Origin of the sequence: Glutamicibacter sp. (assembly GCF_032154645.1) — a bacterium.
Taxonomy (GTDB): domain Bacteria; phylum Actinomycetota; class Actinomycetes; order Actinomycetales; family Micrococcaceae; genus Glutamicibacter.
Map to the genome: position 1 here is coordinate 1 of NZ_JALDXV010000021.1, position 57,671 is coordinate 57,671.

Below are 57,671 nucleotides of genomic sequence, written 5' to 3' on the forward strand. Positions count from 1 at the left end.
ACGTCGACATCCTGTGCCTGCAGGAGGTGCGCGCACCGGACAAGGTGCTGCGCGAGCTGATCGGCGATGGTTGGCACATCCTGCATGCCGAAGCCAAGGACAAGGGCCGCGCCGGAGTGGCAGTGCTCTCCCGCGTTGAGCCGGTGGCGGTGCGCGAAAACATCGGCGACGAGTACTTCGCCGACGCAGGCCGCTGGGTGGAGGCGGACTTCGATGTGAACGGCGAAATCTTCACCGTGGTCTCCTGCTACGTGCACTCGGGCGAACTGGGCACCCAGAAACAGGATGACAAGTACCGCTTCCTGCAGCGCATGACCGACTACCTGCCAGCGCTGGCAGCAGAAAAGGACCACGTGCTGGTGGTGGGCGACCTGAACGTCGTGCACACCGAGAAGGACATTAAGAACTGGAAGCCGAACCACAATAAGCGCGCCGGCGTGATGGACGAGGAGATCGCCTACTTCGACGGCTTCTTCGGTGCCGTGGGCTACAAGGATGTTGCCCGGCAGCTGGCCGGCGACACGCAGGGGCCCTACACCTGGTGGTCCTACCGCGGGCAGGCCTTCGACAACGACGCCGGCTGGCGCATCGACTACCACATGGCTACCCCGGGCCTTGCAGACAAGGCGATCAAGTCGCACGTCGACCGGGCATCGAGCTATGACCTGCGCTTCTCCGACCACGCACCGCTGGTCGTCGACTACCAGTTTTAAGGAACATTAATGAAATCCCGCGTACTTTCGGGCATGCAGCCTTCGGGCGATTCACTCCACCTGGGCAACTACCTCGGCGCGCTGGTCAACTGGGTCAAGACCCAGGACGAGTACGACGCGTTCTTCTTCATCCCGGATATGCACGCAATCACCGTGCAGCAGGATCCCGCAGAGTTGCGCGCCCGCACCCGCAAGACCGCGGCGCAGTTTATTGCCGGCGGCATCGACCTTGAGAAGTCCACGCTGTTCGTGCAGTCCCAGGTGCCGGAGCACGCCCAGCTGGCGTGGGTGCTCAACTGCCTGACCGGCTTCGGCGAGGCAAGCCGCATGACCCAGTTCAAGGATAAGTCGGCCAAGGGCGGCTCGGACGCCGCCAGCGTCGGCCTGTTCACCTACCCGATCCTGATGGCAGCGGACATCCTGCTCTACCAGCCGCAGGGCGTGCCGGTGGGCGACGACCAGCGCCAGCATGTGGAGCTGGCCCGCGACCTGGCCAAGCGCTTCAACCACCGTTTCGGCGAGACCTTCACCGTGCCGGAGGCGTTCATCCCGAAGGAGGGCGCGCGCATCTACGACCTGCAGAACCCTACCTCCAAGATGTCCAAGTCTGCGGAGTCGCCGAACGGCCTGATCAACGTGCTGGACGAGCCGAAGCTGATCGCCAAGCGCATCAAGTCGGCGGTGACCGATGCCGGCACCGTGATCGCCTATGACAAGCAGGAAAAGCCAGGCGTTTCCAACCTCCTGGACATCCTGGCGGCGGTGACCGAACGCCACGTGCCTGAGCTCGTGGAAGAGTTCGACGGCAAGATGTACGGGCACCTGAAGGTGGCAGTGGCCGACGCTGTCGTCGAACGCCTGACCCCGATCCGCGAACGCACCCTTGAGCTGCTGGACGATCCTGCAGAGCTGGACCGCCTGCTGCTCGCCGGCGCTTCCAAGGCCCGCGAGGTGGCGTCCAAGACCGTGGCAGATGTCTATCAGAAGGTCGGCTTCCTGCCGCCGCTGGGTGTCTAGTGATGAGCGTTGAATCCCGGTTTACCCTGGGCGTAGTGATCCCGGTGCCGCAGCCGCACCGGGACACCCTGCGTGCCTGGCGCCGGGAATTCGGGGGAGAAGCCACGGAGCCGATTGCCCCGCATATCACCCTGGTTTCGGGGTCCTACCTGAACACCTGGGAGCGGGCGGCGGCTCAGGTGCGCCGCGTGGCGCAGCAGGGTTCGCAGTTCTCCGTCCGCCTGGGTGCGGCGCTGACGTTCAGGCCCGCCAGCGAGGTGGTGTATCTTCCGCTGGAGTCGGGCACCGAAGAGTGCTGGGCGCTGCACCGAGCTTTGCTGGGCGATGCCCTGCGCCATGAGTCGGGCTTCGCCTACCATCCGCACCTGACCATCGCGCAGAACGTGCCGGCCGACCGGCTGGACGCTGCACAGGCGGCGCTGCACGAGGTCGATCTGGAATTTACCGTGGAATCGATTCAGCTATTCGACACCGCCAGCGGGCAGTGGAATCTGAGCGAAGAATTGCCCCTCGGAAAATGAGGAAACGCCGGCTTCTGGGCCGGCGTTTCCCTATTCATGCCATTGGTGGGCCTGCTCGGCGCAGCCCTCCCTTGGCTGGCGGACGTTAGGCCAATGGAACCTTGACGTCGCTTCCGCCTTCTTGGGTGATGCGATCACGCATCTGGTTCACCGTAGGTTCTGAAATGAACCCGCCGGCAAAGAGCCCCTGTCCCTGGGCGAAGTACTTGGCCTGGTTCAACAGTTCGGTCGGCACGAACCCGAAGACCTCGCCGATCTCGGCCAGGTCGCGAGGGGAATTCACGCGCATCAGGCCGAGATTGTCGCACTGCGAGAGCACGTTCGGGTGGATCTTTGTAGGACGCTGGGTGGACAAGAACAGCCACAGCCCAAACTTTCGGCCCTCGGCGGCGATCTGAATGAGCTGTTCGGTCAGAGCCTTTTCTACAGGTGTCACCGGATTCGGTGAACACAGATTGTGTGCCTCATCGATGACGATGAGCACCGGCTTGCGTTGCTGGCGGGTGGCCCAAAGATGTTCCAACATGCCGAGGGCCGCAACCTTTGGCTCATCATGATGTCCAAACCCGCCCAAATCCATCACCGTGACGCGGGGACGAGATTCGATGATGTCAGTTGCCGAGGCTGCGCCCCGCGACCAAAGACCCCAGTCCAGCACCTGAAGATTCTCGACCCTGTTGGCCAAGCGGATCTTTCCCGGATCCCCTGAGCCGCGAAGGGTTGAGATTAACTTGTCGTCGTCGAAGTCGTATTCAGTGCCGTCCAAGTGCACCAAGACGTTGTATTCTTCGGCGTCCAAAACCGGGTCAAGCTGAAGTATCGCCGCCTTGGAAGCTACCGAGAAGTCGGTAAAGCGGATTTGCAGCCGTGGCCCTTCGGCGGAGGTCGTGTTCAAGATATGCATCGAAGCATCCTTGATCTTCTGTGCTTCGTCGGCGTCTGCCTCGGGGCGGATTCCCTCTAGCTTTGTAAAATCAGCGTTGGGATCCATGACGAGGATTGGCAGCTGGGTCTTGAGGATCAGCTGTTCCAAGACCACGCCGAGTGCATAGGTCTTGCCCGAGCCGCTCTGGCCGCACCAGAAAGTATGACGGTTGAACTTAGAGGCGTTCAGCTGCACCTGTCCGTCGTCGTCTCCTACGGGCGTTCCGATACTCAGCGGCTGCATACTCTATTTCCTTTGATTCACTGGGCGGGACGATCACCCCGCAACTCTCAATCAGAATCTTATGTCGCACGGCGTAAAAAGTGGCTGGTTGTGCGTTGTTTTCACGCGTCATCTTCGTGAAATCACCAACAATCGAATGGGAGCGAGCGAGGTCGTACTCAATTCATCAACGGGGCATTACGTGTAAGAACTACGTAATTTCTGAGCTCGCCCGCCAACAACGCCGATTCGGTGTACCGACAGCAAGCGCCCGCACAGGCAAGCGATGACTAGTCGTTTTATTCAGGTACGAAAACGCGATGTCGTCACGTTCTGAACGGTGGCGTCCAAGATCTGGGCCAACTGGGATTTGCATACCAAAGTTGGCAGAATTAGACGTAGCGCACGTTAGCGCCCACGGGACCCCTCTTTATGCGGGGCAAGCTTTTGGAGAAGATGCATGAATTTACCACATGACACTATTGATCCGGATGGACTGCTTGAATACTCGGTGGTGTTCACCGACCGCTCGCTGAACCACATGTCCCAGCGATTTGTCGGCGTCATGCAGCAGCTACTTGAAATTCTGCGTGAAGCATATGACGCGAACAGCGTCGCAGTGGTCCCCGGCGGCGGCAGCTATGCCATGGAAGCTGTGGCTCGCCAGCTCGCGGACAAGCAGCGTGTCCTCGTGGTCCGCAACGGCCTGTTCTCCTACCGCTGGTCGCAGATTTTCGAGTCGGCGGGCAATGCGGCTGAAGTTCTGGTGGCACCGGCGCGTGCCGAGAGTGACCAGCCGCAGGCCGCTTTCGCTCCGGCGCCCATCGAAGAGGTCACGGCATTGATCCGCGAGCAGCGTCCAGCAGTGGTGTTCGCACCTCATGTGGAGACGGCCGCCGGCATCCAGCTGACCGACGAGTACATTGCAGCACTGGCCCAGGCGGTGCACGAGGTCGGCGGTGTGATGGTCCTTGACTGCATTGCTTCGGGTGCTTCATGGGTCTCGATGAAGGCGACCGGCGTCGACGTGCTGATTTCGGCTCCGCAGAAGGGCTGGAGCGGCACTCCCTGCGCCGGCTATGTCATGCTCAGCGAGGCGGGCGCCGCAAAGGTGCAGGCAACCACGTCAAGCAGCTTCGCGCTGGATCTGAAGAAGTGGCTGTTCATCGCCGACGAGTACGTTGCCGGCCGTGCGCCGTACCACGCGACCATGCCTACCGACTCCCTGGCTCACAATGCTGAACTGATGGAAGAAGCCCGGCAGATCGGTTTGGACAAGCTCAAGGCAGCCCAGGTAGAGCTGGGTGCCAAGGTGCGTGCGCTGATGGCCGAGCGCGGCTTTGCCTCGGTGGCGGCGGCGGAGTTCGCAGCCCCTTCGGTGGTCGTCAGCTACACCGATGACCAAGGCATCCGTACCGGTGCGGCCTTCAAGGAAGTCGGCGTGCAGATCGCCGCTGGCGTCCCGCTGCACTGCGGCGAGCCGGAAGACTTCTCCAGCTTCCGGCTGGGCCTGTTCGGCCTGGACAAGCTGGGCGACGTCGACGGCACCGTCGCACGCCTGAAGGACGCGCTGGACCGTGTCGCCTCGAAGTAGGTAGTGCTTAAGGCGTCCGTTTCCTTTAGGAGACGGACGCCTTTGTCGTACCTGCCACGGCGGCGCCGCGGGCTGGATCGGGGATTACTGCACGTTAGCGTTAGCCCCGGGGGAGTCCAGATCAGTCAGGTCGGGAGACACCGCCCGATCGATGCTTTCACGCAGGATGTCTGCATGGCCCGCGTGGCGGGCTACCTCGGCAATCAGATGCTGCCACACCCAGATCCCGGAGACCGAGTCGCCGACACCGGGCCACCTCCGGTCGCCCAGGGGAACCCGGACGTCGACATCGAACAGGCCCAGCCCGTCGGCGAGAATAAAGTCGATGCAACGGTCCAGCTGACGTTGGACGTCTTCGACAGGGGTTCCGGACAGATCCTCCAAGCCCTCATGCATGCGCATGAATCCCAGCTGGGCGCTGATGCCCGGGTAATGCTCCACCGGGACGACGTCGGGCGCCCGCTGGGCGGTGACCAGCCATCCGTGGGCCACCTGGGCGCAGTGCATGGCGATTCCCGAGAGCGACAGGGCACTGGCGGTAGGGTGGGAAGCCGCCTGTTCGGTGGTGAGACCGTGTAATGAGGCGCGTACCTGGCGCAGCTCGTGAATGAGCAGTGCCGGGAGATCGTCATTTGAGTCAACCTTCGGTGGCATCAGCGTCATGAAATACTCCCAGCAGGTGAAGCGGTCATTTATTCCGAGCCTAGACATCGCCTAGCGTGCAGACAACCCCCTGGGGGTGTTAAAGACGATCGGGCCGTTTCCCTCGCAGGAGGAAAACGGCCCGATGGCTTGCGCACTTAGACGGTGCGCGACAGGATTGCCTGCTTGACCTCGGCGATGGCCTTGGTCACCTGGATGCCGCGTGGGCATGCTTCGGAGCAGTTGAAGGTGGTGCGGCAGCGCCACACGCCTTCCTTGTCGTTCAGGATCTCCAGACGCATATCGCCTGCATCGTCGCGCGAGTCGAAGATGAAGCGGTGGGCGTTCACGATGGCGGCTGGACCGAAGTACTGGCCGTCGGTCCAGAACACTGGGCAGGAGCTGGTGCATGCTGCACACAGGATGCACTTGGTGGTGTCGTCGAAGACTTCACGTTCTTCGGCCGACTGGATGCGCTCCTTGGTTGGCTCGTGGCCCTTGGAGATCAGGAATGGCATGATCTCGCGGTAGGACTGGAAGAACGGTTCCATGTCCACGATCAGGTCCTTCTCCAGCGGTAGACCCTTGATTGCTTCAACGGTAATTGGCTTGGAGGTGTCAAGGTCCTTGAGCAGGGTCTTGCAGGCCAGGCGGTTGCGGCCGTTGATGCGCATGGCATCGGAGCCGCAGACGCCGTGGGCGCAGGAGCGGCGGAAGGACAGCGAACCGTCGTGGTCCCACTTGACCTTGTGCAGGGCGTCCAGCACACGGTCGGTGCCGTACATGGTCAGCTTGAAGTCTTCCCAGTAGGCCTCGGCGCTGGACTCAGGCAGGTAGCGGCGAACGCGCAGGGTGATGTTGAAGGTTGGGATTTCTCCGCCGCCACCGACGCCGGCCTTCAACTCAATCTTTGATGGTGGTTCTGGCAGTTCGGTGCTCATTAGTACTTACGCTCCATTGGCTGGTAACGGGTAAAGACAACCGGCTTGGTTTCCATGCGGATACCGGAGATGCCTTCGGTGGTGGCGTTGTAGTCGCGGTAGGACATCGAGTGGACCATGAAGTTCTCATCGTCGCGGTTCGGGAAGTCCTCGCGGTAGTGGCCACCACGGGATTCCTTGCGGTGCAAGGCGGCGGTGGTCATGACCTCTGCAAGGTCCAGCAGGAAGCCCAACTCCACGGCTTCGAGCAGATCCAGGTTGAAGCGCTTGCCCTTGTCCTGGACCGATACGTTCTTGTAGCGTGCGCGCAGGTCCTCGATGACGCCCAGGGCGGCCTTCAGGGAGTTCTCATCGCGGAACACCTGAACGTTCGCATCCATGGTGTCCTGCAGGGTCTTGCGCAGCGCGGCAACGTTCTCGGTGCCGGTGGAGGAAAGCAGGCCGCCGAGCTGGGCGTTGACCAGTGCTTCAGGGTTCTCCGGCAGCTCGACGAAGTCAGCGGTCTTGGCGTACTCAGCGGCGGCGATGCCGGCGCGGCGGCCGAAGACGTTGATGTCCAGCAGGGAGTTGGTGCCCAGACGGTTTGCACCGTGCACCGAAACACAGGCGGTCTCGCCGGCTGCGTACAGGCCCGGGACGATCGTGTCGTTGTCCTGCAGGACCTCGGTTTCGATGTTGGTCGGCACGCCGCCCATGGCGTAGTGCGCGGTCGGATACACGGGAACCGGATCGGTGAATGGCTCGACACCCAGGTAGGTGCGGGCGAATTCGGTGATGTCAGGCAGCTTGGATTCGATGTGCTCCGGCTCCAGGTGGGTCAGGTCAAGCAGCACGTAGTCCTTGTTAGGACCGCAGCCGCGGCCTTCGCGCACCTCATTGGCCATCGCGCGGGCCACGATGTCACGCGGTGCGAGGTCCTTAATGGTCGGTGCGTAGCGCTCCATGAAACGCTCGCCGTCGGAGTTACGCAGAATTGCGCCTTCACCGCGGGCGCCCTCGGTGAGGAGAATGCCCAGGCCTGCAAGGCCCGTTGGGTGGAACTGGAAGAACTCCATGTCTTCCAGCGGCAGACCCGAACGGAAGGCGATGCCCATGCCGTCGCCGGTCAGGGTGTGGGCGTTGGAGGTGGTCTTGAAGACCTTGCCGGCGCCGCCGGAGGCGAAGATGACCGACTTGGCCTGGAAGACGTGCAGTTCGCCGGTGGCCAAGTCGTAGGAGACTACGCCGGCAACGCGCTTCTGCTGGTAGGCAGTGCCGTCTTCGCGGAATGCCTCTTCTTCAACCATCAGCAGGTCAAGAACGTAGTACTCGTTGTAGAACTCAACGTTGTGCTTGACGCAGTTTTGGTACAGGGTCTGCAGGATCATGTGGCCGGTGCGGTCAGCTGCGTAGCAGGCGCGGCGCACGGCGGCCTTGCCGTGGTCGCGGGTGTGGCCGCCGAAGCGACGCTGGTCGATCTTGCCCTCTGGGGTGCGGTTGAACGGCAGACCCATCTTTTCAAGATCGAGCACTGCGTTGATGGCTTCCTTGGCCATGACCTCTGCCGCGTCCTGGTCGACGATGTAGTCGCCGCCCTTGACGGTGTCGAAGGTGTGCCACTCCCAGTTGTCTTCCTCGACGTTGGCCAGTGCGGCGCACATGCCGCCCTGGGCTGCACCGGTGTGCGAGCGAGTTGGGTAAAGCTTGGTTAGCACTGCGGTGCGTGCACGCTGACCGGATTCGATCGCTGCACGCATACCTGCACCGCCGGCACCGACGATGACTACGTCGTACTGATGTACCTGCATTCTAGATGCTCTCTTTTCTAAAAAATCTATTGTTCTTCGGGGTTAGCACTGTGGCAGGGTGCTGCCGGCGACGCATGGGTCGAAGGTGAAGATCACCAGGGTGCCCAGAACAACGATGAAGATCGTTGCCACGTACAGCAGGCCCTTGAGCCATGCGCGGGTAGCGTGCTTCTCTGCGTAGTCGTTGATGATGGTGCGCACACCGTTGGTGCCGTGCAGCATTGCCAACCAGAGCATTGCCAGGTCCCAGAACTGCCAGACCGGATCGGCCCACTTGCCGGCTACGAAGCCGAAGGAGATATCGGAGATGCCGCCGCCGACCATGAGGTTCGAAATCAGGTGGCCGAAGATCAGCACGATCAGTGCAACGCCGGAAAGACGCATGAACAGCCATGCGATCATTTCGAAGCTGCCGCGCGAACGTGGTCCGCGCTTGTACTTTGGATCAAGACGCTGGCTGCGTGGAGCAGGAATAGTAACGCTCATGGTTAGTGGCTCCCGAATGCGATCGACAGGTGACGGATGGCAAAGCCTGCGAAGACAACAGCCCAGAGGATCAAGACGCCCCAGAGCATCTGACGCTGGTACTTGGTGCCCTGCTTCCAGAAGTCAACCAAGATCAGACGCAGACCATTGAATGCGTGGAACAGGATGGCTGCGACAAGGCCGGTTTCACCGAGCGCCATCCATGGAGTCTGATAGGTGCTAATTACTGCGTTGTAGGCGTTGGCATCGACACGCACAAGCGAGGTGTCCAACACGTGAACCAGCAGATAGAGAAAAATAACGACACCGGTGACTCGGTGTCCCACCCAGGACCACATGCCTTCATGGCCGCGGTATAGGGTGCCTGACGAAGTCTTCGACACTGAACTAAACCTCCAAGGCTCGCAACGGCGCATGTGTATATTGCACACAATGAGATTTGACGCACTTGTGCGAGCGTTCCTTTTGTGAGTCTAAACCACTTTCAGGACTTCGATCTATTTCGTGTCCATATCATGTGAGTATGTTCACCGAATCGCGTCAACTATGCGCTAAATGGTCGGAAATCCGCGGAAATTACCGTATGAGATCCTTGCGTATTTGATGTCCATGAATTGCCGTCGCGGGCAGTGATAATAGGGCTCAATCGGGTGTATCAATTACCCTTAGTAGCGTGAGTGAAGATATTTTTTCGCGTTTTTACGGTGTCATTCCAGCCGGCGGTGTAGGTTCACGCCTGTGGCCGCTCTCGCGCGCCTCGGCGCCGAAGTTCCTGCACGATCTAACCAGTTCCGGTTCCACGCTGATCCGTGCAACCTATGACCGGTTGTGCCCGGTGGCCGATGAACGGATCATGGTTGTCACCGGCCAGGCCCACCGCAACGCGGTGCTGGCTCAGCTGCCGGAGCTGGTGGACCTGAACCTGGTGTTGGAGCCCGAGCCGAAGGACTCTGCTGCGGCCATTGGGTTGGCGGCGGCGATCCTTTATCTTCGCGATCCTGAAACGATCATGGGTTCCTTCGCGGCTGATCAGGTGATCGAGCCGGTGGAGGTGTTCCAGGATGCGGTGCGTGAAGCGGTGCTGACCGCTGCGACGGGCAAGATCGTGACCATTGGTATTCATCCAACGCATCCGTCGACCGGTTTCGGCTATATCCAGACCGGTGAGCTGCTGGGGGTTCAGGGGGCTCCGAGTGCCCGCGGTGTGGAGCAGTTTGTGGAGAAGCCTGACGAGGATACCGCCCGCCAGTACCTGGCGAGGGGTGGGTTCTTGTGGAATGCGGGCATGTTCGTCGCGCCGGTGGCGTTGATGCTGCAGCATTTGAAGGCCAATGAGCCGGCGCTGCATGACGGGTTGATGAGTATTGCCCTGGCGTGGAACACGCCCGAGCGTGATGAGGTCATGTCTCGTGTGTGGCCTGGTTTGCCGAAGATCGCTATTGACTATGCTGTGGCGGAGCCCGCGGCGGCCGCGGGGGATGTTGCGGTGGTTCCCGGTGTCTTTAACTGGGATGATGTGGGCGACTTCGCGGCGATTGGCCGGTTGAATAAGGCGCGGGAGGAAGAGGGTGTGACCACGCTGGGTGAGAGCGTGCGCGTGTATGCGGACCAGGCGACCGGTGTGGTTTATGGGGATCGTCCGCGGGTGGTGGCGTTGATCGGTATTGATGATGTGATCGTGGTGGATACTGCTGATGCGTTGTTGGTGACGACGAAGGAGCATGCGCAGCGGGTGAAACAGACGGTGCAGACGCTTAAAGATCAGGGTCGTGTCGACCTTTTGTGATAAGCGCGCCCGCGTTTCATGAAAAAATCTATTTTTCAAGAAACGCGTCTGACTAGGTGATATATAGTCCAAGATGTCAGATCCTGTGATGCATATCATATATATCACTGGTATATCAAGACCTTGATATTGCCTTAAATCCGTTGCTAGGCTCAAACGCCATGAGTACCGAGAATGAATCCGGGATGCGACCCGGGCCAATGATCGAGCATTCACCGAGCGTTGCCGAGCCACGGACCAGAATCAATAAAGTGGTCTTTTTCGGTTCTGCCTTCGGTGTGCTGGCCATTGCGCTCTGGGCCATCTTCGATAAGGAATCCGCCGACACGGTGCTGACCTCCATGGTCACGTGGATCGGCAAGAACTTGGGGTGGTACTACACCCTGGTAGTTGTCAGCGTCCTGTTGTTCGTCGTCATGGTTGCCGCGAGCAAGGTCGGCAAGACCCGACTTGGACCCGACCACGCCCGCCCGACCTTCAACTTCTTCACCTGGACCTCGATGCTGTTCGCCGCAGGCATCGGCATCGACCTGATGTTCTTCTCGGTGTCGGAGCCTGTGACGCAGTACCTCGCCCCGCCGCGCGGAGACGGCTCCACCGCCGAAGCCGCCCGCCAGGCGCTGGTGTGGACGCTGTTCCACTACGGCCTGATCGGCTGGGGCCTGTACGCACTGGTCGGCATGGCGCTGGGCTACTTCGCCTACCGCCACAACATGCCGCTGAGCATCCGCTCGGCCCTGTACCCGATCTTCGGCAAGAAGATCAACGGACCCATCGGCCACGGCGTCGACATCGCCGCGGTGTTGGGCACGATCTTCGGCATCGCCACCTCGCTGGGCATCGGCGTCGCCCAGTTGAACTACGGCCTGTACTTCATCTTCGGCATCCCGGAGAACAACGCCTGGAAGATTGCGCTGATCGGCCTGTCGGTGGTCATGGCCACCATCTCCGTGCTGACGGGTGTGGAGAAGGGCATCCGCCGCCTCTCCGAGCTGAACGTGATCCTGTGCATCATCCTGGTCGGCTACATCCTGGTCACCGGCAAGACCGCGTTCCTTATGGACGCAATGGTCGGCAACGTGGGCGACATGATCGCGCAATTCCCGTTCATGGCGCTGGATACCTTCGCCTATGACCGCCCCGATGCCTGGCTGAACGGCTGGACGCTGTTCTTCTGGGCCTGGTGGATCGCCTGGGCGCCGTTCGTCGGACTGTTCCTTGCCCGCATTTCCCGCGGACGCACCATCCGCCAGTTCGTCTTCAGCGTGCTGATCATTCCGATGGCATTCATCCTGATCTGGATCTCGATCTTCGGCAACAGCGCCATCGAGCTGATCATCGACGGCAACGCCGCCTTCGGCGAGGTCGCGATGAACACCCCGGAACGCGCCTTCTACTCGCTGCTTGAGCAGTACCCCGGCGTGCCGCTGATCGCTGGCATCGCCACCTTCACCGGCCTGCTGTTCTACGTGACCAGCGCCGACTCGGGCGCCCTGGTGATGGCGAACTTCACCTCGCACCTGAAGGACTCCGAATCCGACGGCTCCAAGCCGGTGCGCCTGTTCTGGTCGCTGGCCATCGGCATCCTGACCCTTGCCATGCTGCTGGTCGGCGGCGTGCCGACCCTGCAGGGCGCCACGGTGATCATGGGGCTGCCGTTCTCGGTGGTGCTGGTGTTCGTGATGCTGGGGCTCTACAAGTCGCTACGGGTGGAGTCGGCGCTGGCCAACAGCTACGACAGCTCGCTGCACTCGGTGCTCAGCAGCCGCAGCAGTTCCCTGAGCGACCGCCGCAATTGGCGCCAGCGTCTCTCGCGCCAGGTCAGCTACTCGGGACAGGAGCAGACCGCTGCATTCATCAACGACACCATCAAGCCGGCGCTGCGCGAAGTCTACGAAGAGTTCCTGGCCCAGGGCGTTGACGTCGAACTTGAAATCAAACAGGTCGGCGGCCTGCAGCTGGAGTCGGTGGACCTGATCGTCGTCACCCACCCAGAGCAGCGCTCCTTCAAGTACCAGGTGTACCCGGTGCGGGTGAACATGCCGTCCTATGCCCGGGTGACCACCAGTGCAGATGTGTACTACCGGCTGGAGGTCTTCAACCAGGAAGGCAGCCACGGGCACGACCTCATGGGACTGTCCCAGGAGCAGGTCATCGCCGATGTGCTGGACCAGTACGAAACCCACATGGCATTCATCCACCACCAGTCGATCACCGCCGAACGCAGCCAGATCAATGAGGACGGCTGCACCAAGACCGACTGGGAGCGGGACTTTGAAACCGGAATGATTCCGGTGGTTCCGGCATCAGCCCACGACGTGCTGGATGAAGAAATCGAAAATTTAGACAAGAACGAAAAAGAAACGATGAAGGAGAACTCATGACCGTGAGCAGCGCAGAATCGCTAACCCAGAGCCCGAATCAGCAGTTGCTGACCACCGGAGAGTCAATCTTCATCGACGGCGCCTTCGGCCCGGCGGCCTCCGGGGAAACCACGGGGATCTACTCGCCGGCCGACGGTCGGCAGGTGGCCCTGGTTTCCGCAGGCAGCCAGCAGGATTCCGAGCGAGCCATCGCCGCGGCCCGCAAGGCCTTCGACTCCGGCGTATGGACCTCAGTGCAGGCCCCCGAGCGCGGTGCATTCCTGCTGAAGGTCGCGGCCCGGCTGCGCGAACGCAAGGAAGAATTCGCCACCGCGGAGACCCTGGATACCGGTAAGCGGATCATCGAATCCCGCATCGATATGGATGACATCATCGCGTGCTTCGAATACTTCGGCCGCCTGGCAGGCCAGGATTCGGGCCGCATCGTCGATGCGAACGACGCGAACGTCCTCAGCCGCATCGTCTACGAACCGCTGGGCGTGGCTGCGATGATCACCCCGTGGAACTACCCGCTGCTGCAGGCTGCCTGGAAGATCGCCCCGGCCCTGGCCGCAGGCTGCTCCTTCGTGCTCAAGCCCGCCGAGCTGACCCCGTCCACCTCGATCCTGATGATGGATGTGCTCAACGAACTCGGCCTGCCGGCCGGCGTGGCAAACCTTGTGACCGGCACCGGCTCCAAGGCCGGAGCCATCCTCTCCGAGCACCCGGACGTCGACCTGGTCTCCTTCACCGGCGGCCTGATCACCGGACGCAAGATCGCAGCGGCCGCCGCCGGCACCGTGAAGAAGCTTGCCCTGGAACTGGGCGGCAAGAACCCGAACGTGATCTTCGCCGACGCCGACTTCGACGCCGCCGTGGACAACGCGCTGAACGGCGCCTTCGTGCACTCGGGTCAGGTCTGCTCGGCAGGTTCCCGCCTGCTGGTTGAAGAGAGCATCGCCGAAAAGTTCGTCGATGCGCTGGTGCGCAAGGCAGAACAGATCACCCTGGGCGGCCCCTTCGACCCGCAGTCGGAGACCGGTCCGCTGATTTCCGACGACCACCTGTCCAAGGTCCACGCCTACGTGCAGGGCGGCATCGCCGAGGGTGCCCGCGTCCGCTGCGGCGGACGCAAGGCCACCGAAGAGGACGGTGCGGGACTGAGCAACGGCCACTACTACCTGCCAACCGTGATCGACCAGGTCACCAGCTCCATGAGCGTGGCGCAGGACGAGGCTTTCGGCCCGACCGTGACCGTTGAAACCTTCAGCACCGAAGAAGAGGCAGTCAAGATTGCCAACGACACCGTCTACGGCCTGGCCGGGGCGGTATGGACCCAGGACGCCGGAAAGGCCCAGCGCGTTGCCAACCGCCTGCGCCACGGCACCGTCTGGATCAACGACTACCACCCATACCTGCCGCAGGCAGAATGGGGCGGTTTTGGCCAGTCCGGCAACGGCCGCGAACTTGGCCCAACAGGGCTTGCCGAGTACCAGGAAGCAAAGCACATCTACCAAAACCTGAACCCGCAGGTCACCGGCTGGTTTGCCGAGAAGTAACGAGAAAGGGAGAAAAATGAGCATTGATAAGAAAGACTTCGACTACATCATTGTTGGCGGCGGCTCCGCAGGCGCCGCGGTAGCATCGCGATTGAGTGAAGATCCCACCGTTACCGTTGCACTGGTTGAGGCAGGTCCCGACGACCGCGGCTACGACGAGGTGCTGCAGCTCGACCGTTGGATGGAGCTGCTTGAATCGGGCCTCGACTGGGACTACCCGATCGAGCCGCAGGAAAACGGCAACTCCTTCATGCGCCACGCCCGCGCCAAGGTCATGGGCGGCTGCTCCAGCCACAACTCATGCATCGCCTTCTGGGCACCACGCGAGGACATCGACGAGTGGGAGTCGAAGTTCGGCGCCACCGGCTGGAACTCCGAGATGGCCTACCGCCTGTACAAGAAGCTGGAAACCAACGAGGACGCCGGACCGGATGCACCGCACCACGGCGACTCGGGCCCGGTCAAGCTGATGAACGTGCCGCCGGTCGACCCCTGCGGCGTGGCAATCCTGGACGCCGCCGAGCAGGCGGGCATCCCGCGCGCCAAGTTCAACAACAATGAGACCGTCATCAACGGCGCGAACTTCTTCCAGATCAACCGCCTTCCGGACGGCACCCGTTCCTCCTCCTCGGTCTCCTACATCCACCCGATCGAGGGCCGCGAGAACTTCTTCCTGCTCACCGGCCTGCAGGCGCGCAAGCTGAACTTCGATGCAGACAAGCGCTGCACCGGCGTGGATGTGGTGGACGGCGCCTTCGGCCGCACCGTCACCCTGAACGCCGCCAACGAGGTCATCGTCTCCGCCGGTGCCATCGACTCGCCGAAGCTGCTGATGCTCTCCGGCATCGGCCCGGCTGAACACCTCAAGGAGGTCGGCGTCGAGGTGCTCGTCGACTCTCCAGGCGTGGGCGAACACCTGCAGGACCACCCGGAAGGCGTGATCCAGTGGGAGGCCAAGAAGCCAATGGTCGAGTCCTCCACCCAGTGGTGGGAGATCGGCATCTTCACCCCGACCCAACAGGGCCTTGACCGTCCGGACCTGATGATGCACTACGGTTCGGTGCCGTTCGACATGCACACCCTGCGCCAGGGCTACCCAACCAGCGAGAACACCTTCTGCCTGACTCCGAACGTCACCCACGCAAAGTCGCGCGGCACCGTGCGCCTGCGCAGCTGCGACTTCCGTGACAAGCCGAAGGTCGACCCCCGCTACTTCACCGATCCAGAGGGCCACGACGCCCGCGTCATGACCTACGGCATCCGCAAGGCCCGTGAGATCGTCGCCCAGTCGCCGATGACCGACTGGGCCGGCGTCGAGCAGTTCCCGGGCCAGGATGTGCAAAGCGACGAAGAGATCTTCGACTACCTGCGCCGCACCCACAACACCGTCTACCACCCAGCCGGTTCGGTTCGCATGGGCGCCGAGGACGACGTGATGAGCCCGCTGGATCCGCAGCTGCGCGTCAAGGGTGTGACAGGTCTGCGCGTCGCCGACGCATCGGTGATGCCGGAGCTGGTGACCGTGAACCCGAACATCACGGTGATGATGATCGGTGAGCGCTGCGCCGAACTGGTTCAGGAAAATCCTGCACCTGCCCGCACGGCAGAGCTGGTCAGCGAAGCCTAATACACCACGCCGGGGCACCGCCACTATTGGCGGTACCCCGGCGCTGTGTTGCGTATTTGACACCTACATTACGGATAAACTGTCTTCCCTAGGCTCAAGGCGCGTATCGTCGAAAGGTGTCTTCAGTGAGTGAAATCGGCAGTTTGGGATCCGTGGACGTATGGACCACGTCATTGTTGCCTGCGTTGATTAATTTCCGCCGGGAACTGCATCGCAACCCAGAGCTGTCCTTCGCCGAGTATCAGACCACCGAGCGCATCCTTGAAGCCCTTCGCGCAGGAGGGCTCGAACCGGTCAAAATGCAAGACACCGGGGCCTATGTCGACATTGGCGAGGGCCCGATCCGCCTTGGCCTGCGCGCAGACATCGACGCACTTCCGGTGCTTGAAGAAACCGACCTGGACTACAGCTCCAGCATCGAAGGGGTCGCGCACGCCTGCGGCCATGACATCCACACCACCGTCATGCTCGGTGTAGCCCTGGCCCTGGCGAAGATCCGCGACGCCGGAGAACTGCATGGAAAGATCCGCGTGATCTTCCAGCCGGCCGAGGAAAAGCTTCCCGGGGGAGCGCTCTCGGTCATCGAGCAGGGGCTGCTGGAGGAAGTTCCTCGAGTACTGGCGCTGCACTGCGATCCACGCATCGACGCCGGGAAGATCGGCACCCGCATCGGCGCCATCACCTCCGCCAGCGACACCATTCGCATTGAGGTCAACGGCCGCGGCGGGCACACCTCGCGCCCGCATCTGACCGAAGACATCGTCTTTGCGATGAGCCAGATCGCCACCCAGGTTCCTGCGGTGCTGGGCCGCAAGGTCGACGTCCGTTCAGCGGTTTCCGTGGTGTGGGGACAGATCCACGCGGGCAGTGCCCCGAACGCGATTCCAGCCACCGGCTACCTTGCGGGCACCATGCGCTGCCTTGACGGCGATATCTGGTACGAAGCAGGAGAACTGCTCGACGCCGCGGTGCGCCAGATCGCCGCACCCTACGGCGTAGAAATTAAACTGCAGCACACCCGCGGCGTGCCACCGGTGGTCAATGCACCGGATGAAACGGCGCTGATTGAATCGGCGGCCCGCCGCGAATTCGGCAGCGACGCGATCGAGCTGACCCCGCAGTCGATGGGCGGCGAGGACTTCGCATGGATGACCCAGAAGGTCCCCGGGGCGATGCTGCGTCTGGGCACCCGTACACCCGGAGGCAAGACCTTCGACCTGCACCGCGGCGACTACATCCCGGATGAGCGCTGCATCGAAGTAGGCGTGCGAATCATGTGCGCCGCAGCGGTCCAGGCAATCGCCGAAGTCGACGCCGATTAGGGCAAACGCATAAAAACAGCAAAAATTTTTGCTGTGGGCAATTGAGTTAAACAATTGGCTCATTGACTTGGGTTTTGACGTTAAGCGCTTGCCGTTTCGAGTCTGAATATCGCCCAAAATGTAATGATTGCCGTCTTTACCTCTGACGTATCTCGGATAGGCTATGGAGACGATGGGAACGTTTGCACATTGCTGTGCAATCGGAGGGCTTGGGTAATGGTGCCCTACGTGAGATGAAAGACCTCACGACTCCCGGTTATCTCGCATAACTTACTGGAGGAAAAGATGCGCTTCGTATCGCGCAAGACCGGTTTGGCCGCGGCCATGATCGGCATCTCGGCTTTGACTTTGAGCGCCTGTGGCGCCGCACCGGAGGAATCGGCAGCTAACTCCGAGAATTCCGACTACATCGGCTGCATCGTTTCCGACTCGGGCGGATTCGATGACCAGTCCTTCAACGAATCCTCCTACCGCGGTCTGCAGAACGCGAAGAAGGATCTGGGCATTCAGACCCGCGAAGCGGAGTCCAAGGAAGTTTCCGATTTCGAGCCTAACCTGCAGGGCATGATGAGCGCAGGCTGCAACCTGACCGTCACCGTGGGCTTCCTGCTGGCTGACGCCACCGAGAAGACCGCGAATGCGAACCCTGACAAGCACTTCGCCATCGTCGACAACCAGTACAAAGAGCCAATCAAGAACGTCAAGCCGATCATCTACGATACGGCTCAGGCTGCCTACCTGGCTGGCTACGTAGCGGCGGCCACCTCCAAGACCGGCACCGTCGCCACCTTCGGCGGCATCAAGATTCCTACCGTCACCATCTTCATGGACGGCTTCGCCGACGGCGTTGCCAAGTACAACGAAGACAAGGGCAAGAACGTCAAGCTGCTCGGCTGGGACAAGGACAAGCAGGACGGCACCTTCACCGGCGACTTCGAGAAGCAGGACAAGGGCAAGCAGGTCACCAAGAACTTCCTGTCCGCCGGGGCAGACGTGGTCATGCCTGTTGCAGGTCCGGTGGGCAAGGGTGCAGGCGCAGCCATCAAGGAAGCCAACAAGGCAGGCTCCGACGCCATGCTGGTATGGGTTGACTCCGACGGCTACCTGACCGCTCCCGACTACAAGGACATCATGCTGACCTCGGTCATCAAGACCATGGACCAGGCAGTTGAAGACGTGATCACGGCAGATACCAAGGGTGAGTTCAGCGCCGATCCATACATCGGCACCCTGGAGAACACCGGCGTCGACATCGCACCGTACCACGACTTCGATTCCAAGGTTTCAGACGAGACTAAGCAGGAAGTTGAGGCACTGAAGCAGGCCATCATCTCCGGCGATCTGAAGGTTGAATCGCCTGCCAGCCCTAAGAAGTAGCTAAGGCACGCACATCATGGAGCGCGCTACCGCCACCACCACTGCTGGTGAGACGGTAGCGCGCTCTATGAATGCCTACGGGCCAACCTAGTTTTTGACTTCTTTGATACAACGAACAATGAAGATGGTGGAATCGTGAAACTCGAACTACGAGGAATCTCGAAAGCCTTCGGTTCCTTCTACGCGAACAAGAACATCGACCTCACGGTTGAAGATGCTCAGATCCATTGCCTTTTGGGTGAAAACGGCGCGGGAAAGTCCACGTTGATGAACGTGCTCTACGGGCTGTATCAGCCGACCGAGGGCCAAATCCTGGTCGATGACAAGCCGGTGGAATTTTCCGGCCCAGGCGATGCAATGGCCGCCGGAATCGGCATGGTGCACCAGCACTTCATGCTCATCCCGGTCTTCACCGTCGCCGAGAATATCGCCCTGGGCGCCGAGGCAACCAAGCCTGGCGGCGTGCTGGACCTGGCGGTGACCCGCAAGAAGATCCGTGAAATCTCCGACCGCTACAACTTCGACGTCGACCCGGATGCGATCGTCGAAGACCTGCCGGTTGGCGTGCAGCAGCGCGTGGAAATCATCAAGGCCCTGGTGCGCGACGCGCGGGTGCTGATCCTCGACGAACCCACCGCGGTGCTGACCCCGCAGGAAACCGACGAGCTGCTGGACATCATGCGCCAGCTGCGCGACAACGGCACCTCCATCGTCTTCATCTCCCACAAGCTGCGCGAGGTGCGCGCGGTATCCGACGTCATCACGGTCATCCGCCGCGGCGAAGTCATCGATTCTGTATCCCCGGAATCTTCCACCACCGAACTGGCAAACCTCATGGTCGGCCGCGCGGTGCAGCTGAACCTGAACAAGGAAGCGGCCACCCCGGGCGAGGTGGCCTTGCAGGTCAAGGACCTGAGCGTGGTCAACCCCGCGGGATCCACCACCCTGGATGCGGTCTCCTTCGAGATCCGCCAGGGCGAAATCCTTGCGGTGGCTGGCGTGCAGGGCAACGGCCAGACCGAACTGACCGAGGCGATCCTCGGCACCCAGCCGGTGACCGCCGGATCCATCCTGCTTGAAGGCAAGGAACTGGTCGGCAAGTCGGTCAAGCAGGTGCTGCGTTCCGGCGTCGGATTCGTCCCCGAGGACCGCTCGGTGGACGGCCTGGTCACCCAGTTCTCCATCGAAGAGAACCTGATCCTCGACCTGTACGACCGTGCGCCGTACGGCAAGGGCATCTCGATGAACCTGGGCGCGATGAAGAAGAACGCCACGGCGCAGATCCAGGAGTTCGACGTCCGCACTGACAACCAGCTGAACCCCGCCTCAAGCCTTTCGGGCGGCAACCAGCAGAAGGTAGTCATGGCCCGCGAACTCTCCCGGGACCTGAAGCTGTTCATCGCCTCGCAGCCTACCCGCGGCGTGGATGTCGGTTCCATCGAGTTCCTGCACCGCCGCATCGTGGCAGAACGAGACAAGGGCACCCCGGTCATGATCGTCTCCACCGAACTCGACGAGGTCATGGAGCTGGCGGACCGCATCGCCGTGCTCTACAAGGGCAGGGTCAACGGCATCGTTCCTGGCAACACCTCCCGCGAGGTGCTCGGCCTGATGATGGCCGGCGTCAGCGCCGAGGAGGCCTTCAGTCAGGCCGAATTCGCCAAGTCTGACAATGAGCCGGTGGAAGCAAAACCAGTGCCGGTTGACCATGATGCGCGCAGCGATACCCAGGAAGGAGAGGGACAGTGAGCGAAACGACAACGCCTGCAAAGACCGATACCGATAACTCAGGCAACGACCTGTTCCGCAAGATCACCCAGGGGCCGGCGATGGTCTCCGTGCTCGGCGTTTTCGTCGCACTGGTCATCGGCGGACTGCTCATCGCCCTGACCGACGAACAGGTAGCGGAAACCGCCGGCTACTTCTTTGCCCGCCCCGCAGACTTCTTCAAGGCAGTCTGGAGCGCTGGCACCGAAAGCTACGTGGCGCTGTTCAACGGTTCGATCTACAGCCCAACTCAGGGCTTCAAGCCGTTCCTTGAAACCCTGGCGGTGTCCACGCCGTTGATCTGCGCCGGTTTGGGCGTCGCTCTGTCCTTCCGTGCGGGCCTGTTCAACATCGGCGCCCAGGGGCAGATCATCATCGGCGCCACCATGGCGGCCTACGTGGGCTTCGCCTGGCACCTGCCATTCGGCCTGCACCTGCTGCTGGTCATCGTCTTCGGCCTGATCGGCGGCGCCCTGTGGGGCGGTCTGGTCGGCCTGCTCAAGGCGAAGACGGGCGCCCACGAGGTGATCCTGACGATCATGTTCAACTACGTGGCCCTGTATCTGCTGGACTACCTGATGAACACCCCTGCCTTCCGCCGTCCGGGCGAGACCAACCCGATCTCGCCGATCCTGGACGACAGCGCGCTGTTCCCCTCCCTGCCAGGCTCCCGCCTGCACCTGGGCTTCGTGATGGCGATCCTGCTGACCCTGGCCGTGTCGTGGATGCTCAAGCGCTCCACCATCGGCTTTGAATTCCGCGCCGTGGGCCACAACCCGGCGGCTGCAAAAACCGCCGGCGTGAACGTCGCCCGCACCACCATCTTGGCCATGGCGCTGGCAGGCGCCCTGGCGGGCGCCGCAGGCGTGGCACAGGTGGCGGGCACCGAAAAGGTCCTGACCAGCGGCGTGGCAGGCTCGATCGGCTTCGACGCGATCACCGTGGCGCTGCTGGGCCGCTCCACCCCGTGGGGCACCTTCTTCGCCGGCCTGCTCTTCGGCGCATTCAAGGCCGGCGCGGTGAACATGCAGATCACCACCGGCACCCCGATCGACATCGTGTTGGTGGTGCAGTCCCTGATCGTGCTGTTCATCGCCGCTCCGCCGCTGGTCAAGTCGATCTTCGGCTTGAACCGCAAGAAGAAGAGCCCTAAGAAGCTGGAACCAGTGAAGGCAGGTGCCAAGTGACTACCACCTTGCAGCCGGCAATAACCGTATTGCCCAGTAAGAAGACCCCGGTCATCCTCACGGTGATCGCAGTCATCGTCTTCCTGTTCTTCGGCCTGATGGGCAACGGCGAAGTGGCGCACTTCCAGCTCGGCAGCGCCGGCGACGCCTTCGCGATTCCAGACCTCGCCTTCCCCGGCAAGCTGAGCAACATCATCATCGGCGTGCTGCTGCTGGGCATTGCCGCCTACGCCTGGTGGCTGCGCAGTAAGTCCGAGCAGGTGGCCATCTGGCTCATCTCGGTGGCCGCGGCGCTGTTCGTGCTCTCGTTCCTGATCTGGGTGGTCTCCGGCGCAAACATCACCACCATTTCGCTCTCCAGCCTGCTGGCGGGTGCCGTGGTGCTAGCGGTGCCGCTGGTCTTCGGCTCCCTGTCGGGTGTGCTCTGTGAACGTGCAGGCGTGGTCAACATCGCCATCGAAGGACAGCTGCTGGGCGGCGCGTTCACCGCGGCGCTGGTCTCCTCAATGACCAAGAATGCCTTCCTCGGCCTGATCGCCGCGGGCATTGCCGGCGCACTGGTTTCGCTGGTGCTCGCGCTGTTCTCCATCAAGTACCTGGTCAACCAGATCATCGTCGGCGTGGTGCTGAACGTGCTGGTCTCCGGCATCACCGGCTTCCTGTTCACCACGGTGATGCAGGAGGACCCGGAGCTGTACAACTCGCCGGTGCACCTGCCGGTCATCGACATTCCGGTGCTTTCATCGATCCCTGTGATCGGCCCGATCCTGTTCCGCCAGTCGGTCATCGGCTACCTGATGTACATCGCCGTGTTCGTCGTCTGGTTCGGCCTGTTCAAGACCAAATGGGGCCTGCGCGTGCGTGCCGTGGGCGAGCACCCGAAGGCGGCAGACACCCTGGGCATCAAGGTCAACCGCACCCGTTTCTGGAATGTCACCCTGGGCGGCATCGTCGCGGGCATCGGCGGCTCCTTCTTCACCCTGGTGGCCATCGACTCCTTCACCAAGGAAATCTCCGGCGGCCGCGGTTTCATCGCCCTGGCGGCGGTGATCTTTGGACGCTGGAACCCGATCGGCGCCTTCCTTGCAGCGCTGCTCTTCGGCTTCGCCGACAACCTGCAGGTGATCCTCACGATCATCGGCACCCCGGTGCCGAGCCAGTTCATGGCCATGATGCCGTACCTGGTGACGATCTTCGCCGTGTCCGGACTGGTGGGCCGTTCCCGCGGTCCGGCGGCGGCCGGCGAACCCTATGTGAAGGAATAACCGGAGCACCCATGGAAAACAACACCGCGCCGTGGTCGCAGCTTGAAGCTGCGGCCGCGGCCGCGCTGTCCAAGGCCTACGCACCCTACTCGAACTTCCGTGTGGGGGCTGCCGCCCTGACCAGCGACGGCCGCATGATCTCAGGATGCAACATTGAAAACGCCGCCTACGGCGTCACCCTGTGCGCCGAATGCGCCATGGTCGGCGAGCTCTTCGCCACCGGCGGCGGTACCCTTGACTACTTTGTGTGCTTCGGCCAGCTGGGCACCGGCCCGCTGGAACTGATCACTCCCTGCGGGCGCTGCCGCCAGCTGCTCTTCGAGCACCGCGGCAGGGACCTGAGGATCAAAACCGCCAACGGCGTCGTCGGCATGGACCACCTGCTGCCCGACGCCTTCGGCCCGGACAACATCACCGCATAACACCCGCTCTCAAGAACTGGAGGCCGCACCATGGCTGCCGAAAAATTCAGTGCCGTTGAAGTCATCCGCACCAAGCGCGACGGCGGTGAACTGAGCGCCGCGATGATCGACTGGACCATCGACGCCTACACCCGCGGCGTCATCGCCGAAGAACAGATGTCCGCGCTGAACATGGCGATCTTCTTCCAGGGCATGAACCGCACGGAGATCTCGCACTGGACCGCCGCCATGATCAACTCCGGCGAACGCATGGACTTCTCCACGCTGGCGGATCCCGCGGGCAGGATCCTGTCCACCTCCGACAAACACTCCACCGGCGGCGTGGGGGATAAGATCACCCTGCCGCTGGCACCACTGGTGGCAAGCTTCGGGGTGGCCGTTCCACAGCTTTCGGGCCGCGGCCTGGGCCACACCGGCGGCACCCTGGACAAGCTGGAAGCCATCCCCGGATGGCGGGCCGAGCTGTCCAACGAAGAGCTGTTCTCCCAGCTCTCCACCGTCGGTGCCGTCATCTGCGCCGCCGGGACCGGGCTGGCCCCGGCGGACAAGAAGCTCTACGCCCTGCGCGACGTCACCTCCACCGTCGAATCAATCCCGCTGATCGCCTCATCGATCATGAGCAAAAAGATCGCCGAAGGCACCGGAACCCTGGTGCTCGACGTCAAGGTCGGCTCCGGCGCGTTCATGAAGGATGAAGCCAACGCCCGCGAACTGGCCGAAACCATGGTGAACCTCGGCACCGACGCAGGGGTGAACACCGTCGCCCTGCTGACGAATATGGACACCCCGCTGGGCCTGACCGCCGGCAACGCGATCGAGGTGGAGGAATCTGTTCAGGTGCTTGCCGGCGGCGGACCGGAAGACGTGGTCGAACTGACCGTGGCGCTGGCCGCCGAGATGCTGGCGGGAGCCGGGATCAAGGACGTGGACGTGCGCGCCGCGTTGAACGACGGTCGGGCCATGGACAAATGGCGGGCAATGATCAGCGCCCAGGGCGGCGACCCGGATGCAAAGCTGCCGGTGGCCAAGGAATCACACACGGTGCTGGCGCCTGCCGAAGGCGTGCTGCTCAAGCTCGACGCCATGGACATCGGCCTGGCCGCGTGGACGCTGGGCGCAGGACGAGCCCGAAAGGAAGATTCGGTGCAGGCAGGGGCCGGGGTGCGCCTGCACGTCAAGCCTGGCGCCCTGGTACGCCGCGGCGAACCGATCGCCACCCTGCTGACCGACACCCCGGAAAAGCTGGAGCGCGCCATTGAACTGGTGCAGCGCGCCGTCATGATCGGCTCCGAGGCCGACCGTCCCGACATGCGGCTGATCCTCGACCGCATCTGTGCAAACTAGCACCACCCTTGAAGCACCCGCCCGCGGGTGCTTCAACTTTTAACCCCTGCTTCCCAATTTTTCCCTCAACATCCCGGGAACTTGTTGCATGGTGCTGAACGTTGTGTAGGTAAGCTCCACCCACGGTCTTGCATCCACTGTGATAACAATCGGCCAGAAGTTTGATGCGCACCTGAGGGTGCTTGAGCGAAAATAGAAGAGTGCGCGGCACAACGCTCGCACTGGGGGAAAGAGTATTTACACATGATGGAACTGGTCAACGAGGCAATTGGCCAGGCAGCAAGTGCCTGGTGGGTATTGCCCCTGCTTTTCCTTTTTTGCATGCTCGACGCAGTCTTTCCCATCGTTCCCAGTGAATCATTCCTCGTATCCCTCGCTTCCGTGGGCATCCATACGGGCACTCCCAACCTGCTGTTGATCGGCATCTTGGGCGCAGCAGGTGCCATCATCGGCGACCAAATCACCTTCTTCATCGGCCGCAAACTCGGCTCCCGCGGTTTCAAATGGATGAACAATCCCCGGGCGCACAAGGTGCTCAGCTATGCAGAGAAAAAGCTTGAAACCTCCGGCGCACTGCTGATCTTCACCGCACGCTATATCCCGATCGGCCGCGTGGCAGTGAACCTGACGGCCGGAGCCACCGGATTCAGCCACCGCCGCTTCGCATTCTTCGACACCATCGGCGTCGTCACCTGGGCCGCCTATTCGGTGGGCATCGGTGCCCTCGCCGGCAACTGGATGCACGACAACAAGATCCTGGGCATTGCCGTGTCCATCGTGGTCGCCCTGGTCCTCGGATTTGTCATCGACCGGATCGTGAACTGGCTGCTCGGGCGCTACCACAAGCACGAAGAACAGCACGCCACCGCGCAGCAGGAGAAGGTGCTGGAAACCGTGCCGCCGACCGTTGACGAGCGTTAACTTCACCGTTTGATCAGCGTCACATCCCGGCCGGCAGAACTTTACCCGTCAGAACTGTCAGTTGGCGCATTTTGCGACTAGGCTCAGTGGTGTGACTGAAGAACTGATTCAAACCGCCTACGATCCCGAATTCGATTTCCGGGATCTGCCGAAAGTTTCACTGCACGACCACCTCGACGGTGGTCTGCGTCCAGAGACCATCATCGAACTCGCCGCCGAAATCGGCCACGAGTTGCCAACTACTGACGCCGAAGCTTTGGGCGACTGGTTCCGCGAATCAGCAGACTCGGGATCCCTTCCACGCTACCTGCAGACCTTCGAGCACACCCTTGCGGTGATGCAGACCCGCGAGGCGCTGATCCGCGTGGCCCGCGAGTTCGTCGAAGACCTGGCAGACGACGGCGTGATCTACGGCGAGGTCCGCTACGCTCCGGAACAGCACCTGCGCAATGGGCTGAGCCTAGACGACGTGGTCGACGCCATTCAGGAGGGCCTGGACCAGGGCTGTGAAGAACTGAACAACGAGGGCCACCCCATGCAGGTAGGTCAGATCCTGACCGCCATGCGCCACGCGGACAACGGCTTGGAAATCGCCAAGCTCGCCCTGCGCCACCGCGGCCGCGGGGTCGTGGGCTTTGACATCGCCGGTGCCGAAGAGGGCTTCCCCCCGTCGCGGATGAAGGACGCCTTCGACCTGCTGGCCGATAACCTCTTCCCAACCACCGTCCACGCGGGTGAGGCAGCCGGGCTGGACTCCATCAAGGAGGCCATCCTGGTGGGCCGCGCCCAGCGCCTGGGCCACGGCGTGCGCGTTGCCGAGGACATCGAGATCGAGTTCGGCGGCGTTGACGACGACGGCGAAGAGGTCGGCGAGGATACCGGGCTGGTGTCCCTGGGGCCGGTGGCAAACTGGGTCCGCGAACGCGGCATCCCGCTGGAAATCTGCCCGTCCTCCAACCTGCAGACCGGCGCCACCGCTGAATTCGGCGAGGGCATCGAATCGCACCCGATCGACCTGCTGGTGCAGACCGGCTTCAACGTGACGATCTCCCCGGACAACCGGTTGATGTCAGGCACGACCCTGTCCGACGAGTACGAGCTTCTGGTCGAGGCCTTCGACTACGACCTGGAAGACCTGCTGGATCTGACCCTGAACGCCGCCGAGGCGGCCTTTGTGCCGCTGGAGATGCGCGAACTGCTGGTCGAGTACATCAACGACTACTACGACCACCTGCTCGATGATGACGACGAGATCGACGAAGACTACGACGAAAGCTAAGTCATAGCAGTTATTGAACGAACGCCCACAGGCCATCCTGTGGGCGTTCGTGTCGCGTCGGGACACGTCATGTTGTAGTTTGACGGTAGCACCCGGCCAGCAACAAGGAGAGAGCATGATCGAAATCCTCAGCCCCGCCGAACTGAGCAAGGCGCAGTCCGCCGGCGCACTGGTGGGAAATATCCTCGCCACCCTCAAAGCCGAATGCACCGTGGGAACCAACCTGCTGCAGATCGATGCCCGGACCAAAGCGATGATCGAAGAGGCCGGGGCGGTCTCCTGCTACGTCGACTACGCACCGGCCTTCGGCCGCGGCCCCTTTGGCCACTACATCTGCACGGCGGTGAACGACGCGGTGCTCCACGGGAAACCGCACAGCTACAAGCTGAAGAACGGGGACCTGCTGACCCTCGACCTGGCGGTGACGCTCAACGGCATCTCAGCCGACGCCGCCATCAGCTTCATCGTCGGAGACAAACAGGATCCGGGCGACCTGAAGATGATCGGCACCACCGAACAGGCGCTGGCGGCGGGCATTGAAGCGGCGCAGCCCGGGGCCCGCATCGGAGACATTTCCCACGCCATCGGCGCCGTCCTGTCCGGTGCCGGATACCGGATCAACCTTGAATACGGCGGCCACGGCATCGGTACGACCATGCACCAGGACCCGCACGTGGCCAACAACGGGACCCCGGGACGCGGCTATATCCTGCAGCCGGGGCTGCTGCTGGCCATTGAACCGTGGGTCATGGCGGACACGAACCGGTTGAAGATCGACGCCGATGGGTGGACGCTGCGCAGCGTCACCGGGGCGCGCACGGCGCACACCGAGCACACCATCGCCATCACCGAGAACGGACCGCAGATCCTCACCCTCCCGACGCACTAGGTCCGCGCGGGCGTCGGAGGCGGCGATAGCATGATGTCATGTCAAGCAACCAAAGCCCCATGGATGAACTGATCCTTACGGTGCAAACCCTCAGAGAACGCTGCGCATGGACCGGGGCGCTGACCCATGAAAGCCTGCGCACCTACCTGATCGAAGAAAGCTATGAGGTGCTCGACGCTATCGGTGCGCAGGATGCGGCGCTGCTGAAGGAGGAGCTGGGGGACCTGCTGTTCCAGATCCTGCTGCATTCGCTGATCGAGCAGGAGGCCGGCGCCTTCACACTGCAGGATGTGGCCGCCACGCTGAATGCCAAACTGCTGCGCCGCAATCAACATGTCTTCGACGAACAAGGACATATTCGGGGCAATATCACCAAGGACGTCGAGCAGATCATCCGCGTGTGGGACGCGGCCAAGCAGGCCGAACGGGCGCAGGGGCAGTCGCCGCGCAAGAATGCAGGTCTGCCGGCCGGGCTGCCCTCGTTGACGCTCGCCCAGAAGCTGCTCGATCGCCATGCCCGCGCCGATTCTCCGGCGGTCAGCGGGCACCGGCCCAGCGCCCGGATGCACGCCCAGGTGCAGGACGAGAAGCAGCTGGCGGCCGAATTGATGGCGCTCACCGCGCGGGCCCAGGAGCTGGGATTGGACGCCGAATCGGTGCTGCGTGATCAGATCCAGCGAACCTACGGCGCCACCGAGGACGAAACATCATCGTCGGAATCGTCCACTAAGCGCTAGGCTAGAGACAGGCGAAGGCGCCGACGGTCACTCAGCGACCGCTGGCTGGCCAGCCCTTAGACCACCCCTTTCTACAAGGAGTCCATACTCATGGCATTGATTGACGCCATTCACGCGCGCGAAATCCTTGATTCCCGCGGCAATCCGACCGTTGAGGTCGAGGTACTGCTCACCGATGGTTCGCACGGACGTGCCGCCGTTCCTTCGGGCGCATCCACCGGCCAGTTCGAGGCAGTAGAGCGCCGCGACGGCGACAAGGACCGCTACCTGGGCAAGGGTGTGCTGGGCGCTGTCGAGTCCGTCATCGAGGAAATCGCTGAAGAGCTCGAAGGCCTTGACGCCACCGATCAGCGCGCCATCGACCAGGCCATGCTTGACCTGGACGGCACCAGCAACAAGTCCAAGCTGGGCGCCAATGCCATCTTGGGCGTCTCCCTGGCAGTTGCCAACGCGGCAGCCGTCAGCGCAAACCTGCCGCTGTTCAAGTACCTGGGCGGCCCGAACGGCCACGTCCTGCCGGTGCCGCTGATGAACATCCTCAACGGCGGCTCGCACGCCGACTCGGATGTCGACATCCAGGAATTCATGATCGCTCCGCTGGGTGCAGAGTCCTTCTCCGAGGGCCTGCGCTGGGGCGTCGAGGTCTACCACAACCTCAAGAACGTGCTGAAGGAAAAGGGCCTGTCCACCGGCCTGGGCGACGAGGGCGGCTTCGCCCCGAACCTGCCGAGCAACCGTGCGGCACTGGAACTGATCACCGAAGCAATCCAGCGCGCCGGCTACACCCCGGGTGCAGAGATCGCACTGGCTCTGGATGTTGCCTCCTCCGAGTTCTTCGAGAACGGCGCCTACCAGTTCGAGGGCGAAGGCCGCTCGGCACAGTGGATGAGCGACTACTACGGCCAGCTCGTCGCCGACTTCCCGCTGGTGTCCATCGAGGACCCGCTGGATGAAAACGACTGGGATGGCTGGAAGACCCTGACCGACGCCATCGGCGACAAGGTGCAGCTGGTGGGCGACGACCTGTTCGTCACCAACCCGCAGCGCCTAGCAGAGGGCATCGAAAAGGGCACCGCCAACTCGCTGCTGGTGAAGGTCAACCAGATCGGCACCCTGACCGAGACCCTGGACGCCATCACCCTGGCTCAGCGCGCCGGCTACACCACGATCACCTCGCACCGTTCGGGTGAAACCGAAGACGTGACCATCGCAGATATCTGCGTGGCTACCAACGCGGGTCAGATTAAGACCGGTGCACCGGCTCGCTCCGAGCGCGTGGCTAAGTACAACCAGCTGCTGCGCATCGAAGAAGACCTGGGTGCCTCGGCTGTTTACGCTGGCAAGAGCGCTTTCCCGCGTTTCAACAGCTAATTTCCAGCAATAGCGATTAAGCTCGTCGGTAGTGGATACCGACGGGCTTTTCGTTATTTAATGGAGTTATCGCGGTGCATCCGCGACACCACGTACGGAAGAACACCATGGGGAATGGGGGAATATGGCTCAGCGACCACCGCGCATGCCACGGCGGAACACCCCGAACCCGGGGGAGAATGAGCCACAACAACCCGCAGCCGCACCGCGCGATGCGGCTCCCGCTGCACCGGTAGGCGGCGCCCGTGAGCCGGAGCCGGCCACCGACGCCCTGCACATCGTTCGCGAGCAGGGGCAGCAGCCAAAGCCTGCACGCATTCCGCAGATTCCACGCCCGGCCTCAGCCAAGAAGGCCGCAACCCCGGCAGCAGCACCGCTGGGACGCCGTGCCAAACCCGAAGAGCCAGCGGCCGGTTCGGTGTCGAATGAATCACTTCCCGACAGCGGAGCCAAGAAGCCGCTGCGCGAGCGCGCCAAGCAGAAGCAGAACGAACGCCGCCGCGAGGACCGGGCAAAGTTCTCCATGGCCGTGCGCCGCAAGCCGGGGCAGAAGCCGGAGCCGGCCCAGCCGGTGGATCCGGGCCAGCCCGTGGCGGCGCACCGTTTTTCCGGGCGCATCGCGGCATTGATCGTGGTCTTCGGCTTCTTCGCCGTCATGCTGGTCCCTACGGTGAACTACTACCGCACCCAGATGACAGAGATCAGTGAACTGCGGGCCTCTATTGCCAGCATGGAAGCGCAGCGCGACGACCTGAAGGCTGAGATCGCACGATGGGATGATCCGCTGTATATCAAGCAGCAGGCCCGCGAGCGGATAAACTTAGTGATGCCCGGAGAGAAGCTCTACATGGTCGTCGGCCAGAAGCCGGAAGACCAGGGCGCCGCCGGCGGCAACGGAAGCACCTATGAGGTGCGCCAGGAATTGCCGTGGGTTGATGCACTGATTGACTCGGTCCATCGCTCCGCCACCGACTAATCGACACAGCAAAGAGATACAACGTGACTGAACAGCCCATCCGCGAAGCCCTGGACGCAGCCGGCCGAGTACCCAGCGAACAGGACCTGGATACCCTCAGCCGCCAGCTGAACCGTCCGGTGCGAGACGTGGTGGAAATCGGAGCACGCTGCGTGTGCGGCAACCCGCTGGTAGCAACCACGGCCCCGCGCCTGAGCTCGGGAATCCCGTTCCCGACCACCTACTACCTGACCCACCCGGTCATCACCTCCGCTGTTTCGCGCCTCGAAGCCGCCGGGCTGATGAACGAGATGAACGAACGCCTGGGCGAGGATGCGGAGCTGGCCGCCGCCTACACCGCGGCCCACGAGTCCTACCTGGCAAACCGCGACGCCATCGGCGAGCGTTCGGGCACCGGATCCGTGCCCGAGATCGCAGGAGTTTCCGCCGGCGGCATGCCCACGCGCGTCAAGTGCCTGCACGTGCTGGTGGGCCACTCGTTGGCAGCCGGCGAGGGCGTGAACCCGCTGGGCGACGAAGCCCTGGCAGGCATCGCCCAGTGGTGGACCAAGGAGCAGTGCTACTGCGTCGGCGCCTGGGACATCGAGAGCGCAGTGCCGAGCCAGGACCGCTCGCGCCACGTGAAGACGCAGGAGAAGGCCGAAGATCCGTCGGTCAAGCGCGCAGCGCGCGCCGCCAAGCGGGCCGCCCGTGAAGCCGCCGAACAAGCGGGGGAGGAGAACTAATGCGCGTTGCTGGAATCGACTGCGGCACCAACTCCATCCGCCTGCTCATTGCCGATGTTCACACCGACGAATCGGGCACCACGCTGAGCGACGTGCTGCGCACCATGAAGATCGTGCGCCTGGGGCAGGGTGTCGACGCCACCGGAGCCTTCGCCCCCGAGGCCCTTGAGCGCACCTTCGCCGCGGCCCGCGAGTACAAGGCGCTGTGCGAGGAGCACCAGGTTGAGGCCATCCGCTTTGCCGCCACCTCAGCCGCCCGCGATGCATCGAACCGCGAGCTGTTCATATCCACCATCACCTCCATCCTGGGCGTTGCCCCGGAGATCATTTCCGGGGACGAGGAGGCAAAGCTTTCCTTCTCCGGAGCGGCATCGGTGCTCGATTCACAGCGCGGCCAATCCCTAGTCATCGACCTGGGCGGTGGATCCACCGAATTCGTCGTGGGCGACGCCGGTGGTCCCATCGCCGCGAAGAGCCTGGACATGGGCTGCGTGCGCGTGACCGAACGCTTCCACCTCGAGGGCCTGCGTTCTCCGAAGAGCCTTGAGTTCATCGACGCCACCCTGCACGAACTGGACGGTGCGGTCGATGTTTCGCAGGTCGAGGAAGTCATCCTGGTGGCAGGAACCTTCACCACGCTCACCGCGCAGGCACTGGGCTTGAAGGACTACGACTCGAGCAAGATCCACGGTGCACGGCTGAGCTTTGAGCAGATGCGCCAGGCGACGGCCTCCATGTTGTCCTACTCCCGTGAACAACGACTGGCGTTGGGATTCATGCACCCGGGCCGGGTGGATGTCATCCAGGCAGGTGCCGTGATCGTTGAACGAATTTTGAACTACCTCGAAGTAGCGACCGGAAAGCACAACCTGGTGCTCGTGGCTTCCGAACACGACATCCTCGACGGAATCGCGGCATCTGCCGCACAGCGTTCCCAGTAACACCGTTTGCGTCCCGGTAAGGAGATGAACTTGAACCCACCAGTACGGACTGGATTTTCCATGATGCGCGCAGCGGTGTCGTTTGTGCTCGTCACTTTGCTGGCATTTGTCTTTCTGCTGCCAAGCACCGCCGCCCGCGCCGATGATATGCGCGACGCCGAGTATTGGCTGAAGTCGTTGGGCATCTTCGAGGCTCAAAAGGAGACCAAAGGCGAGGGCGTGAAGGTGGCGATTATCGACACCGGCATCGATACCGGCCACCGCGACCTGAAGGGCGCAGTGGTCGGCGGGGCCGACATGTCAGGCTCCGGCGGGGCCAAGGGCGATCGGCCCATCGGCGTGATGAGCGAACACGGCACGTTGGTGGCCACGCTGCTTGGCGGACGAGGGAACAATCAGCAGGAAATCGACCGGATCAAGTCCGAGAATCAGCGGTTGAAGTCTGCCTGGGAGCAGGAGAAAAAGACCGTTGAGGAAGCCAACAAGGACGTAGAGGACGAGAAGGACAAGAAAGAGGTTCCCGAAGAACCTACCTACCAGGATGTTCCCAAGCTAGGCAAGGGTAAGGACGGTGTGCTGGGCGTTGCCCCCAAGGCAGACCTGCTCTCGGTGTCGCTCTGGATGGGGGAGGGGAACCCTTCCGGAATCTCCGTTGAACAACAGATTCCCCGCGCCGTGAAATGGGCGGTTGACTCCGGTGCCAAGGTCATCAACATGTCCCTGGGCTCTACCAGCCCTGCCTGGCCTGAAAGCTGGGACGAGGCCTTCAAATACGCCGAAGACCATGACGTGGTCATCGTGGCTGCGGCGGGCAACCGCTCCGGCGGCATGAGCCAGGTTGGCGCGCCGGCGACCATTCCAGGTGTGCTGACGGTGGCCGGCGTGGATGAAAACGGCAAGGCCTCACAAGATTCGTCCACCGAAGGCATCTCCATTGGCGTGGCCGCCCCAGCAGAAAAGCTGGTTGGCGGCCTGCCTGGCAACGGCTATGCCCGCTGGTCAGGCACCTCGGGCGCCGCACCGTTGGTGGCAGGTGTCGCAGCGCTGATCCGCTCCAAATACCCTGACATGTCAGCCAACCAGGTCATCAACCGCATCCTGAAGACGGCCAAGGACACCGGTGCGCCGGGGGCGGACAATCTCTACGGATACGGCATCATCGACGCCAACGCGGCGGTCAATGCGCCGGTTCCAGAGGTCGACGAAAACCCGCTGGGAACCATCGCAGAATGGATTCATGTCCATCGCCGCAATGCAGACTCGAGCACAGAATCCACCGATCCAGGCGTCTCGATGGAAAAGTCGGATCTGAAGCAGGTGGCTGCCCCGGAGCCTATTGCCCCCGACACATCGATACCCGCTACGCAGCCGGTGATTGTCATCGGCGGGGCGGTGCTGCTGCTGCTGGTGCTGGTCATCGGCGGTATACAGATCGGCAGGACGGCGCGACGCCAGAAGCTTTCAGCCAGTGCAGCCTCGGCGAAGATCAGTGACCTCAAGGTCGGAGGCTCCAAGCGGGACAGGGATATTTTCGACGATATTCCTGAGGACGACAAATAATCATTTCGGCTGCGCGGCGGGAATCAATCAGAGAATTGATTCCCGCCGCTTCGCTTTAAGCTCGATTGGTCGTGTGTCTTACAACACTTAATGTGGGGAACGTCGAGATCTCGCGCTTTTTAGGTGTTCAAAGGCACTGTATTCATTAGTGAATGTTTTCACTAACTCCGAAAATCCGCGTAGAATCAAGAGTATGTCGATCATCGAAACCTCCCAAAAGCGTCCGCGCATTCTCGTCGTCGGCGGTGGCTATGTTGGCCTGTACGTCGCGATGAAACTGCAGAAGAAGGTCAAGAGCCACGGCGGCATCGTCACCGTCGTTGACCCGAACCCATACATGACTTACCAGCCGTTCCTGCCAGAAGTTGCAGGTGGCCAGATTGAACCACGCCACGTAGTGGTCTCCCACCGCCAGCACCTGAAGCATGCAGAGCTGGTCAACGGCAGCGTGCTGAGCATCGATCACGCCAGCAAGAAGGCTGTCATCGCCCCGGTAAGCGGCGATGAGTTTGAGCTGGAATACACCGACATCGTGATGTCGGCAGGCGCCGTCACCCGCACCTTCCCCATCACCGGCCTGGCCGAGACCGGCATTGGTCTGAAGACCATCGAAGAAGCTGTCGCCCTGCGCAACAAGGTGGCCGAGCGCATCGAGTCGGCGTCGAACATGACCGATCCGGAGGCACGCAAGCGTGCGCTGACCTTCGTCGTCGTCGGCGGCGGCTTTGCCGGTATTGAAACCATTGCCGAGCTTGAAGACATGGCTCGCCACCTGGTCAACCTCAACGACCGCGTTGAGCTGAGCGAACTGCGCTTCGTTCTGGTTGAGGCCATGGGCCGCATCATGCCAGAAGTGACCGCAGAGCAGGCCGAGTGGGTTGTCGAGCACCTGCGCAGCCGCGGCATCCAGGTCCTGCTGAACACCTCGCTGGCCGACGCCACCGACGGTTACATGCAGCTGATCAACATGGCTGACAAGTCCCCGGCAGACCAGTTCGGTGCAGACACCTTGATCTGGTGTGCAGGCGTTATGGCCAACCCGATGGTCCGTTCCACCGACTTCCCAATCGAGCAGCGCGGCCGCATCGAGACCCGCACCGACCTGCGCATCAAGGATGAGAAGGGCGATGCGCTGGACGGCGCTTGGGCTGCCGGCGATATCTCCGCAGTCAAGGACGTCACTGGCGGTCTGCCTGACGGCACCTGCGTGCCCAACGCACAGCACGCGGTACGCCAGGCAAAGCTGCTGGCAAAGAACCTCTACGCAGTGCGCTACGGCGTGGGCAGCGTGAAGGAATACAAGCACAAGAACCTGGGCGCAGTTGCCGGCTTCGGCCGCAACAAGGGCGTTGCCAAGGTTGTTGGCATCAAGCTCAAGGGTTGGCCAGCATGGATGGCCCACCGTGGCTACCACGGCATGGCCATGCCGACCTTCGAGCGCAAGTTCCGTGTGCTCGGTGACTGGATGGTTGCCTTCTTCTTCACCCGCGATGCGCTGCAGCTGAACAACCTCGAAGCACCTCGCGCCGCCTTCGAAGAAACCGCTAAGCCAAGGAAGTAACGCTTAGCGACCGATGATCGATTCGAGCAACGGGGACCTCTGCGAAGAGTGTCCCCGTTGCCCGTGTGCCGGGTAATTTCATTTTTACCGAATCGATCGCGTAGGATTTGAGAGTCCTGCCCCTATGGTGGAATTGGCATACACGGCTGACTTAAAATCAGCTTCCGCAAGGATTGTGGGTTCGAGTCCCACTGGGGGCACCGTTGCCGGAACTCCGGTGATTTTCGGCCTGCCTTAGTTTCTCAGGAGACTACGGCAGGCCGTTTTTCCTTGTTGTGAGCACACTAGGCATAATCACTGCGTCAAGAAGGGTGTGGTTGGGACATGACGTCGCTGTAGTGGCAACCTGCTGGGCCGTGCCATTGATTATGCGTGAACGGAGATTCGAAGCGTATCGGTTCTAGATGCCGCCTTCAATCGAGAGGATGGGTGGCCTTCCCAACCACTACAAATCTGAAGTCAAAGCACGGGCGGATGCCTATGTCGAGGGTCGTTTAGACTGGTATGATGCCATATTCGCTGGCTGACAAGGCCTTGCTGCCTAGTCGAAGCTCGGCTCCAAGACGCTGCGGCATCGGCTCCTCCGAGCCGATGCTCAAGCCGCATCGGCAACCGACCCGGACCCTTCAGCGACGACTTCGCAGAGTTCTGAGCCCCTAAAACCAAGGCCAGTGACATAGTTGAAATCAATGGCCCCTTGAGGTTGTCAGCAATTTTCCCTAGCCAGGCGAGTGTGACGCTTGCCGCTACGAACCGCCGAGTTCATCGTTCAGCAGTGCGAGCGCGGTTGGGTAGTCGAAGAGATCTGCCAGGGTATCGAGCGCTCTTTGTTGAAGACCTCCGCGCCCAGATCGGTAAGGCTTTGCGCGAGCATCAGTACCAATAGAATCAGAGGTCAGCATTCGGAAACTCCGTTACTGGTGACAGAACATGCGGGCATAATTGCAGCGTCCACGATATGTAATGGGATGTGCTGGCACTCGCCAGCCTGATGGGTGTGGCAACAAGAAGAGTGAATCGCCTCCTCCCACCTTGACGCCGCGGAAAACACCACAGAAGTCAACGACGAGTTCTGGCGACTCAGCGACAACTAGTTGTTTCGGGAACATTCCGCATGAACCTCGCCATCTTGATCGCCGTCTGTTTCCTGATCGCAGATTCAGCGCCGCTGGCCGTCGAGAAACTGCCCTCTTAGGACTCAGGCGCGTCCTGGACAAGCGAAGAAATCCTGAATGGCCAATGCCTTGGCCACACCGCGCATCAGGAGGATTCCGAACGGGAAAGTTGCATACCGGGTATATGCGTTATTCAGGGTTTGACGGTCCTAAGCTATACATATTTCCGCTGCCGAGTGCACCGCTTGATGGTGCCGCCAACGTGTTCGGCTCGGAGTTGCAACTGCTTCGGATGAATCAACCGTCGTCTGAGAATCAGGAACACCGCGAGCTTAAATAGTGGTCGATCTCTGTGTGCGATTTCCACCTTGCTATCTCTTTGCGAGACTGGCAGCGGCGGCTATCCATGAGCGGATCTTTAGACGTGCATTTTAGGCGATTAGTTGTTGCTCTTTTGCAATACTTAGGTCTGTGTTTTAGGCTCAGTTTGAGCTCTCATATGGACGTACGTGTTGATGTTAAAAATGGCCAGTCTGGAAGGGCGGACCTAAAATTGATTGATTCCGAGAAGGGGCGGGTCGGCCGTCGTACGATTGTGAAGGGGGCGGCGTGGTCGCTCCCCGTGGTTGCGGTGGCTGGGGCGGTGCCGGCGTTTGCGGCGTCACAGGTGTGCGCGCCGGTGAGTGGAAGCTACGGGACTGCCCCGCTTGTACGAAACCCCGCGACTAGTGGCGTGCCGTTTTCAGAGTCTTCGAACTCCGCGACCGCGACAATCACCCAGGTCTATGCCGACAACCGTGCCGCGCGTGGATCGGGCAATAATTTGCAGTATGTGCGTACGATCCCGTTGTCGTTGACGGCAGGATGCTGCTATACGTTTACCAGCGCGTCCTATGCGAGTGCGGCGGCACCTTACTCGGCAGCGTCCAGCGGTGTTTCCGGTCTGATTTTTTTCGAGAACGAGACGCGATTCAACGTCGCAACGCGTGGGGTGACTTTCTCGGACTGGCCCGGGGCGACGCAGGTCAACGTAGGTACTGACCCAGCGAACGGAGTTAGGACCTCATTTAGCTTCCGGTTCTGCGCTACGGAGACCAGGGTGCACAACTATTATCAATTCTTCCGAGTTGCTCCCGCGGGAGTCCCTGCCGCGGGAAACCCCGGAACCAGCGATGATCTGAGGTTCGAAGAACTCATCATTTCAGTAGGCTGATCTGTAGCGCCAGGCCACGGAGGTGATATTCGACCAGCAGTCGAATTCGTAGTCGGGTTGCAAAGGGTTGGACGATATGATCAGAAAAGCAATGCTGCTCCTTCATGGAGACTGACGGCACTGTGGCCGTAGGGCTGGTAGCTGTTGCCGGATGCATTGTCAGCGTCGTGGCCAAGGAGCGAAACTTCGACGAGCAACTGAGTGAATGATGTGTGCCCTGTCACGGATTGGACTGCGAACCGATCATGGTAGCGGTCGACGCCAAATGCGTGGAACTTAAATACGCACGCATGGACATGTTCGAGCTGAAGGGGATCCCAACATTTTCGAAGGAGCGTGGCTGTTTTCGTTTACGTTCCTGTCTAGGTCGGGCCCAGTGACTTTCGGGCCCGAGGCTGGAACGAAAAATTTCCGACTACATTTTGATTTATTGATGCTGAATATAAACTGCCGAATGCTGGTCCGAATTCGCATTTAGATCAAGAAAGATGACGGGGATATCGGTCCCGAAATCATCCCTTTGACTGAGTCGATTCACAGCAATTTTTACTACTGTTAATTACAGGAAAACTGCACAACCGTGCGAGCCGACCACACTACCTACGGGGGAATAACTTTGAGCGGCAACCCAATTTTTGGTTCGAAGAGCCAGTCTGAAACCTGGGGTACCAAGCCCGGTGCTCCGGTTGGATTCCGTGACTCTGAAAACCTGAGCGCTGATCAGCTGAACTCCATGTATCAGCAGCCGGCTGCCACGGGTGTCGAGATGGGTCGAATGACCATCGGCGACACCATCAATAAGACGATCTTCTGTCTTGCCCTGGTGATCATCGGCGCAGCTTTGGGTTGGGTTATGCCGGTTCTGATGCTGCCGGGTGCGTTGGTCGGATTCGTTCTGGGCCTGGTTAACGCCTTTAAGAAGGTGCCATCGCCGCCGCTCATCCTGCTGTACGCGGCTGCTGAAGGTCTATTCCTCGGCGGCTTGTCGATGTACCTGAATTCCCTGTATGAAGGGGTGGCGGTTCAAGCTGTGTTGGCAACTTTCTGTGTTGCCGGTGTGACCTTGGCGCTGTACCGCTCGGGTAAGTATCGCATGACCCCGAAGCTGAACAAGATGTTCTTCGTAGCGATGATCGGCATGATCGTCTTCTCGCTGCTGAATATGGTGCTCATGCTCACCGGTGCAATTGATGGCATGTTCGGTCTGCGTAGCGCGGGTGGCGGCGCGCTGGGTCTTATAATCGGTGTGCTTGCGGTTCTGCTTGCCACCTACGCACTGGTTTCCGACTTCACCATGATCGAGGAACTGTCCCGTCAGGGTGCCCCTGCCGTTATGGCATGGCGAGGCGCTTTCGGCCTGACCATGACCCTGATCTGGCTCTACACCGAGATTCTGCGCATTCTGTCTATTCTTCGAGAGAACTAACGTTCATATCGGAAAGAATTTTTAGGACCAGTGCCCAAATTGGGCACTGGTCCTTTGTTTTTGTCACAATTGAGCATGGACTCAAGGTCAATCTAGACGACGGGGTAGCGTAGGAACATGAAGACAAATCGGCTGGAGCGTCTGCGCAGGCTGCGCAACACGCTTCCGAGCCCCCGCCGCGACGCCACCTCCACGTCAGCGGTCGAGGACCTCAACTTGCGAACCGCTGAAGATCTGCCTTATCCGGTACGTCTCGCGGCAAGCTGGGCCTGGCGATTCCTTATTATCGTCGCAGCTCTTTGGGTCATCTTCTGGATGATTTCAAAGGTATCCCTGCTGGTGATCTCCGTGTTGGTTGCAACGCTGCTCGCAAGCTTGCTCTCACCAGTAGTGAAAGTGCTGAACAACAAATTTGCAGTTCCCAAGGGATTGGCCGTAGGGATCACCGTTATCGCTTTCCTTGCACTTGTGAGTGCGGGATTGTCGCTAGCAGGTCAGCGGCTTGGCGCTGGCTTCGCGGACCTGTGGAATCAAGCCCTGATCGGCATCCAACAGGTCCAAGACTGGCTGTTTAACGGCCCATTGCAGCTCACCAGTGACGACGTTCAGAAGGTTCTGGATGACACGCTGACCGAATTACGCGGCAATGCCACGAAAATCTTGAGTGAGGCCATCAGTTGGGGATCTGTCGTGGGACAGATCATTACCGGTGTCTTGTTGACATTCTTCACCCTGATTTTCCTGCTGCTCGATGGGCGCAGGATCGGACTGTTCCTGATTAACCTGTTGCCGCGCCGTGCACGACCGGCGATGGACGGTGCGCTGACTAGAGGCTGGACCTCGTTGGTGCGCTACGTTCGGGTCCAAATGCTCGTGGCGTTGATCGATGCCGTAGGCATTGGATTGGGAGCCTATTTCCTGGGCGTCCCGCTGGCTATGCCATTGGGCGTGCTGGTGTTCCTGGGTTCGTTTATCCCGGTCGTCGGCGCGCTGCTGACCGGTGCCCTGGCGGTTCTGTTGGCTCTGGTGGCTAACGGATGGCTCAACGCGCTGATCATGCTGGCCATCGTGCTGGCGGTGCAACAGGCGGAGTCGCATATTCTGCAGCCCCTGATCATGGGCAAGGCGGTGAGCCTGCATCCGCTCGCCGTGGTGCTTGCGGTGACCGGCGGCACCATGATCGCCGGCATCCCGGGTGCGCTGTTCGCGGTGCCCGTGCTTGCGGTGGTGAACACCGTGGTCAAATACATTGCCGGGCGAGCCTGGGACAACGACCCCTATGTGGCCCAAATTTATGGTGCGGAACTTGCCGCAGCAGTCCCGCCAAGAGATAGTTCCGACGCCGATAAGTCTTCGCCACCAGCAGTAAAAACTTCACCCCAGCCGGAAGCCCGGCAACCAGAAAAATCGGTAAACGAGGAATAAACAATGAGCACTCAGACCACCCTGCCTGTCACCCTGGCTGATATCGAAGCCGCAGCGAAGGTGCTCAAACCAGTCATTGACCTTACCCCGGTGGAGCACTCCAGGGTCCTGTCGCAGCACGTAGGCAGCGAGGTCTACCTCAAGTGCGAAAATATGCAGCGCGCGGGGTCCTTCAAGGTGCGCGGTGCGTATGTGCGCATGGCCAAGCTCAGCGACGAAGACAAGGCCCGCGGCGTTGTCGCCGCATCGGCAGGCAACCACGCCCAGGGTGTGGCGCAGGCAGCCAGCCAACTGGGAATCAAGGCCCGCATCTACATGCCGTTGGGCGTGGCCCTGCCCAAGCTGACAGCCACCCGCGACCACGGTGCAGAGGTGGTGCTCTTCGGCAACAACGTGGATGAAGCGCTGGCCGAGGCGCAGCGCTACGCCAATGAAAGCGGCGCCGTCTTTGTCCACCCCTTCGACCACCCGGACATCATCGCAGGCCAGGGAACCATTGGCCTGGAACTGCTTGAACAGCTTCCCGACGTCGACACCGTGCTGATGGGCGTGGGCGGCGGAGGCCTGCTGGCAGGCGTGGCCATCGCCTTGAAGGAACGCGCCCGCGAGCTGGGGCGTACCATCCGCGTCGTCGGTGTGCAGGCGGAGAACGCCGCGGCCTACCCGCCGTCACTGGCGGCCGATGCCTTGGTTCCGCTGGACACGGTCCACACCATTGCTGACGGCATCGCCGTGGGCAAGCCGGGCCAGCTGCCCTTCACCATCATCAAGGAACTGGTTGACGACGTGGTCACGGTCTCCGAGGACGCCCTGGCCCGCGCACTGGTGGTGCTGTTGGAGCGCAACAAACTGGTGGTGGAGCCGGCCGGAGCCGTGGGCGTTGCAGCGCTGTTGGAGAACCGTTTGGAAGAGCATGGGATCAATCCCGCCACCACTGCGGTGATCCTATCCGGCGGCAACATCGATCCGCTGCTGATGCTCAAGGTGATCCAGCGCGGCCTGTCGGCGGCCGGCCGCTTCCTGACCATCCGCATGATGCTCCCGGACCGCCCGGGCGCCCTGGCGCAGATCTCCCGGATCATCGCCGAATCCGATGCCAATGTCACCCGCCTGGACCACACCCGCATCGGCGGTTCGCTGTCCATGGGCGATGTGGCCATCACCATCGACCTGGAAACCAAGGGCCACGAGCATTCAAAGCAGGTGCTCGGTAACCTGCGCGCCGAAGGCTTCGACCCGCACATCACCAATACCGCAGGCGGCTCGGTCGCCTAGGCAGGTCCAGCAACGGCGAAGGCGCCGGCTTCCACGAGTCATCGTGGAAGCCGGCGCCTTGCGCGTTGCCCGGAATTTAGGCGGAGTATGGCTTGGCGGAGAGGATCTCCACCTTGATGTCGCGGCCGTTGGGCGCTGCGTAGGAAAGCTTGTCGCCAACCTTCGCGCCGTGCACAGCAACGCCGATAGGGGACTGCTCGGAGTAGACCTCGAGATCGGTGTCGCCGGCGACCTCGCGTGAACCGAACAGGAAGGTGGTCTCATCGCCGGCAATGTTGGCGACAACCAGCATGCCTGGTTCGACGATTCCATCATCGGCAGGTGCCTCGCCCACATGGGCACGGCGCAGCAGATCCTTCAGGTAGAGGATGCGTGCCTCGGCCTTGCCCTGCTCTTCGCGAGCAGCATGGTATCCGCCGTTCTCCTTCAGGTCACCCTCGGAACGTGCCTGCTCAATACGTGCGACGATCTCTGCGCGGCCGGGGCCGGAGAGGAAAGTCAGCTCGTCATTCAGCCGGTCGTAGGCTTCCTGAGTCAGCCATACGACAGGTTCGTTGCTGTTGGTGCTCACGGTGGTACTTCCTTTGGTCAGTCAGGACTCCGTCGACTTCCCGATCTGGAAAGTGGAAAGCCACCTCAACGGTGGCATCGACGAAGTCGGATTCGGTACGTTAGGTGATTGCAAGAAATCTGATGATGCAAGCAAAGACCCCGCCTGCTTGATGTCCCGGGGTGGTAGTTTCCGGGTCATACGCGATAGCGGGGCGAAACGTATCTTTTCATCGATAGTAGTCGCCATTGCTCAATAAACCCAATAGTTTCAGCTAATAGGTGAGGAATCAGCGGGAAATATTAACCTGCGTAGTTTTGCGGCACGACATAACAGGACTCGATGCCGGCGGTGACCGCCTTGTTGTCCGTGTGCAGATTGACGGTCAGCGTCTGCTGCACGACGCCGGTGCGTTCTCCCGGATCCATCAATATGGTCTTGTAGCCGACCACTGCCTTGGATTCGTTCAGGGCCCTTACATCGCACTGCACTCGGTCTTTGGTGTTGTATTCAACCGAAACCACCGCTTGAGCCTCGGTCGGCGAGGTGATGGAGAACCTGACGTCTTGGGATGCGACCGCCTGATAATTCGAGAAGCCGACATACGCGGCAGCGCCAACGCCGACAACCAGCGCAGCACCGATGAGGATGTTGCGATTTTTCCTTGAAAGGTGACGTTTCTTGGGGTTGTTGTAGCGAGCCGTTAAGCTTGGATCAGACATTGCGTGCCTTGCACCACTCTCTTGCCTTTGCGGCGGCCCATGCCATGTTGGGGGCCAGCCGTTTTTTGGGTCCTAGGGATTAAGTTTAGCGTCCCGAAGCCCAAGGGAATAATGAGTGGTCGGACCGTGGTTGTTAGAAAGGGTAGGGTTTTCGAATCCCGCCTGCCTGTGCCGGTGTAAGAGGAAGAAAAGCAGTGGTGAACCGCGAGATTAAGAAGATCGGTCCCTCCGAGGGGCTACGCCTCATGGCTATTCATGCGCATCCGGACGACGAGTCCTCCAAGGGTGCGGCAACCATGGCCGCCTATGTGGACGCCGGGGCAGAAGTCATGGTTGTCAGCTGCACCGGTGGTGAGCGCGGAGATATCCTCAACGCCGCCGCCGGAGAACTAGCCCACGCCCACCGCGATCTTGCTGGGGTGCGCCGCACCGAAATGGCTGAAGCCGCCGCGGTGCTTGGCATCAAGCACCGTTGGCTCGGCTACGTTGATTCGGGCCTGCCGGAGGGTGATCCGCTGCCGGATCTTCCCTTTGGCGCTTTCGCCCTGCAGCCGGTGGAGATCGCCGCGGCGGGCGTCATCAAGCTGATCCGCGAATTCCGCCCGCACGTCATTGTGACCTATGACGAGAACGGCGGCTACCCGCACCCGGACCACATCCACGCGCACAAGGTATCAACCTTCGCCTTCGAGCATGCAGGTAATCCAGAGATGTTCCCGGAACTGGGCGCACCATGGTCTGTTGGCAAGCTGTACTACGACCGGGCTTTCTCTCCCGAGCGCTTCCGCACCTTGCACTACGCAATGCTTGAGGCCGGCTACGAATCGCCCTACACCGAACGGGTGGCCCAGTGGGAAGCCGACGAAGAAAACCAGATGTTCAAGTGGGTTTCGCCACACACCACCACTACGCAGATTTACTGCGCTGACCACTTCTCACAGCGTGATCAGGCACTGTTGGCGCACCGCACCCAGATCGACCCAGAAGGTTTCTTCTTCGCTGTTCCGGAACACGTTTATGCTGAAAGCTGGCCGTGGGAGGACTACACGTTGATTTCTTCCAAGGTTCCGACGGAACTGCCAGAGTCCGACTTGTTCGCCGGACTAAGATAGTGACTAGAGTCTTCTAGCTTAGAAAAGAGTTGTCTTTACACCGTGAATGCGATCTATGCCTCAGCGATCTTGGCATCGAACCAGAACAGCTTCGGCACTGAGAAGGCTAGCGACTACGGTCCGGGATTCCTAGGCTTTGTTTTCACCGCCGTTCTTGTCGTCGCGGCAATTTTCCTGATTCGCGACATGTCCAAGCGTGTTCGCCGCGTCCGCTACCAGTCGGAGGCTGAAGCCCGCCAGGAAAAGATGGTCAACGAAGGCGAGAACCGCAAGCTGCAGGAGCCCGAAGGTCCGATCGACCCGAAGACCAGCGAAGACAAGTAGCAAGTGTTAGCTTGGAGTCGTGGCACAACGACTCTCAAGCTCATCCAGTGCGTACCTGCGACAGCATGCGCACCAGCAGGTCGACTGGTATCCCTACGGTGATCAGGCCTTTGAACAGGCGCGGTTGCGTGATGTGCCGGTCATGCTCTCCATAGGGTATTCGGCCTGCCATTGGTGCCATGTAATGAGCCATGAGTCTTTCGACGATCCCGCCATTGCGCAGCGTCTCAACGAGAACTTCATAGCGATCAAGGTCGACCGCGAAGAGCATCCGCTGGTGGATGACACCTACATGATGGCCACGCAGGCGCTCACCGGTGCCGGCGGGTGGCCGATGACCATCTTCGCAATGCCCGACGGACGGGCCTTCCATGCGGGAACCTACTATCCGGCAGTTCCCCGCGGTCGCACACCGTCATTCACCCAGGTCTTGGAGGCAGTTGGCGATGCCTGGGAGAACCGGCGCGACGCGCTGGAACAACAGGCTGAGATGCTGGCCGAGCACTTGGCAGAACTCGGCAACCGGCAGAACGCCTTGCTCAACCTGCCCTCGACGCAGCCTTCCCACGAAGCCTTGGCGGCGGCCAGCGATCGATGGATCGCCGAAACCAAACCAGAAGGCGGACTGACCCCCGCACCCAAGTTCCCAGCCACGTGGGCGCTGAAGACCCTGTGGCGCTCGGTGATCCTCGACCCGCAGCGCAGCGACGAGGCATTTGAAGCCGCCGCCACCAACCTGGAAGCCATCTTGCGCGGTGGGCTGCAGGATCATGTGGGTGGTGGATTCGCCCGCTACTGCGTGGATGAGCACTGGTCCGTGCCGCACTTTGAAAAGATGCTCTACGATAACGCGGGGCTGCTGAGCCTGTGCGCACGAACCGTCGTCTTTGCCCAGAGCTATGCTGCCACGGCGCATGGAGAGAAGCGCCGGCGCGCCCTCAGCATTGCCTCGAGTGCCCGCCGGGCGGCGCACAACACCGCGATATTTCTTGAATCCCAACTGCTCACCGGCACCAAGAACGACCGCCATCGCGCCTTCGCCAGTTCGCTTGACGCAGATTCGGTGCGCGATGGGCACAGCGTTGAGGGCGCCTACTATACCTTCACCAAAGAAGAGGTGAATCAGGTGCTTGGCGGGCTTGATGCATTGCCGGCAAACCTTGTTCGCCTGGCCGAGGTGGCTGACGACCCAGGACATTTCCAGCTCTCGCTGAACCGTTCGCCGCAGCAGGATGAAGCGGCGCTGTGGGAGGAATTCACCACGCAGCTTCGGGCGCTGCGCGCAGGGCGGGCACTGCCGGGACGCGATGAAAAGATCATTGCGGGGTGGAACGGTCTGGCCATTGAAGCACTGTGCGAGGCGGGGCTCTTATTGGAGGCTCCGCAGCTGGTCGATCTGGCAGAACAGGTGGCCGACACGCTGTGGGCTGTTCATTTCGATGAGCAGACACGGCGGTTGGCGCGCGTAAGTTTTGACGGCACGGCGGCCACCGGGAACGAGGCGACCCTGCAGGACTATGCAGCGCTGACCCTTGGGTGTCTTGCCCTGGCATCTGCGCGTGGCCGCGCCACAAACGAAGGTGCCAGTTGGGCCGAGCGCGCACAGCAGCTGCTGCACCGCGCGGCGCAGTTCGTCGACCCGGCCACAGGAATTCCCCGGGACTCAATCCAAGCGGATGCGAGGCTTGATTCACAGCGCAAATCAACCATTGCCGCCAGCGTCCTGGACGACGCGGTGCCAGCAGCCGGCGCACTGTACGCCAAGGCCCTGGCCCAGCAGGCCATTGCAGCCATGGCGGCGGGAACCTACACCGAGATGGATGCGGACAACCTGGAATTGGCGCGGCAGCTTTCGGCCCATGCCCTGGCGCTATCGGAGCAAGCACCCACCCAGGTGGCGACGGCGCTCGAAGTGCAGTCGGTGATTTCCGGGCCCGTGCACTATGTTTCGGTCAGCCATCCAGACCTCGTGCAGGCCCGCGAAGTACGCCGTATCAGCCTCGCGCTCGGCTTGGGATATCGCGGCGATGAAACCCTGACCGCACCGGACGGTGGCCTGCAGATTCAACCGTGCAGGAAAGAACTGTGCAGGATTCCTGTCTCCACCATGCCTGCATTCCTAGAGTCGCTGCGCACCGCATAAAGCACCTCGCCAGAAGGGGCAGGTGAATCGAACCGAGGGTCAAACGCGGTAGATTTAAGTTCGACAGTTTTTGGCATTCAATGAAAGGCAGGGCCAGGTGCGGCTTCCCAACCTTGTGTACCGTTACTATGAACGGCGCCTGGCGAAGTCTCTTCCTGCCGACAAGCTGCCGCATCACATTGGCGTCATGGTCGACGGCAACCGCCGTTGGGCCAAGCTTGCAGGCACCCCTACGGTGGCGGGCCACCAGGCAGGTGCAGACAAGATCCTGGAGTTCCTCGACTGGTGCGAAGAACTGGATATCAAACTCGTCACGCTGTACATGCTCTCAACCGACAACCTCAACAGGGACCCTGCCGAACTGCGCGATCTTCTGGAAGTCATCGGTTCGACCCTTGACCGCCTGGGCGAAACCAACCGTGTTAAGGTCCAGCAGGTAGGGGCTAGGGATTTGCTCCCAGAAGAACTGGCGCAGAAGCTGACGGCACTTGAATCGGCTACCGCGAACCGCACGGGCGTCCATGTGAACGTCGCCATCGGCTACGGGGGACGTCGCGAAATCCTTGACGCCATCCGCTCCCTGCTCAAGGACGCCGCCAAGGACGGCCGCACCCTGGAGCAGGTCACCGAAAATCTGAGCACCGACGACATCGAGTCATACCTCTACACCAAGGGACAACCCGATCCAGACCTGGTGATCCGCACCAGCGGCGAGCAGCGCTTGAGCGGCTTTTTAACCTGGCAGAGCGCCTACTCCGAGTTCTACTTCTGCGAGGCGCTGTGGCCAGACTTCCGACGCGTGGATTTCCTGCGCGCCCTGCGAGACTTCGCCGACCGCCAGCGCCGCTTCGGCACCTAGAAACCTCCGCACTGGGCAAGCGTTCTCCTGATAGCAAACGTTTATTTACCCTCAACCCATGTATTCGTTAAGTGATCCGGTCTATCGTGAGCAGTAAGGCAACGGCATCCAGCCGCTGCTGAGCGAAGGGTTTCTCACTAGATGACCAGAGCAGCGTTCACCGGTGTCAGTACCGGATTCGCCATGCGTCATCCGGTGTCGGGATTCCCCACATTTGCGTGGGGGAGCACCCCACGCCGGATATGAGAATAGGTGCGCTGCCATGACCCGAAACGCAGTTGAAGGTAACCGGACGTACGTCATCGACACCTCGGTTCTGCTCTCTGACCCGAAGGCGATGTTCCACTTTGAGGAACATGACGTGGTGATCCCGTTGACTGTTATCACCGAGTTGGAGCACAAGCGCCACGACCCGGAACTGGGATATTTTGCCCGCCAGGCCCTGCGGCTGCTCGACGATCTGATCGCCAGCCATGGTGGACTGGCTAAGGCAGTGCCGGTGACCGAGGCCGGTGGAACGCTGCGCATCGAACTGAACAATATTGCCTCCGAGGTCCTGCCGGTGGGCATGCGCGGTTCGGATAACGACACGCGCATCCTGGCCGTCGCGAAGAGCCTGCTCGACGACGGAAAAGACGTGGCGCTGGTGACCAAGGACCTTCCGATGCGCATCAAGGCGTCGGCCATTGGGATCCTCGCGGAGGTGTACCGCAACGAGCTCAGTCCCACCACCGGTTGGACCGGCGTGCAGCAGCTGGAACTCGACGAACAGACGATGGCGTCACTGTATGAGCGTGAGCACCTGAACAACCTCGAAGCCGTGGCAGAGGCGCCGGTGAACACCGGCTTCGTGATCACTTCGCCGCGCGGCAGCGCGCTGGCCCGCAAAACCGACGCCACCACGCTGAAGCTGGTGCGCGGTGACCAACAGGTTTTCGGGTTGCACGGGCGCAGCGCCGAACAGCGGATCGCGATCGACCTGTTGACCGACCCGAGCGTGGGAATTGTTTCCCTGGGCGGCAATGCAGGCACGGGTAAGTCGGCGTTGGCCCTGTGCGCCGGCATGGAAGCGGTGCTGGAGCGCCGGGAGCATCGCAAGATTACCGTGTTCCGTCCGCTCTATGCGGTGGGCGGCCAGGAGCTTGGCTACCTTCCGGGCTCTGAGGGGGAGAAGATGGGTCCCTGGGCTCAGGCGGTCTTCGACACCCTCGGGTCGATCGTGTCAAAGAACGTCATCGACGAGGTGGTCGACCGGGGCATGCTCGAAGTCCTGCCGTTGACCCATATCCGCGGCCGCTCGCTGCACGATTCCTTCGTGATTGTCGATGAGGCGCAGTCCCTGGAACGCAATGTGCTGCTGACGGTGCTTTCGCGCATCGGCCAAAACTCCAAGGTGGTCCTCACGCACGATGTCGCGCAGCGCGACAACCTGCACGTTGGACGTCATGACGGTGTGGCAGCTGTCGTTGAGCAGCTCAAGGGTCATTCCCTGTTTGGGCATGTTACCCTGATGCGTTCGGAGCGCTCGGCCATTGCGGCGCTGGTCACCGAAATGTTGGATACCCCGTTTATGAACTAGCGGCAGGATTAGTCATTTCGCAGCTCCCACGGGATCGGGGCACGCACATCGGTCAGCGTGGGGGCAGGCGAGGTGAACAGGGAATCAATGTAGTACTCGTTGTGGGCGATGATCTGCAGTTCAAGGTCGTCATCGGCGGTGCCGTTGGTGAGCACCTGTCGTTTAACGCAGACTCCGGTGACGCGATCAAGCATGATCAGCGTATGAGAACCCGGGGGGACCAGTTGGAACTCCGGGTTGAAGGCCTTGTAGCTGTACCCCTGGGTGAGCACCGCGGCAAGTACCTTTCGGCCGTTGAACGTGGTTTCCACCAGTTCGTGAATAAAGGTTGGATGATCGAAGGCAAGCTCCAAAGACGCCGGTTCGGTGCCTGCGAGCTCATAGGGGTCGAGCATCGTGGCCAGGAAGTCCAACGGCAGCAGCTCCCCAAAACCCGCAATCTCGGGCCGACGAAGGATCAGATGTTCGTCGGTGTAGACCGGTGAAGTCAGGGATGCCGGCAGCTGCCAGGAGGAGAGGCTGGCGGCAACATAGTCCCGCCCACGGTCGGCGGTGAAGAATTCTTTTTGATACACGAGCCGATCGGTTTCATCGCGCACCGCAATCGCTTCACGCTGGCGAATGATCATATCCAACTCGCCGATCAACCCGCTGTCCGGAGCCGCGAAAAGCTCTGGAACGTGGAACTTCAGTCTCAGGGAGTTCGTGAGCCAGGGGGCCGAACGGGCCAGCGCGCGGAATCGGCGGCGTTCAACGGACCCGGGAGCCGGGTGCCCTGGGAACAGTGGAGGAGCTGATGGCTCAATCATGATTCCAGTCTATGAGTTCGTCTCCCGGTTGGCACTGTTATACACATTTCCCGGCTGACGCGATTCAATTTTCCATGTGCTGTCTATGCTGTTGTCATGGCAGCGTTCGACGCGTTATCGGTATTCTCCGTGGCCCAAGAATCTTGGGTCTCGGCGCTGATCGTCGCCTTGCTGCTGGCAGTATTTCTTTGGTTCGGTTGGCTGCTGTCGGTCAAGGACATTGCTAGCCATCGGCTTCCAAATTCACTGGTTGCCCGGTGGCTACTTGCATCGATGATCGTGCTGTCAGTTCTCAGCGCTGTCCGAATGGATTTTTGGCCGTTGCTGCAAGCCGTCCTGGGGATGGCCCTGTTGTGTGGCGGCTACCTATTGATCGCCTTGATTTCCGCGGGAGCCATGGGAATGGGGGATGTAAAGCTCGCTGCGGTGCTGGGGTTGAATCTCGGATATTTTTCTCTGCCGTTCCTGTTTGTCGCCACCGTGATCAGCTTCGTGCTGTCTAGCCTTTTTGTATTGGGAGGGGTCCTATTGCGGAAGCTGACCTTGAAGTCAGCGGTTCCGTTTGGGCCGTTCATGGTCATCGGGGCGCTGGCAGCTTTGCTTATGGCACGATAGACCTATGCCGACACCAGAGTTCATCACCAAGCTCAGAGCCCATATCGGTCACGAAATGTTGTGGTTGTCCGGGGTGAAAATCGTGGTGTTCAAGGAGAACAGCGTGCTGCTGGTCCGTCGGTCCGATAATGGCAAATGGACGCTGCCCGCGGGAATCATCGAACCCGGGGAGGAAGCTTCGCATACCGCCTACCGTGAGGTGTTCGAAGAAACTGGAGTGGTCAGCGAGGTGACCGACCTTGTGGGCATCGGCGTGACGGCTCCCACCGTGTACCCCAACGGAGACCACGCACAGTACCTTGACATTATTTTCAGGGCCAAGCACATCGATGGTGTTGCTCGGGTGCACGATGATGAAAACCTGGAGGTTGAGTATTTCGACCTCGACGACAGGCCGGAGCTTCCACCGCTGCACGAGCGCGCCATCAAGTGGGCGTTGAATCCAAAACCCGGTGGATACTTCGCCTCCTAGACCGTGCGGCGGTTCGTCTTTTGCAAGGGCCGTCCGAGAGGCAACTAGTAATCAATAACGAGGGGCGTAACTTCCGAAATGGAAGGTACGCCCCTCGTTGATATCGCTGTTACTTGGTATCAGCGGTGTCTTCCAGCTCGGCAATCGTGCCGCCTGAGCTGTTCTTCGTCGCTGCGGCTGCGCGTGCCGCCGCTTCAATTGCTTCAGCTTCTTCACCGGCAACGGCTTCGCCGCGGGCGACCATGCCCGCCTTGTCCGAAAGCGGAATCTGCTTGAGGAACAGGGCCAGAACGAAGGCGATCAGCAGGAACGGAACCAGGTACCAGAACACCGGCGCCAGCGATTCGGCATAAGCATTCACGATGCCGTCCTGCAGCTGCTGCGGCAGTTGCGACATGGTGGCAGGATCCAGGGTTGCCGTGGCCTGACCGGCGTCGGACGCGCTGGCGCCCGCTCCGGAGAAGACTTCCATCAGCTTCTCGGACAGCCGGTTGGTGAACATTGCTCCGAAGATTGCAACGCCCAGCGATGCGCCCACCTCACGGAAGTAGTTGTTGGTGGAGGTAGCGACGCCGACCATCTCTGGGGCAACAGCGTTCTGCACCACCAAGACCACAACCTGCATGATCAGGCCCATACCTGCGCCAAGGATGAACAGGTAAACGCAGATCAGCCACAGGGCGGTGTCGGCGCTGAGCGTGGTGAAGCAGAGGAGCGCTGCAAGGGTGATGATGGTACCGGCGATCGGGTAGCCCTTGTAGTGTCCGGACTTCGTGATGGCTATACCGGAGTAGATTGAGGTGCCCATCATGCCAGCCATCATCGGGAGCATCAGCAAACCCGAAACGGCGGCTGAGGTGCCCGAGGACATCTGAAGGAAGGTTGGGACGAAGGCGATGGCGGAGAACATGCCGATGCCCAGGGTGAAGCCAATGGCCGTGGCGTTGATGAATACCTTGTTCTTGAACAGGCTCAACGGAATGATTGGGTCCTCGGCCCGTGCTTCAACTGCCACGAACACCAGTGCCGCAATAACCAGTCCTGCGCCCCATGCCCAGGTTTCCATAGCGCTCCAGCCGTGGGCGGCCGAACCGCCGAAATCGGTGAAGAAGATCAGGCAGGTGGTGGCAATGGAGAGGAAGAGGACACCGAGGATGTCGATCTTCTTCTCTGCCTTCTTATTCGGAATGGTCAGCGCGAACCAAGCAATCAGGAAGGCAGCAACACCCACAGGGATGTTGATGTAGAAGGCCCACTGCCAGGTCATGTGATCAACGAAGAATCCGCCGAGCAGGGGTCCAGCGACTGCAGAAATACCGAAGATGGCGCCCAGCGGGCCCATGTACTTGCCGCGTTCCGAGGCCGGAACTATATCGGCAATGATCGCCTGCGAAAGGATCATCAGGCCGCCGCCGCCAAGGCCCTGCATGGCGCGGAAGATCACGAAGACCCAGAAGTCGGTGGAGAACGATGCTCCCAGCGAGGCTAGGGTGAACAGGGCGATAGCAATCAGGAACAGGTTGCGGCGCCCCAAAACATCGCCGAATTTGCCGTAGATCGGCATCACGATGGTGGTGGCCAAAAGATATGCGGTGGTGATCCACGCCTGGTGCTCCACGCCGCCGAGCTGGCCGACAATTGTCGGCATGGCGGTGGAGACGATGGTCTGATCCAGGGATGACAGGAGCATGCCTGCGATCAGTGCGGAGAAGATGATCCAGATGCGCCGCTGGGTGAGAACCAGGGGCGCAGTACCCGGTGTTTTCCGGGGTTCTGCTGTTGTTGTCATGGCTTTCCTTGCGAGTAGGAATTGAAGTTTCAGGGTTGAGTGTGAAGTAGTGGTTGACTGAAGAGTTCCTGCGCCGCCTCTAGCGAGGTCATGAACTCTTCGGCCAGGGAGCGGGCTCCGGCGTTGGCGACGAAGCGGTCAATTGCTTTCATCGTTGAATAGCGCATGGCATGAAGGAGGACGCCGAGCAGTGGGTGATCGGGCGCTACGCCTTCTCGATCGGCCAACAGGTCCAAGAACTCTGCTTCCTTCTTTGGACCGACCTGCATCATGCGCTGCAGTAGTTCGGGTTCTTTATGGGCCACCAAGAAGATCCCGTGCGAGCTGACAATCGCCTGCTCGTCGAAGGTCAGCTGTTCAAGAACAAGGGCGACGGTATCTGCCAGCAGGGTGGGGGAGATGCCAGTGATTCCTGCCGGCCGGGCCGCGATGAACCTATCGATAGCACCTTCCGGGATGTCGTCGCTGCTGTGCCCAAAAATTGCGTCGAGTTTTCCGGGGAAATAGTTGAAGAACGTCCGACGCGAGATCCCGACCTTTTCGCACAACTGTTCAATGGTGAAGCCGTTGTATCCAAGCTCGGCGGTGAGGGATCGGGCGGTGCGTGTAATGGACAGGCGAGTCTTCTGCATTCTTTTGCTCAGGCCTGCGTTTGCAGCGGTACCCACACCAGAGTCTTTTGCACTATTTCCCATATAGTGCAGTTTTGCACTAATCGTTGCAGAGTGCAACTAATGTGACCAGCTCCATATCAATGCGCTGGCTGTCCCACGCGTAGCGAAGTTGGAAGTGAATAAATAGGCTGAATAAGCTGTGTTAATGGAACCAATTCAGCTTAGAAAACCCACCGCCGACGTGCATGCCTCATGGCTGGAAAACTTGAAGGAATGGGGTACGGCCGACCAGGACGGAGCCTCGGTCTTCTTCGCTGAGAAATTCGACTGGGATCTGAGCCAGCCCGAGGACTTCAGCCGGTGGGTGCAGTTGCTGAACGATTTAGCCAACCCGCAGTTCCAGCCTCCTGCAGGCTTCGTCTCGCAAACTACCTTGTGGGTATGTCGAGGAAATGAATATCTGGGTGCCGTCAGCCTGCGCCACGAACTGATCAATGAATATCTCAAGGTCGTCGGCGGGCACATCGGCTACGGCATCCGCCCCAGCGCGAGGGGCCGCGGGTTGGCCAAGATTGCGCTCGCCGGTGTCTTGGAAGAGGCACGGAGGCTGGGGCTGTCCAAGGTATTGATCACCTGCAACGATTCGAATATTGCTTCCTACAAAACTATTGAGTCCGGTGGTGGCATCCTGGAACAGGTCATTGACCAGAGCGAAATCGAAGAGACCTTTGGTGCGCAGGACGCGGTACGCCGATATTGGATCGAGCATGAGCCCGGCGTTTAGGATTCCGGAAGTACTTCGCTGAGCACTCGAAGGGTATTTCCACCCATAATTGCAGCATTCTCGCTGTCCGAATAGCCTCGGTCCTTCAGCTCTTGGGTGATCAGCGCAAGCTGGCTGGTGTCCCAAGCGACCTCGGTCGAGCCGTCAAAGTCGCTGCCAAGTCCCACGCTCTGAATTCCGCCGACCTTGATGACATGCTCGATGGCATCGACCACGGAGTCAACACTCAGCGTGCAGATGGCAGCGTCCCAGTAGCCGATGCCGACGACGCCTCCGGTCGCGGCGATCCGACGGATCTGGTCATCGTTGAGATTTCGATTGACCTTGCACGTGGCTTGGACTCCGCCATGGCTGAAGACCACCGGGCGGGTGGCCATGCTGAGCACCTCGTCGATGGTCTGTTCACTAGAATGCGCCAAATCCACCACGATGCCCAGCTGCTCCATGCGCTGGACCGCGGCACGGCCGAGGTCGGTCAACCCGCCCTTGGCTTCGCCGTGCATGGAGCCCGCCGCTTCGTTGTCAAAGAAGTGGGTCAACCCTGCCATGCGCATGCCGTCGGCATACAGCACGTCAAGGTTTGTCAGATTGCCCTCCAGATTCTGCAGCCCCTCGACGGAAAAGACCGCTCCGGTGACATTGACGCCCTCGGCCCGGTCGGCGAGCAGCTGTTCAAGTTGTCCCTTGGTGGTGATGACCCGCAGCGTGCCTTCCGAGTTTTCCGCGTCATCCTTGAGCTTCTGCGCATGGAAGCGCGAACGCTCCAGCAGTGAGAACCAGGTTTTCGGCGGCTGAAGCTGGGCGATGCTCAGCAGCGTGATGTTATCCGAGTCGGCGCTGTTTGAATCGTAGTTTTGTCCTACCGGCGATTTGGAGACCGAGGAGAAAATCTGCAGCGCCACATTGCCTTCCTGCAGTCGGGGGAGATCTACATGGCCACGCTGCGCGCGCTTAAGCAGCGAACGGTCCCACATCAGGGTATCCGAGTGCATGTCGACGATGGCCAGCTGCTCATGCAGCGTCCGCGCATCATCTCCCACGGGAGGCAGCTCGGTGTCGGCCAGCTCGTTTCTACTGCGTTCGACAATGCCCGGTGCAAAAACAAAGAAGGCAATCAAAGCCAGGGCGAGGAATGCTCCGACGCCCAGAAAAATCCCTCGGGTGCGTCTGGATGTGGCACGGCTCATGAGCTGAGGTTAGCAGAGCCCAGCGCCAGTGTTGACGGAACTTCGGTCGGAAATTTTTTTGCTGCGGCCCACGACAACCTGACCGCATCGGAAGCAGACATGGTCCGGGCGGCATGGTGGCGGCCATGCGGAAACGTCCGCAGCGGCTGGTGCCGCTGCTGACGTTCGTGATGGTGTCGAAGACCGTTTTTCGGGGTTTAGTGCTTGCCTACCATGGTGGAGACATCCAGCAGCTTGTCCAGCTGCTCCTCGGTGACTTCTCCGCGTTCAACGAAGCCCAAGGCAATGGTTGCCTCGTGGACGGTCAGACCGTCGGCCACTGCTTTCTTCGCGATCTTCGCCGCGTTCTCATAACCGATGAGCTTGTTCAACGGGGTCACGATCGACGGTGATGCTTCGGCTAGGAACCGTGCGCGCTCGACGTTTGCAGAAATGCCGTTGATCATCTTTTCAGCCATCACCGTGGTGACGTTGGAGAGCAGGCGAATCGACTCAAGCAGGTTGGATGCCATGACCGGGATGCCGACGTTCAGTTCGAACGCGCCGTTGGTTCCGGCCCAGGCGATGGTGGTGTCGTTGCCGATGACCTGGGCTGCCACCTGAATCGTTGCCTCGGAAATCACCGGGTTCACCTTGCCCGGCATGATCGACGAGCCAGGCTGCAGGTCGGGGATGGCGATCTCGCCAAGTCCGGTGTTGGGGCCCGAGCCCATCCAGCGCAGGTCGTTGGCGATCTTCATCAGGGAGATGGCAATGGTGCGCAGCGCCGCTGAAGCCTCCACCAGCCCATCGCGGTTTGCCTGAGCCTCAAAGTGGTTGCGTGCCTCGGTGATCGGCAGGCCTGTGTCTTCACCCAGAAGCTTGATGACCTGCTGCGGGAATCCGTCCGGGGTGTTGATGCCGGTGCCCACGGCGGTGCCGCCCAGGGGAACTTCAGCCACACGCGGCAGGGCTGCCTCGACGCGTTCGATGCCATAGCGAACCTGCGCCGCGTAGCCGCCGAACTCCTGACCCAGGGTTACCGGGGTGGCGTCCATCAGGTGGGTACGGCCGGACTTGACGACGTCCTTGAACTCGGCCGACTTAGCCTCCAGCGAGGCGACCAGCGTGGACATCGCTGGAATCAGGTTATTGATCAGTGCATCCGTAGCCGCAACGTGAACCGACGTGGGGAACACATCGTTGGATGACTGCGAGGCATTCACATGGTCGTTAGGGTGCACCTCGGTGCTGCTGCCGGCGGCCTTCAGCGCTCGGGTTGCCAGCTCGGCGATGACCTCGTTGGCGTTCATGTTCGAGCTGGTTCCCGAACCCGTCTGAAAGACGTCGATAGGGAAATCGGCATCGTAGGCGCCGGTGGCCACCTGGTCTGCGGCGGCAATGATTGCCTGGGCGCGTTCGTCATCTAGGACGTTGAGTACCAGATTGGCGCGGGCAGCGGCCTTCTTGACCTGTGCCAGTGCCTTGATATGAGTTGATTCAAGACCCTTGCCGGAGATCGGGAAGTTCTCTACGGCTCGTTGGGTCTGCGCCCGGTACAGGGCCTTGGCGGGTACTCGGACCTCGCCCATGGTGTCATGTTCAATGCGGAATTCGTCACTGTTGGTCATAGGGTCAGGTTACGCCCGATCTGCAAATAAATAACAGACCTATGGCGTAAATATCACAACCAACAGTGACGTTCGACGAAACCGGAATAAATCCGCTTAGTCGAGATCCAAGCCAAGGCTGGAAACCAGCTGGGCCTGTCCATCTTCCAGGACGTAGGCAACGCCGGCTACCGCAGTGCGCCCCTCGTCGATGGCCGTAGCAATGACGGTGGAGAGCTCCA

The 57,671-nt window shown here is 61.0% G+C and carries 50 protein-coding genes and 1 tRNA gene (1 of these 51 running past the window's edge); 37 read left to right on the forward strand and 14 right to left on the reverse strand.

Annotation, left to right across the window (positions count from 1 at the left end; all coding sequences use genetic code 11):
• The 3 genes from RUH64_RS14360 to RUH64_RS14370 form a co-directional block, all read left to right on the forward strand.
• Nucleotides 1–713: exodeoxyribonuclease III (locus RUH64_RS14360; protein ID WP_313814288.1), on the forward strand; the 713-nt coding region annotated here is incomplete at its 5' end.
• Nucleotides 714–722: 9 nt separating this feature from the next.
• Nucleotides 723–1,730: a tryptophan--tRNA ligase gene (gene trpS, locus RUH64_RS14365; protein WP_313814290.1), complete on the forward strand. Its 1,008-nt coding sequence runs from the start codon at nucleotides 723–725 to the stop codon at nucleotides 1,728–1,730.
• A 2-nt stretch (nucleotides 1,731–1,732) separates the two neighbouring features.
• Nucleotides 1,733–2,251, forward strand: coding sequence for a 2'-5' RNA ligase family protein (locus RUH64_RS14370; RefSeq protein ID WP_313814291.1), 519 nt, complete (start codon nucleotides 1,733–1,735; stop codon nucleotides 2,249–2,251).
• Nucleotides 2,252–2,336: 85 nt separating this feature from the next.
• Here RUH64_RS14370 and RUH64_RS14375 read toward each other — a convergent pair whose 3' ends face one another.
• Nucleotides 2,337–3,419: an ATP-binding protein gene (locus RUH64_RS14375; protein ID WP_313814292.1), complete on the reverse strand. Its 1,083-nt coding sequence runs from the start codon at nucleotides 3,417–3,419 to the stop codon at nucleotides 2,337–2,339.
• 439 nt (nucleotides 3,420–3,858) lie between these two features.
• Between RUH64_RS14375 and RUH64_RS14380 the strand changes: the two genes are divergently transcribed.
• A complete protein-coding gene (locus tag RUH64_RS14380) occupies nucleotides 3,859–4,992 on the forward strand; it encodes an alanine--glyoxylate aminotransferase family protein (RefSeq protein ID WP_313814293.1) in 1,134 nt (377 codons plus the stop codon).
• Nucleotides 4,993–5,076: 84 nt separating this feature from the next.
• Here RUH64_RS14380 and RUH64_RS14385 read toward each other — a convergent pair whose 3' ends face one another.
• The 5 genes from RUH64_RS14385 to sdhC form a co-directional block, all read right to left on the reverse strand.
• Nucleotides 5,077–5,655: a DUF664 domain-containing protein gene (locus tag RUH64_RS14385; protein WP_313814294.1), complete on the reverse strand. Its 579-nt coding sequence runs from the start codon at nucleotides 5,653–5,655 to the stop codon at nucleotides 5,077–5,079.
• Between the two features lie 137 nt (nucleotides 5,656–5,792).
• Nucleotides 5,793–6,575: a succinate dehydrogenase iron-sulfur subunit gene (locus RUH64_RS14390; RefSeq protein WP_313814295.1), complete on the reverse strand. Its 783-nt coding sequence runs from the start codon at nucleotides 6,573–6,575 to the stop codon at nucleotides 5,793–5,795.
• Nucleotides 6,575–8,362 carry a succinate dehydrogenase flavoprotein subunit gene (gene sdhA / locus RUH64_RS14395; RefSeq protein WP_313814296.1) on the reverse strand — a complete coding sequence of 596 codons (1,788 nt, stop codon included), beginning with the start codon at nucleotides 8,360–8,362 and terminating at the stop codon, nucleotides 6,575–6,577. Before sdhA ends, RUH64_RS14390 begins: the two co-directional genes overlap by 1 nt.
• Nucleotides 8,363–8,404: 42 nt before the next feature.
• On the reverse strand, nucleotides 8,405–8,848 hold the full coding sequence (locus RUH64_RS14400) for a succinate dehydrogenase hydrophobic membrane anchor subunit (protein ID WP_313814298.1): 444 nt from the start codon (nucleotides 8,846–8,848) through the stop codon (nucleotides 8,405–8,407).
• Between the two features lie 2 nt (nucleotides 8,849–8,850).
• The gene (gene sdhC / locus RUH64_RS14405; RefSeq protein WP_396276040.1) at nucleotides 8,851–9,264 is read right to left on the reverse strand and encodes a succinate dehydrogenase, cytochrome b556 subunit; all 414 of its coding nucleotides are present in this window, start codon (nucleotides 9,262–9,264) and stop codon (nucleotides 8,851–8,853) included.
• A gap of 257 nt (nucleotides 9,265–9,521) precedes the next feature.
• Between sdhC and RUH64_RS14410 the strand changes: the two genes are divergently transcribed.
• From RUH64_RS14410 to ilvA, 25 genes are all read left to right on the forward strand, one after another.
• Nucleotides 9,522–10,634, forward strand: coding sequence for a mannose-1-phosphate guanylyltransferase (locus RUH64_RS14410; protein WP_313814300.1), 1,113 nt, complete (start codon nucleotides 9,522–9,524; stop codon nucleotides 10,632–10,634).
• 161 nt (nucleotides 10,635–10,795) lie between these two features.
• Nucleotides 10,796–13,018 carry a choline BCCT transporter BetT gene (gene betT / locus RUH64_RS14415; RefSeq protein ID WP_396276042.1) on the forward strand — a complete coding sequence of 741 codons (2,223 nt, stop codon included), beginning with the start codon at nucleotides 10,796–10,798 and terminating at the stop codon, nucleotides 13,016–13,018.
• Nucleotides 13,015–14,556 carry an aldehyde dehydrogenase family protein gene (locus RUH64_RS14420; protein ID WP_313814302.1) on the forward strand — a complete coding sequence of 514 codons (1,542 nt, stop codon included), beginning with the start codon at nucleotides 13,015–13,017 and terminating at the stop codon, nucleotides 14,554–14,556. The genes betT and RUH64_RS14420 overlap by 4 nt, the downstream gene beginning before the upstream one ends.
• A 16-nt stretch (nucleotides 14,557–14,572) precedes the next feature.
• A complete protein-coding gene (locus tag RUH64_RS14425; RefSeq protein ID WP_313814303.1) occupies nucleotides 14,573–16,183 on the forward strand; it encodes a GMC family oxidoreductase N-terminal domain-containing protein in 1,611 nt (536 codons plus the stop codon).
• A gap of 134 nt (nucleotides 16,184–16,317) precedes the next feature.
• Entirely contained in the window at nucleotides 16,318–17,505 is a 1,188-nt protein-coding gene (locus RUH64_RS14430) for an amidohydrolase (protein WP_396276050.1), read from the forward strand.
• 285 nt (nucleotides 17,506–17,790) lie between these two features.
• Nucleotides 17,791–18,882: a BMP family ABC transporter substrate-binding protein gene (locus RUH64_RS14435; protein WP_313814305.1), complete on the forward strand. Its 1,092-nt coding sequence runs from the start codon at nucleotides 17,791–17,793 to the stop codon at nucleotides 18,880–18,882.
• A 135-nt stretch (nucleotides 18,883–19,017) separates the two neighbouring features.
• Complete coding sequence (locus tag RUH64_RS14440) at nucleotides 19,018–20,631, forward strand: ABC transporter ATP-binding protein (RefSeq protein ID WP_313814306.1); 1,614 nt, start codon at nucleotides 19,018–19,020, stop codon at nucleotides 20,629–20,631.
• Nucleotides 20,628–21,836, forward strand: coding sequence for an ABC transporter permease (locus tag RUH64_RS14445; protein ID WP_313814307.1), 1,209 nt, complete (start codon nucleotides 20,628–20,630; stop codon nucleotides 21,834–21,836). The genes RUH64_RS14440 and RUH64_RS14445 overlap by 4 nt, the downstream gene beginning before the upstream one ends.
• Nucleotides 21,837–21,934: 98 nt before the next feature.
• Entirely contained in the window at nucleotides 21,935–23,101 is a 1,167-nt protein-coding gene (locus RUH64_RS14450) for an ABC transporter permease (protein ID WP_313814360.1), read from the forward strand.
• A gap of 11 nt (nucleotides 23,102–23,112) precedes the next feature.
• Nucleotides 23,113–23,523, forward strand: a complete 411-nt coding sequence (locus RUH64_RS14455; RefSeq protein WP_313814309.1) for a cytidine deaminase — start codon at nucleotides 23,113–23,115, stop codon at nucleotides 23,521–23,523.
• 30 nt (nucleotides 23,524–23,553) lie between these two features.
• A complete protein-coding gene (locus RUH64_RS14460) occupies nucleotides 23,554–24,867 on the forward strand; it encodes a thymidine phosphorylase (protein WP_313814311.1) in 1,314 nt (437 codons plus the stop codon).
• A gap of 243 nt (nucleotides 24,868–25,110) precedes the next feature.
• On the forward strand, nucleotides 25,111–25,788 hold the full coding sequence (locus tag RUH64_RS14465) for a DedA family protein (RefSeq protein ID WP_313814313.1): 678 nt from the start codon (nucleotides 25,111–25,113) through the stop codon (nucleotides 25,786–25,788).
• 91 nt (nucleotides 25,789–25,879) lie between these two features.
• Complete coding sequence (locus RUH64_RS14470) at nucleotides 25,880–27,067, forward strand: adenosine deaminase (protein WP_313814315.1); 1,188 nt, start codon at nucleotides 25,880–25,882, stop codon at nucleotides 27,065–27,067.
• 115 nt (nucleotides 27,068–27,182) lie between these two features.
• Nucleotides 27,183–27,956: a type I methionyl aminopeptidase gene (map, locus tag RUH64_RS14475; RefSeq protein ID WP_313814316.1), complete on the forward strand. Its 774-nt coding sequence runs from the start codon at nucleotides 27,183–27,185 to the stop codon at nucleotides 27,954–27,956.
• Nucleotides 27,957–27,994: 38 nt separating this feature from the next.
• Nucleotides 27,995–28,693, forward strand: coding sequence for a MazG nucleotide pyrophosphohydrolase domain-containing protein (locus RUH64_RS14480; protein ID WP_313814318.1), 699 nt, complete (start codon nucleotides 27,995–27,997; stop codon nucleotides 28,691–28,693).
• A 90-nt stretch (nucleotides 28,694–28,783) separates the two neighbouring features.
• Nucleotides 28,784–30,064, forward strand: coding sequence for a phosphopyruvate hydratase (eno, locus tag RUH64_RS14485; RefSeq protein ID WP_313814319.1), 1,281 nt, complete (start codon nucleotides 28,784–28,786; stop codon nucleotides 30,062–30,064).
• 124 nt (nucleotides 30,065–30,188) lie between these two features.
• Nucleotides 30,189–31,040, forward strand: a complete 852-nt coding sequence (locus RUH64_RS14490) for a septum formation initiator family protein (RefSeq protein ID WP_313814320.1) — start codon at nucleotides 30,189–30,191, stop codon at nucleotides 31,038–31,040.
• Between the two features lie 23 nt (nucleotides 31,041–31,063).
• Nucleotides 31,064–31,765, forward strand: a complete 702-nt coding sequence (locus RUH64_RS14495) for a DUF501 domain-containing protein (RefSeq protein ID WP_313814321.1) — start codon at nucleotides 31,064–31,066, stop codon at nucleotides 31,763–31,765.
• Nucleotides 31,765–32,706 carry a Ppx/GppA phosphatase family protein gene (locus RUH64_RS14500; protein WP_313814323.1) on the forward strand — a complete coding sequence of 314 codons (942 nt, stop codon included), beginning with the start codon at nucleotides 31,765–31,767 and terminating at the stop codon, nucleotides 32,704–32,706. The genes RUH64_RS14495 and RUH64_RS14500 overlap by 1 nt, the downstream gene beginning before the upstream one ends.
• 60 nt (nucleotides 32,707–32,766) lie before the next feature.
• Nucleotides 32,767–34,266 carry a S8 family serine peptidase gene (locus tag RUH64_RS14505; RefSeq protein WP_313814362.1) on the forward strand — a complete coding sequence of 500 codons (1,500 nt, stop codon included), beginning with the start codon at nucleotides 32,767–32,769 and terminating at the stop codon, nucleotides 34,264–34,266.
• 193 nt (nucleotides 34,267–34,459) lie between these two features.
• The gene (locus tag RUH64_RS14510; protein ID WP_313814324.1) at nucleotides 34,460–35,827 is read left to right on the forward strand and encodes an FAD-dependent oxidoreductase; all 1,368 of its coding nucleotides are present in this window, start codon (nucleotides 34,460–34,462) and stop codon (nucleotides 35,825–35,827) included.
• 118 nt (nucleotides 35,828–35,945) lie between these two features.
• Nucleotides 35,946–36,027, forward strand: a tRNA-Leu gene (locus tag RUH64_RS14515).
• Nucleotides 36,028–38,771: 2,744 nt separating this feature from the next.
• Nucleotides 38,772–39,581, forward strand: a complete 810-nt coding sequence (locus tag RUH64_RS14520) for a Bax inhibitor-1/YccA family protein (RefSeq protein WP_313814325.1) — start codon at nucleotides 38,772–38,774, stop codon at nucleotides 39,579–39,581.
• A 117-nt stretch (nucleotides 39,582–39,698) separates the two neighbouring features.
• Nucleotides 39,699–41,006, forward strand: a complete 1,308-nt coding sequence (locus RUH64_RS14525) for an AI-2E family transporter (RefSeq protein WP_313814327.1) — start codon at nucleotides 39,699–39,701, stop codon at nucleotides 41,004–41,006.
• A gap of 3 nt (nucleotides 41,007–41,009) precedes the next feature.
• A complete protein-coding gene (ilvA, locus tag RUH64_RS14530) occupies nucleotides 41,010–42,281 on the forward strand; it encodes a threonine ammonia-lyase (RefSeq protein WP_313814332.1) in 1,272 nt (423 codons plus the stop codon).
• A gap of 76 nt (nucleotides 42,282–42,357) precedes the next feature.
• On the opposite strand, the gene greA is transcribed toward ilvA, so the two are convergent.
• Nucleotides 42,358–42,852 (reverse strand): transcription elongation factor GreA, encoded by a 495-nt coding sequence (gene greA / locus RUH64_RS14535; protein WP_313814334.1) that lies wholly within the window; start codon nucleotides 42,850–42,852, stop codon nucleotides 42,358–42,360.
• 281 nt (nucleotides 42,853–43,133) lie between these two features.
• On the reverse strand, nucleotides 43,134–43,553 hold the full coding sequence (locus RUH64_RS14540) for a DUF4307 domain-containing protein (RefSeq protein WP_313814336.1): 420 nt from the start codon (nucleotides 43,551–43,553) through the stop codon (nucleotides 43,134–43,136).
• A gap of 245 nt (nucleotides 43,554–43,798) precedes the next feature.
• Between RUH64_RS14540 and mca the strand changes: the two genes are divergently transcribed.
• From mca to RUH64_RS14565, 5 genes are all read left to right on the forward strand, one after another.
• Nucleotides 43,799–44,665, forward strand: a complete 867-nt coding sequence (gene mca / locus RUH64_RS14545) for a mycothiol conjugate amidase Mca (protein ID WP_313814363.1) — start codon at nucleotides 43,799–43,801, stop codon at nucleotides 44,663–44,665.
• A gap of 42 nt (nucleotides 44,666–44,707) precedes the next feature.
• Entirely contained in the window at nucleotides 44,708–44,989 is a 282-nt protein-coding gene (locus RUH64_RS14550) for a hypothetical protein (RefSeq protein ID WP_313814337.1), read from the forward strand.
• Between the two features lie 19 nt (nucleotides 44,990–45,008).
• Complete coding sequence (locus tag RUH64_RS14555; RefSeq protein ID WP_313814338.1) at nucleotides 45,009–47,132, forward strand: DUF255 domain-containing protein; 2,124 nt, start codon at nucleotides 45,009–45,011, stop codon at nucleotides 47,130–47,132.
• A gap of 97 nt (nucleotides 47,133–47,229) precedes the next feature.
• Nucleotides 47,230–47,991 carry an isoprenyl transferase gene (locus RUH64_RS14560; protein ID WP_313814340.1) on the forward strand — a complete coding sequence of 254 codons (762 nt, stop codon included), beginning with the start codon at nucleotides 47,230–47,232 and terminating at the stop codon, nucleotides 47,989–47,991.
• A gap of 262 nt (nucleotides 47,992–48,253) precedes the next feature.
• Complete coding sequence (locus RUH64_RS14565; RefSeq protein ID WP_313814341.1) at nucleotides 48,254–49,570, forward strand: PhoH family protein; 1,317 nt, start codon at nucleotides 48,254–48,256, stop codon at nucleotides 49,568–49,570.
• Between the two features lie 8 nt (nucleotides 49,571–49,578).
• Here the strand turns inward: RUH64_RS14565 and RUH64_RS14570 are convergent, their stop codons facing one another.
• The gene (locus RUH64_RS14570; protein ID WP_313814342.1) at nucleotides 49,579–50,379 is read right to left on the reverse strand and encodes a hypothetical protein; all 801 of its coding nucleotides are present in this window, start codon (nucleotides 50,377–50,379) and stop codon (nucleotides 49,579–49,581) included.
• 96 nt (nucleotides 50,380–50,475) lie between these two features.
• On the opposite strand from RUH64_RS14570, the gene RUH64_RS14575 reads away from it, so the two are divergent.
• Together RUH64_RS14575 and RUH64_RS14580 are read left to right on the forward strand one after the other, a co-directional pair.
• Nucleotides 50,476–50,994, forward strand: coding sequence for an A24 family peptidase (locus RUH64_RS14575; protein ID WP_313814343.1), 519 nt, complete (start codon nucleotides 50,476–50,478; stop codon nucleotides 50,992–50,994).
• A gap of 4 nt (nucleotides 50,995–50,998) precedes the next feature.
• Entirely contained in the window at nucleotides 50,999–51,466 is a 468-nt protein-coding gene (locus tag RUH64_RS14580; protein ID WP_313814345.1) for an NUDIX domain-containing protein, read from the forward strand.
• Between the two features lie 109 nt (nucleotides 51,467–51,575).
• Here RUH64_RS14580 and RUH64_RS14585 read toward each other — a convergent pair whose 3' ends face one another.
• Both RUH64_RS14585 and RUH64_RS14590 read right to left on the reverse strand, forming a co-directional pair.
• Nucleotides 51,576–53,255 carry an MDR family MFS transporter gene (locus RUH64_RS14585; RefSeq protein WP_313814347.1) on the reverse strand — a complete coding sequence of 560 codons (1,680 nt, stop codon included), beginning with the start codon at nucleotides 53,253–53,255 and terminating at the stop codon, nucleotides 51,576–51,578.
• 29 nt (nucleotides 53,256–53,284) lie between these two features.
• A complete protein-coding gene (locus RUH64_RS14590) occupies nucleotides 53,285–53,923 on the reverse strand; it encodes a TetR/AcrR family transcriptional regulator (protein ID WP_313814349.1) in 639 nt (212 codons plus the stop codon).
• A 151-nt stretch (nucleotides 53,924–54,074) separates the two neighbouring features.
• On the opposite strand from RUH64_RS14590, the gene RUH64_RS14595 reads away from it, so the two are divergent.
• Nucleotides 54,075–54,653 (forward strand): GNAT family N-acetyltransferase, encoded by a 579-nt coding sequence (locus RUH64_RS14595; protein ID WP_313814350.1) that lies wholly within the window; start codon nucleotides 54,075–54,077, stop codon nucleotides 54,651–54,653.
• Here the strand turns inward: RUH64_RS14595 and RUH64_RS14600 are convergent.
• From RUH64_RS14600 to RUH64_RS14610, 3 genes are all read right to left on the reverse strand, one after another.
• Entirely contained in the window at nucleotides 54,650–55,840 is a 1,191-nt protein-coding gene (locus tag RUH64_RS14600; RefSeq protein ID WP_313814351.1) for a dipeptidase, read from the reverse strand. The two genes, RUH64_RS14595 and RUH64_RS14600, sit on opposite strands and share 4 nt — an antisense overlap.
• A 197-nt stretch (nucleotides 55,841–56,037) precedes the next feature.
• Nucleotides 56,038–57,450 carry a class II fumarate hydratase gene (locus tag RUH64_RS14605; RefSeq protein ID WP_313814352.1) on the reverse strand — a complete coding sequence of 471 codons (1,413 nt, stop codon included), beginning with the start codon at nucleotides 57,448–57,450 and terminating at the stop codon, nucleotides 56,038–56,040.
• Between the two features lie 96 nt (nucleotides 57,451–57,546).
• Nucleotides 57,547–57,671 carry the end of a carbonic anhydrase gene (locus RUH64_RS14610; protein ID WP_313814354.1) on the reverse strand. The gene runs 511 nt beyond the window's last position, so only the last 125 of its 636 coding nucleotides appear in the window; its start codon lies beyond the right edge, outside the window; its stop codon occupies nucleotides 57,547–57,549.

Excerpts from the sequence above, each read along its gene's own strand:
- trpS (WP_313814290.1), top strand. The coding sequence starts at position 723 with ATGAAATCCCGCGTACTTTCGGGCATGCAGCCTTCGGGCGATTCACTC.
- RUH64_RS14370 (WP_313814291.1), top strand. The coding sequence starts at position 1,733 with ATGAGCGTTGAATCCCGGTTTACCCTGGGCGTAGTGATCCCGGTGCCG.
- RUH64_RS14375 (WP_313814292.1), bottom strand. The coding sequence starts at position 3,419 with ATGCAGCCGCTGAGTATCGGAACGCCCGTAGGAGACGACGACGGACAG.
- RUH64_RS14380 (WP_313814293.1), top strand. The coding sequence starts at position 3,859 with ATGAATTTACCACATGACACTATTGATCCGGATGGACTGCTTGAATAC.
- RUH64_RS14385 (WP_313814294.1), bottom strand. The coding sequence starts at position 5,655 with ATGACGCTGATGCCACCGAAGGTTGACTCAAATGACGATCTCCCGGCA.
- RUH64_RS14390 (WP_313814295.1), bottom strand. The coding sequence starts at position 6,575 with ATGAGCACCGAACTGCCAGAACCACCATCAAAGATTGAGTTGAAGGCC.
- sdhA (WP_313814296.1), bottom strand. The coding sequence starts at position 8,362 with ATGCAGGTACATCAGTACGACGTAGTCATCGTCGGTGCCGGCGGTGCA.
- RUH64_RS14400 (WP_313814298.1), bottom strand. The coding sequence starts at position 8,848 with ATGAGCGTTACTATTCCTGCTCCACGCAGCCAGCGTCTTGATCCAAAG.
- sdhC (WP_396276040.1), bottom strand. The coding sequence starts at position 9,264 with ATGCGCCGTTGCGAGCCTTGGAGGTTTAGTTCAGTGTCGAAGACTTCG.
- betT (WP_396276042.1), top strand. The coding sequence starts at position 10,796 with ATGAGTACCGAGAATGAATCCGGGATGCGACCCGGGCCAATGATCGAG.
- RUH64_RS14420 (WP_313814302.1), top strand. The coding sequence starts at position 13,015 with ATGACCGTGAGCAGCGCAGAATCGCTAACCCAGAGCCCGAATCAGCAG.
- RUH64_RS14425 (WP_313814303.1), top strand. The coding sequence starts at position 14,573 with ATGAGCATTGATAAGAAAGACTTCGACTACATCATTGTTGGCGGCGGC.
- RUH64_RS14435 (WP_313814305.1), top strand. The coding sequence starts at position 17,791 with ATGCGCTTCGTATCGCGCAAGACCGGTTTGGCCGCGGCCATGATCGGC.
- RUH64_RS14450 (WP_313814360.1), top strand. The coding sequence starts at position 21,935 with ATGGGCAACGGCGAAGTGGCGCACTTCCAGCTCGGCAGCGCCGGCGAC.
- RUH64_RS14455 (WP_313814309.1), top strand. The coding sequence starts at position 23,113 with ATGGAAAACAACACCGCGCCGTGGTCGCAGCTTGAAGCTGCGGCCGCG.
- RUH64_RS14460 (WP_313814311.1), top strand. The coding sequence starts at position 23,554 with ATGGCTGCCGAAAAATTCAGTGCCGTTGAAGTCATCCGCACCAAGCGC.
- RUH64_RS14465 (WP_313814313.1), top strand. The coding sequence starts at position 25,111 with ATGATGGAACTGGTCAACGAGGCAATTGGCCAGGCAGCAAGTGCCTGG.
- map (WP_313814316.1), top strand. The coding sequence starts at position 27,183 with ATGATCGAAATCCTCAGCCCCGCCGAACTGAGCAAGGCGCAGTCCGCC.
- RUH64_RS14480 (WP_313814318.1), top strand. The coding sequence starts at position 27,995 with ATGTCAAGCAACCAAAGCCCCATGGATGAACTGATCCTTACGGTGCAA.
- eno (WP_313814319.1), top strand. The coding sequence starts at position 28,784 with ATGGCATTGATTGACGCCATTCACGCGCGCGAAATCCTTGATTCCCGC.
- RUH64_RS14490 (WP_313814320.1), top strand. The coding sequence starts at position 30,189 with ATGGCTCAGCGACCACCGCGCATGCCACGGCGGAACACCCCGAACCCG.
- RUH64_RS14500 (WP_313814323.1), top strand. The coding sequence starts at position 31,765 with ATGCGCGTTGCTGGAATCGACTGCGGCACCAACTCCATCCGCCTGCTC.
- RUH64_RS14505 (WP_313814362.1), top strand. The coding sequence starts at position 32,767 with ATGATGCGCGCAGCGGTGTCGTTTGTGCTCGTCACTTTGCTGGCATTT.
- RUH64_RS14510 (WP_313814324.1), top strand. The coding sequence starts at position 34,460 with ATGTCGATCATCGAAACCTCCCAAAAGCGTCCGCGCATTCTCGTCGTC.
- RUH64_RS14525 (WP_313814327.1), top strand. The coding sequence starts at position 39,699 with ATGAAGACAAATCGGCTGGAGCGTCTGCGCAGGCTGCGCAACACGCTT.
- ilvA (WP_313814332.1), top strand. The coding sequence starts at position 41,010 with ATGAGCACTCAGACCACCCTGCCTGTCACCCTGGCTGATATCGAAGCC.
- RUH64_RS14540 (WP_313814336.1), bottom strand. The coding sequence starts at position 43,553 with ATGTCTGATCCAAGCTTAACGGCTCGCTACAACAACCCCAAGAAACGT.
- mca (WP_313814363.1), top strand. The coding sequence starts at position 43,799 with ATGGCTATTCATGCGCATCCGGACGACGAGTCCTCCAAGGGTGCGGCA.
- RUH64_RS14565 (WP_313814341.1), top strand. The coding sequence starts at position 48,254 with ATGACCCGAAACGCAGTTGAAGGTAACCGGACGTACGTCATCGACACC.
- RUH64_RS14570 (WP_313814342.1), bottom strand. The coding sequence starts at position 50,379 with ATGATTGAGCCATCAGCTCCTCCACTGTTCCCAGGGCACCCGGCTCCC.
- RUH64_RS14575 (WP_313814343.1), top strand. The coding sequence starts at position 50,476 with ATGGCAGCGTTCGACGCGTTATCGGTATTCTCCGTGGCCCAAGAATCT.
- RUH64_RS14580 (WP_313814345.1), top strand. The coding sequence starts at position 50,999 with ATGCCGACACCAGAGTTCATCACCAAGCTCAGAGCCCATATCGGTCAC.
- RUH64_RS14585 (WP_313814347.1), bottom strand. The coding sequence starts at position 53,255 with ATGACAACAACAGCAGAACCCCGGAAAACACCGGGTACTGCGCCCCTG.
- RUH64_RS14595 (WP_313814350.1), top strand. The coding sequence starts at position 54,075 with ATGGAACCAATTCAGCTTAGAAAACCCACCGCCGACGTGCATGCCTCA.
- RUH64_RS14600 (WP_313814351.1), bottom strand. The coding sequence starts at position 55,840 with ATGAGCCGTGCCACATCCAGACGCACCCGAGGGATTTTTCTGGGCGTC.
- RUH64_RS14605 (WP_313814352.1), bottom strand. The coding sequence starts at position 57,450 with ATGACCAACAGTGACGAATTCCGCATTGAACATGACACCATGGGCGAG.